The sequence below is a fragment of the Collinsella sp. OM04-5 genome (assembly GCF_003439125.1).
Lineage (GTDB): Bacteria > Actinomycetota > Coriobacteriia > Coriobacteriales > Coriobacteriaceae > Collinsella.
The window spans coordinates 1-57,671 of record NZ_QSUU01000009.1 but is presented as its reverse complement, the minus strand read 5'-3'; the positions used below and the strand labels follow the sequence as shown (position 1 = coordinate 57,671).

The window sequence follows — 57,671 nt, the reverse complement described above, 5'->3', positions numbered from 1 at the left end:
TCCAGCAGCTCGAAGGTGTTCAAGAGCGCCAACGAGAAGATCCAGGGCATTGGCGATACTCATATTTCCCAGGTGACCGAGCTGGTCGATAAGGCCAAGGACGGCTTTGCCACCCTCAACGGCGCGGTTGACGCGGCGGAGAAGGTCGCCCCCGTCCTTCCGCAGATGCTCGGCGCCAACGGCCAGACGCGCAACTACCTTGTGTACGCCATGAACAACGTCGAGATTCGTGCCTGCGGCGGCTTTGGCGGTTCGCAGGGCCTGATTTCGGTCACCGACGGCCAGATGTCGATTGGCGAGTTTGTTCCCCGCATTGGACTCAGCGAGGATGAGGCAGTCGAGAGCGTCGACGAAGAGGATGAGGCGCTGTTCGGCAACCACAGTAACCTGTACAACTCGGGCAATACCTATTCGCCTGATTGGCCCCGCAACTCGCAGCGTGTTGCCGCACTGTGGAAGTCCCAGTATGGGCAGGACGTTGATGGCGTCGTCGGCATCGATCCGGTGTTCTTGCAGTACCTGCTGGGCCTTGTCGGTAATGTCTCGCTGCCCGATGGTACGGTCGTCGACGGTACCAACGCGGCGAAGGTTCTCATGCACGATGTGTATTGGAACTATCCGGTCGAGGAATCGGACGGCATCTTTGCATCTGTTGCCAGCGCCGCTTTCGACAAGATCCTTGGCGGTATCGGCGATGTCGATGTTACGAAGCTTGTCAGCGCCGTTGAGCGCGGTGCCGAAGAGGGTCGCCTGATCGCGTGGATGAAAAACGATGACGAGCAGAACGCTATCAAGGAGATGAACATCGACGCCTCGCTGCCCGATCCGGATGACCCGAGTGAAGATCCCGTTGCTGGTGTCTACTTTAACAACCTGAGCTTCTCCAAGCTCGACTGGTACCTGAACGCCGATACGCAGATTGGCCAGGGCGTCAAGAACGGTGACGGCACGTGCTCATATCGCATCACCGTTACCCTGACGAACATCATGACGCAGGAGGAGGCGGGCAAGCTGCCCGACTACGTCGCGGCGAGCGCGCTCGATGCAGCGCGCGACGACGAGCGCCTGAATGTCTCGTTGTTTGCACCGACGGGCGGCAACATCAGTGACCTTACGGTTGAGGGGACCCAGTTTGGGCTAGGTCCCGCAACTTGGCATGGAATTCCCTTCTATTCGGGAACCGTTGACCTGCATGCGGGCGAGACGACAATGATCACGTATACGCTGACCACGTCGGCTGAGGCGGGGGACAAGCCGCTTGCGCTGCGTCAGACTCCTACGTGCCAGGCGGCTCGCGACAGCGCTTCGGCATAGGGTTTTTCTGGTAGCCCAGATAATCGAGTACCATTTTGGGGCGGACAGGCAATCTGTTCGCCCCTGTTTTGTAAGGAGAGCGCATGAAGTACTTTGGCACCGATGGCTTTCGCGGCGAGGCCAACGTTGGGCTGACGGTAGAGCACGCTTATAAGATCGGCCGCTTTGTGGGCTGGTATTACGGCGCCAACCGCGGGGCCAAGGCGCGCGTGATCGTGGGCAAGGACACGCGTCGCTCGAGCTATATGTTCGAGGCGGCGCTGGTGAGTGGCCTAGTCGCGAGCGGTGCGGACGCCTACATGCTGCACGTGATCCCCACGCCGGGCGTGGCGCATCAGACCGTGGAGGGCTGCTTCGATTGCGGCATCATGATCAGTGCGAGCCACAACCCGTTTTGCGATAACGGCATTAAGCTCGTCAACAGCGACGGCTTTAAGATGGACGAGGACGTACTGGAGCTCATCGAGGATTACATCGATGGCAAGAGCGAGGTGCCGCTGGCCACGGGCAACCACATCGGCGCCACGGTGGACTACATGCAGGGCCGCAACCGCTACATTGCCTCGCTCATCGCCAGCGCGAACTTTTCGCTGCAGGGCGTCAAGATCGGCATCGACTGCGCCAACGGCTCGGCGTCCTCGGTGGCCAAGCCGGTGTTCGACGCGCTGGGCGCCGACGTGCGCGTGATCAATGCCGCGCCTGATGGTTTTAACATCAACGTCGACTGCGGCTCCACGCATATGGAGCGTCTGCAGCGCCACGTGGTGGAGCAGGGCTTGGACGTGGGCTTTGCCTATGACGGCGATGCCGACCGCTGCCTGGCCGTGGACGAGCGCGGCCGCGTGGTCGATGGCGACCAGATCCTGTACGTGTGCGGCGTGTACCTGAACAAGCACGGTCGCCTTTCGGGCGGTACCGTGGTTCCGACGATTGCCAGCAACTTTGGCCTGATCAAGTCGTTGGAGCTTGCCGGCCTAAGTGCCGTGACCAGCGGTGTGGGCGACCGCCACGTGTATGCCAAGATGCGCGAGGGCGGTTACAGCCTGGGCGGCGAGCAGACGGGCCATACGATCTTTGGCGATATCGAGCGCACGGGCGACGGCATTATGACCTCGCTGCGCGTGATGGAAGTGATCCGCGCCGAGCGCGAGACGCTCTCGCAGCTCACGGCTCCGTGCAAGCTGCTACCGCAGGCGCAGGTGGCCGTGCGCGTGGCGGACAAGGACGCCGCGCTCGAGAACATGGGCGTGCAGAACGCCATCGCCGAGGCCGAGGCTGCGCTGGCAGGCGAGGGCCGCGTGCTCGTACGCAAGAGCGGAACCGAGTCGGTTATCCGCGTGCTGGCCGAGGCGCCCGACCAAGCATCCGCCGATGCCGCCATGAAGCGCATCGCCAACGCACTCGAGGCTCTGTAGTTACGCGGTTTTACCAAACCGCGTAACTGCTCGACGCTGCAAACGCCCCTAAGCGGCAATCTGACGTTCAATTTCAAGGGCGCGACCAGAAGGTCAGCGCCCTTTCATTTCACGTCACCTTGCTCGCTTAGGGTCGTTTTCGCTGACGTTGCCAAGACATTGGCGTCAACATAGTTGGCGTTGGCGATGGCGTGCTGGTCAATCCTTACAGCTCGTACAGTGTGGTGAACTTGTCCTGCAGGTAGCTGCAGTAGTAGCGGGCGTCAAAGGCCATGCCGCAGGCGCCCTTGATGAGTTCCGGCGCGTCTTTGGCGCGGCCCCACTGCCAAATGTGCTCGCCCAGCCAGGCGCGGACGGGCGCCAGATCGCCGCTCGCGCAGGCACCGGTAAGGTCGACGCCGTCGCGGCACATGGCCGGCACAAACATGGCATCGTAGGCGCTACCCAGCGCATACGTGGGGAAGTAGCCAAACGAACCGCCGCTCCAATGCGTATCCTGCAGGCAGCCGTGCGTGTCGTCGGGAACGGGAATGCCCAGGTACTCGTCCATAAAGCGGTTCCAAAGCGCGGGGATGTCCTTGGCCGCAGCCTCGCCGGCAAACAGCATACGCTCAATCTGGTAGCGCACCATAATATGCAGCGGATAGGTGAGCTCGTCGGCCTCGGTGCGGATCAACGACGGCTGCGCGATGTTCACGGCGCGGTAGAGCGTGTCTTCGTCGACGTCGCCGTAGACCTCGGGCGCGTGACGACGCAGCACCTCGAGCAGCGGGCCCATAAAGGCGCGGCTGCGACCCACGGTGTTCTCGAAAAAGCGGCTCTGGCTCTCGTGGATGCCCATGGAGGTGCCGCCCTCCAGGCAGGTGCGCGCGTAGGCGGGATTGACGCCCAGCTCGTACATGGTGTGCCCCGCCTCGTGGATGATGCTGTAGACGTTGGAGATGCAGTCGTCCTCGTAGATGTGCGTCGCGATGCGCGCATCACCCACGGCAAAGCCCTCGCTAAACGGATGCTCGGTAAAGGCAAGCGTGGTGTCGTCCAGGTCCAGGCCGACAAGCTTCATAAGGTCGAAGCTCATGGCGCGCTGGGCAGCCTCGGGCACGTGGGCGTGCAAAAAGTCGGCAGCCGGCTGCTGGCCGCGCTCGCCGATGGCGTGCACGAGCGGCACGACCGTGGCCTTGACCTCGTCGCAAAACGCGTCGAAGCTCTTGGCGGAAAGGCCGCGCTCGTACTGGTCGAGCCAAACGTCGTATGGATCGCGCTTGGGGTCCATGAGCTCGGCCTGATGCTTAAGTTGGGCGACGATTCTATCCACATAGGTCTCAAAGCTCGCCCAGTCGTTGGCTGCCTTGGCCTTGCGCCACACGGCGTCCGCCTCGCAGGTGAGCCTGGTCCAGGCCTCGGCTTCTTCGGTGGGGATGGCACTGGCCTCACGTTGATCGCGGCCGAGCACACGGATCTCGTCGAGCAGCTGAGGGTCGTCGATTTTGCCGCCGGCGACGGTCTCGCGCGCTAACGAGCGTACGAGCTCAACGGACTTCTCGCTGGTCAGCAGCTTGTGATGCTCGCCGGCAAGCGTGCCCATGGCGTCGGCACGCGCTGCTGCGCCGTTGGCGGGGGCAATGGTCGCGCCGTCAAACTCGGCAATCTTGAGCAGGTACTCACGAGTCCACAGCTTGCCTTCGAGCTTGCGGAATTTTTTGACGGCCTTATCGACCTTCATGCCTTTGGATGTCTTGCCCGCTGCAGGCTCGGCCTTCTTATCGAGTTTCTTTCCCATACCATATCCTTGATCTCGTGAGCCGAGCGCTTCGGGTGGGCGCGCGGCCAGTTTGCACAGCTACCTGCCTTGTACCCAGTGCGAACAAAACGGAACGCGGCGATGCACACGCAGAATGTGTTATCCTATAGCCCAATGCGTTGACGGAGAGGGTTTTGCCCGCCGCGTCGCCGGCAAGAGAGGGAAGGTCATGGGCTGCGAGCCTTCCTGCGGTGACAAGGGCCAAGCGTTCACTCCCGAGCAGCGACCTCAACGGGCACGCGGCCAGCGGCGGCGAAGCCCCAGTAGGGAAGCCGTGAGCCTCGCGACAAGGGGCACAGAGTGGGCGCGGCGGGCCAGACATCCGCCGGGTCAAACAAGGTGGTACCGCGGAATTCAACCGTCCTTGGGCAATGCACATGCCCGAGGGCGGTTTTTTTGTTACCGAACCGGGCCGCACATCCGCAGCTCCGGGTGGCTCCAGCCGCCGCGGCAAGTGGATGCGCGAGAGACGAAAGGGAAGACATGAGTCTGATTGATGATCTGGTCAAACTCGAGGAAGAGGCCAAGGAGCTCGTCGCAGGCGCCGATGACGCCGCCAAGCTCGAGGCTGCGCGTGTTGAGCTGCTCGGTCGCAAGGGTCGTATCACCGGCTTGATGCGCATGATGGGCAAGCTCGCCCCCGAGGATCGTCCCGTGATGGGCAAGCGCGCCAACGAGATGCGCCAGCTGATCGAGGGCATGCTCGACGAGCGAAACACCGAGATGAAGGCCGCCGCCCTCAAGCGCGCACTCGAGCACGACGCCGTCGACATCACGCTGCCGGGCATCCGTCCGCAGATCGGCCACCAGCACCTGATCAAGCAAATCATCGAGGAGGCCGAGGACATCTTCTGCGGCATCGGCTACACCGTCGAGTCCGGCCCCATGGTCGACACCTCTTACTACAACTTCACCGCGCTCAACGCTCCCATGGATCACCCGAGCCGCTCGGCCCGCGATACCTTCTACGTGGTCGACAACAACCCCGGCAGCGTCGCGCACCCCGAGGCTCACGCCCACGGCGAGTCCGACGTGCTGCTGCGCACCCAGACTTCGGGCGTGCAGATCCACACTATGGAGTCGCAGAAGCCGCCCATCTACATGATCTGCCCGGGCACCGTCTACCGTCCCGACACGGCCGATGCCTGCCACCTGCCGCAGTTCAACCAGATCGAGGGCCTGGTCGTCGACGAGGGCATCACCTTTGGCGACCTGAAGGGCACGCTCGACTACTTTGTTAAGTGCATGTTTGGCGAGGATCGCAAGACGCGTTACCGCCCGCACTTCTTCCCCTTCACCGAGCCCAGCTGCGAGGTGGACGTGAGCTGCCACGTGTGCGGCGGCAAGGGCTGCAACTTCTGCAAGCACAGCGGCTGGATCGAGATCTTGGGCTGCGGCATGGTCGACCCCAACGTCCTGATCAACTGCGGCATCGATCCCGAGAAGTACACCGGCTTCGCCTTTGGCATTGGCGCCGAGCGCGTCGCGGCCCTGCGCTACGACCTGCCGGACCTCAGAACGCTCATGACGGGCGATATGCGCTTCCTGAACCAATTTTAGGCTTGCCCAGGCACCCCATCTTGGCGTTCAAACCGTCGCTCGCGTACCTTTAGTACGCGTCGCTCCTCTTTCACGCCAACCTGGGGCACCTGGACAACCCTAAGGCGAACGTCTTCATTTGATATTTCCTCCCTATGCGGAGATTAAGAACTAGGAGAGCTACATGCGCGTTTCTTACGACTGGCTCAAGACCATGATCGATATTCCGGAGGATCCCAAGACCCTTTCGGACGAATATATCCGTACCGGCACCGAGGTCGAGGCGATCGACACCGTGGGCGAGTCCTTCGACCACGTGGTGACCGCCAAGGTGCTCACCAAGACCCCGCACCCCGATAGCGACCACATGTATGTGTGCTCGGTCGATGTGGGCGACAAGAACCTCGATGCCGACGGCAATCCCGCTCCGCTGCAGATCGTCTGCGGCGCGCAGAACTTCGAGGCCGGCGACCACATCGTCACGGCCATGATCGGCGCTGTCCTGCCCGGCGACGTCAAGATCAAGAAGAGCAAGCTTCGCGGCGTCGTGTCCATGGGCATGAACTGCTCTGCGCGCGAGCTCGGCCTGGGTGGCGACCACTCCGGCATCATGATTCTGCCCGAGGACACGCCCTGCGGTATGCCGTTTGCCGAGTACGTGGGCTCGAGTGATACTGTGCTCGACTGCGAGATCACGCCCAACCGTCCCGATTGCCTGTCCATGATCGGCATGGCCCGCGAGACCGGTGCCATTTTCGACCGCGATTTCCACGTGGAGCTGCCCGCCATCAAGGCGGAGACTGGCCGCGCGACCGACGACGAGCTTTCCGTCGAGATTGCCGACGAGGGCCTGTGCGACCGCTATGTCGCCCGCATCGTGCGCAACGTGAAGGTCGGCCCGTCGCCCGACTGGATGGTCAAGCGCCTTAACGCCCTGGGCGTGCGTCCGCACAACAACATCGTCGACATCACCAACTACGTGATGATGCTCACCGGTCAGCCGCTGCACGCCTTTGACCTGGACACCTTTGCCGAGCGCGATGGCCACCGTCGCGTGGTGGTTCGCGCCGCCCAGCAGGATGAGAAATTCACGACGCTCGATGGCGAAGAGCGCGTGCTCGACGCCGGCATGGGCCTTATCACCGACGGCGAGCGCCCCGTGGCGTTGGCCGGCGTTATGGGCGGCATGGATTCCGAGATCGAGGACGACACCGTCGACGTGATGGTCGAGAGCGCTTGCTTCAACGCCGGTCGCACCTCGCACACCAGCCGCGATCTGTCGCTGATCTCCGACGCCTCCATTCGCTTTGAGCGCCAGGTTGACGAGACTGGCTGCGTGGATGTCGCCAACGTTACCTGCGCGCTCATCGAGGAGATCGCCGGCGGCGAGGTTGCTCCCGGCTATGTCGATGTTTTCCCCGCGCCCAAGACCATCGACAGCATCAAGCTGCGCCTGGCCCGCGTGCATGCCATCTGCGGTGCCGACATCGAGCCCGATTTTATCGAGCGTTCGCTTACCCGTCTGGGCTGCACCGTCGAGCGCGACGGCGAGGACTTTATGGTTACCCCGCCGAGCTTCCGTCCCGACCTGCCGCGCGAGATTGACCTGATCGAGGAGGTCCTGCGCCTATGGGGCATGGGCCGTGTGACGGCGACCATCCCGGCTGCCAAGAACCACATCGGCGGCCTGACTCGCGAGCAGAAGCTCACCCGCAAGGTCGGCGAGATCCTGCGCGCCTGCGGCCTCAACGAGACCACGACCTTTGGCTTTGCCGCCCCGGGCGACCTGGAGAAGATCGGCATGCCCACCGAGGGTCGCGGCTGCCCCGTGGTGCTCATGAACCCGCTGGTGGCCGAGCAGACCGAGATGCGTCGTTCGCTGCTGCCGGGCCTGCTGCAGTCCGTGGCCTACAACGAGGCGCACGGTACGCCCAACGTGCACCTGTACGAGGTCGGCAGCCTGTTCCACGGTCGCGAGAACGCCAGCCTGCCCAAGGAGACCAAGTCCGTCGCGGGTGTGCTCTCGGGCCAGTGGAGCGAGCAGTCTTGGAACATGAAGTACCGTAAACTGCGTTTCTTCTTTGGCAAGGGTATCGTCGAGGAGCTGCTCGCCCAGCTGCGCATCGAGAAGGTTCGCTTCCGTCCCGTCGAGGGCGAGGGCTATGCCTTTTTGCAGCCGGGTCGTGCGGCCGAGGTTCTGTCCGGCGGCACCGTGCTGGGTTGGGTCGGCGAGATCCACCCCGAGGCGCGCGAGGCCTGCGGCATCGACGAGGTTGTCGTTGCCTTTGAGCTTGACCTGGACAAGCTGATCAAGGGCGCCCGCAACCAGGAGAACTACCGCGAGTTCTCGCAGTACCCGGCCGTTGAGCACGACCTTGCCATTGTGGTCGACAATGCCGTGACCTGCGAGGATCTTGAGCGCCGTATTACCAGCGCCGGCGGCAAGCTGCTCGAGGGCGTGCGCCTGTTCGATGTCTACCGCGATCCGGTTCGTATCGGCAAGGGCAAGAAGTCCATGGCCTTTGCGCTCACGTATCGCTCGGACGACCACACGCTTACTGGCGAAGAGGTCGAGAAGGCGCACCAGAAGATCGTCACCAAGGTGTGCAAGGGCGTAAACGGCGAAGTCCGCTCGTAATCTTTGCTGTTCGGAACCCGCCCCCTGCGGGGTTTTCACGGCAACGTCCTCGCCACTTCGCGGCTGCGGGATGTTGCCTTAGAAAACCCCTCTCGGGGGCGGGTTCCTGCGTTAACCTTGTTGCGAGCGGATCGCACCTTCTTCCGGGTGACCGGAAAGTTGGGAGTGCATGGGCCCTTTATTGGGCGGTGCGTGGACCTGGGCTAATAACGCACGTATTGCAAGGGCGTGCTGCGTTGTGGGCGGTGCGCCTTTTTGTTAGTATGCAGAGTCGGTGTTACGGATTGTTGGAAACGTAACACACAACGTTCTGATTGAGAGGGCTCATGCATATTCCCGATAATTATCTGTCCCCGCAGACCGATGCCGTTATGGCGGTGGCGATGGTGCCCGTATGGGTTCACTGCATCAAAAAGGTGCGCGCCACGCTCGATCGCGAGCATATGGCGTTCCTGGGCATCTGCGCCGCATTCTCCTTCTTGCTCATGATGTTCAACGTTCCGCTGCCCGGCGGTACCACTGGTCACGCCGTCGGCGGCGCACTCATCGCGCTGCTGCTGGGCCCCGAGGCCGCGGCTATCGCTGTCTCGGTCGCTCTGGCGCTGCAGGCGCTGCTGTTTGGCGACGGCGGCGTTCTGTCGTTTGGCGCCAACTGCTTTAACATGGCCTTTGTGCTGCCGTTTGTCGCTGCTATCGTGTTCCGTGCGCTCAACAGCCGTCTGCACGACAAGAGCTGGGGCACCTCGGTTTCTGCCATCGTGAGCGGTTGGGTCGGCCTGTGCCTGGCGGCCCTGTGCGCGGCAATCGAGTTTGGTATTCAGCCGATGCTCTTCACCAACGCTTCGGGCGCCCCTCTGTACTGCCCCTTCCCGCTGTCCGTGGCTATTCCGGCCATGTTGATCCCGCATATGCTGGTTGCCGGCGTGATCGAGGGCGTGGCGACGGCCGCCATCTACGGCTTCATTAAGAAGACGGCGCCGAGCATTATCGTCGGGCCCGAGGCCGTCGATGGCCAGCTTGCTGCCGAGGGCGCTGTTGCCAAGAAGACCTCGCTGGTCCCCACGCTCATCCTGGTTGCCGTGCTCGTCGTGGCCACGCCGCTGGGCCTGCTGGCCACGGGTGACGCCTGGGGTGAGTGGGACGCCGAGGGCGCCGCGACCGCCGTTCAGGAGGCTGGCGACGACGGCCTGCAGGCTTCGGTCGGTCTCGATACCCCGACCTTTGCCGACGCCCTGCCCACGGGTGATTACCTGCAGGCCTATTCCGAGGAGCAGGGCCTTGGCTTTGCCGGCCAGGCTGCCATGTATATCCTTTCCGGCGTGATTGGCGTGGCGGTGCTCACCATCGCATTCCGTCTGGTCTCGCTTACGGTCAAGGAAAGCGGTGCTCATGGCAATAGCCGAGCTGCCTAGCTGGCTTGCGACCGAGGAGCGTTACGAGCCCACGGGGGCTCGGCATCGCGGGATGCAAAAGAACGTCCTGCACCTGACGAGCCTGCTTGAGCGGGTTCGCCTGGGTGGAGGTGCGCACGAGGGCGGGTCGATGGTCGACCGCGCCCTTTCTTGCGTTTCGGCTCCGGTGCGCCTGGTGGGGATGTTCGTCTGCGTCCTGTGCGTGTGTCTGACGCAGAGCCCGCTGTACCTCATGTTGATGGCGGCTATCGCGCTGGCGCTCGTTGCCGTGCGCCCCGTACGCGGGCTGCGTGCGACCTTTGTACCGGCGCTCGGCGCCACGGGGCTTGCGGTGGTTCTGGCACTGCCTGCCCTGCTGCTGGGCGCGTCTGCCACGGGCGCCATGCTCAAGATCGCGCTCAAGACCTTCATTAATGTGTCGCTGGTGCTGGGCGTTTCATGGACGCTTACTTGGAGCCGCATGTCTGCGGCGCTCAAAATGCTGCACCTGCCCGACGAGGTCATCTTTACTTTCGATATGGCGCTCAAGCATATCGAGGTGCTGGGACGCACGGCGCACGATCTGTGCGAATCGGTCATGCTGCGCAGCGTGGGTCGTGCGCCTACGGGTTTTTCGCGCACCGACTCGCTGGCGGGTATCATGGGCATGACGTTTATCAAGGCGATGGAATGCAGCCGCGCGATGGACGAGGCCATGCTTTGCCGCGGCTTTGCCGGCGTGTATCCGGCGCCTGCACGCGCCGGGTTTGACTGGCGCGATGCCGTTTACGCGGCCGTTGTGGCGTTGCTCGTCGTGTTGTGCGCGGTGTTGTAGCGCGGACGGTCGAACTGTCGATGTGAGTAGGGAAGGGCGGCGTTTTGGCAAACGATACGAATAACGCGATGGGTGCGAGCGGTGCTGCCGGCGCCGAGGTCACGCCGCTCATCGAGTTTCGCGACGTGGTGTTTTCCTATGCGGGTCATACGGTGGTCGACGGCGTTTCATTGCGGGTGAACCGTGGGGAGCTCGTTGCTCTGCTTGGTCCCAACGGCTGCGGCAAGACGACGATTATGCGCCTTATTAACGGCCTTGAACTCGCGGACGCAGGGGCATACCTGTTTGACGGGCACGTGATCGATGCGGCGTTTCTAAAGGATTCCGCGGCCGCTCATCGTTTTCATCAGCGCGTGGGCTTTGTGTTCCAGAATGCCGATGCGCAGCTCTTTTGCGCCACAGTCGGCGAGGAGGTCGCGTTTGGTCCCGCGCAGATGGGACTGCCGGCAGACGAGCTCGAGCGCCGCGTGCGCGATGCCATGGGGCTGTTCCAGGTTGCCGATCTTGCCGACGCCTCGCCTTATCAGCTCTCGGGCGGGCAAAAGAAGCGTGTGGCGCTGGCGGCCGTCGTGTCGATGAACCCGGATATCTTGGTCCTCGACGAGCCTACCAATGGGCTCGACGAGGACTCATGCGACATCGTGGTCAACTTTCTACTGGCCTATGTTGCTGCCGGCAAGACGGTCTTGATGAGCACGCATCATCAAGATTTGGTGCGGCGCCTGGGTGCCCGCGCCATCTATATCGATCGATATCACCATGTGGTCGAGGCGCCCGTGCCGTCGTATGGAACCGAAAGCGGTGCTGCGGAATAGTTGCTGCGTAGGGTATGTATGGCCGCCTGTGCGACTCTGCCGTGATGGTATAGTTAACCAGGTTTTATGGGGGTGGCTATGCCAAGTTGGAACATTCATATCGCTCAAACGGAGCGCTTGCTGGCGCGTGCTGGCGTGCTTGCCGATAGCGTTCGTGACCGCAATGCCTTCTTGTTTGGCTGCGTGGTTCCGGATATCTTCGTGGGCTATATGGTCCCTGGTATCGCTGATCCCATTCCGTATCGCATTACGCACTTTGCAAACCCCGAGCCTATCCCTAAGCCGCGCGAGCACGAGTTCTGGGATACCTATGTGGCGCCGCTGCTCAAAGGGGCGTCTGTTGGTACGCCGGCTGCCGCGACCTCGATCGCCGAGGAGCGCGAGCGACTCAATCGGGTGCATTATCCCCAACGCTACAAGGACGCCGAGCCGGTTGCCGGTCCCGGTGCTAGCGAGCTTTCGCTCGCGCCCGGTGACGTGGCGCAGTCGCTGCTCGATTTGACGCTGGGCGTCTGGTCGCATCTGGTGGCGGATACCGTATGGAATACGCGCGTGAATCAGTACCTGGAGGCGCACGGCGGCAAGCCGTGCGAGGAATTCCGCATTAAAAAGCAAGGCGACTTTGACTGGTTTGGCAAGACGCTCGGCATCGTTTCGATTCCGCGCGCGACCAATCGCCTGTATACTGCGGCGACGCGTTTTGGGCAGTATCCCATCCATAAGGAGTATGTGCTCAAGACCATCGGCGTTATGCACGAGATTGTGCGCGAAAACCCCGGTGAGCCCGATCATCCGCCATACCGCTTGCTAACTGAGGAGTTTTTCGATGCAACGTTTACCGAGGTCATCGAGCTGACCGAGGTGGGCTTTGCGACTCGCGTTGCCGCTTCTGACGTCCCCGCAGTCCCTCTGATCACTAGCTGCTAGCTGGCCGGCTTGACGGCGAACAGCTCATCCCAATCGACCAATAGCTCCCGCCGTAGGGCATCTTCGGTGGTGCGTTCCTGATCGGTCTTTGGGATGTAGGGGAGCCCTGCCTTTTTATGGATGAGTTCGGCGATGTTGTTAAAGCTCTTCGTGTCTTTGATTTGCTCATAGGTTATCTGGATAACGTCATAGCCCATGCTTGTGAGGGCGGTGGTGCGCTCGGCATCGGAGAGACTTGCGGCTTCGCCATCGTGGGCGGAGCGGCCTTGGCATTCCAAGATGACGCCCATGCTGTCGGTGTTGCTCTCGATGAGGATATCGGCGTAGCAGCAGGTTTTGTCATACAGTGAACGCGCGGCGTCGCTGAGTGGGATGCGCACGTTGTTTGCGATGTTGATGCCCATGCCGCCCTCGTTGCGGGGGAGCGAGACAAGCATAGAGGTCTGTACTTCGAAGGGCGAGGCGGTCTGCCCCGTCATGTGCTCGGCCGCCCAGCGCAGTTGTTTAACGCCGCGCAGGCCTGCAGCCTGCTTGGCGAACGCGGCGATATCCGCCGCGCTGAGGAGCGGCGGGCGCTTCCACAAATTGGTGTCATTGCCCTTGGTGTCGACAACTCGCTCCCAACCGCAGTTGGGTGGAATGAGCTTAAGCGAAATGGCTTCATCGAGTTGTTGTTGCGTTCGCTCGCAGGGCGTAAACACTGCAAAGGAGCCGCACATCTCGTAGCAAGCCATGAGTAACTGGTTGCGTGAGACCTGCGTAGCAAGGCTGAGCAGCGTAAACTCGGGCGACGTGACATCAAATCCATGTTCAGTTTGCCTAAACGACCCGGGAGGCGGCTCTTGGGTCAGGAGGTGCGATTTAAACAGGCTTCGCGACCCGGATTGTGCTCGAGTGAATACAAGCCTGTGAAGCGGTGCATGAAGCAGGTCTTTTACAACTGCATGACTTCCGAGGCCGCAACATCTGCGATCCATATTGCCAAGGCTAATGGCGGGGTAAAGCCCTAATACCTGCGGCGGGATACGGTGATAGTAAAAAGCGGATTGACCGCATAGCGTCAGGTCCATGATATCCTCCTGGTCGAAATGTGCTTTTGGACCGTGCGATGCCAGCGTCAATTCGGAAGTATGCGGCAAAATCTGAACCCTGTGAGCAGACCTGGCTTTTGAGGCCAGTTTATCAGGCATTTTGTTGCGAAAAAACGGGGTGTGCTCGGAGGTCTCAGAATTTGCCGCATACTTCCGAAAACGCGGTCGATCTGGCTCTTGCTAAAACGATTTAGCAGCGTCGGGTAAGGTGTGGTTTCGCCATCGGGCGAACACTTTTAGCGCTTGGGACTTTATTTTTGGGCCTCGAAAGGTGGATTTCGCGCTTTTGGTAAAGAAATGGGTGCGTGTTTTGCCGTGTGCCGGCATTGACACAGAAAAAGGGCCCGGAAGGCGAAGCCTTCCGGGCCCTTTGCAATGCAAATGTGCTTGCAAGTGCGTTTTAGCGCACCTGGGCGACGTAAGCGACGTTGGTCGAGGAGACCTTGTCCTCGAGCTGGACGCTCATGCGGGGATCGCCGGCGGTGGCGACGGTCAGGTCGCCGGCCTCGACGTAGCCGAGCTCCTTAGCGGTCTCGATCGCCTTGACGATCGTGCCGTTGACGGTGCCCTGGGTAATCTCGGCCTGGTGCGGGATAACGCCCCAGTACATGATCATCTGCTGGACGGCCCACTCGTGGCGGGAGAACGCGCAGATCGGCATATTGGGACGGAAGTGCGAGATCAGGCGAGCGGTACGACCGGTGGTCGTCGGCACGGTGATGCACTTGGCGCCAACGGTGGTAGCCATGTTCACAGCGGACATACCCACAACGTTGTTGACGACGCGGGTGCCGTGAGCATCGGCCGGAACCTCGAGCGGAGCGTGAGCCGGGAGGTACTTCTCGGTCTCGAGAGCAATGCTGGCCTGCATCTTGACGGCCTCAACCGGGTACTTACCGGCAGCGGACTCGCCGGAAAGCATAACGGCGTCGGTGCCGTCGTAGATGGCGTTAGCAACGTCGGCAACCTCGGCGCGCGTCGGGCGCGGGTTCTGCTGCATGGAGTCGAGCATCTGCGTAGCGGTGATAACGGGCTTGTAGGCCGCGTTGCACTTGGCGATGATCTCCTTCTGGATGTGGGGAACGAGCTCGGGCTTGATCTCGATGCCCAGGTCGCCACGGGCGACCATGATGCCGTCGGAAGCCTCGAGGATCTCGTCGAAGTTCTCGACGCCCAGGGCGCACTCGATCTTCGGGAAAATCGTCACGTGCTCGCCGCCGTTCTCGCGGCAAAGCTCGCGGATGCCGCGGACGGACTCGCCGTCACGGATGAAGGAAGCGGCGATGTAGTCGATGTTCTCGGTCAGGCCAAAGAGAATGTCCTGACGATCGCGCTCGGTGATGGCGGGCAGCGAGATGTTGACGTTGGGCATGTTGACGCCCTTGCGCTCGCCGATCAGGCCGTCGTTCTTGACGACGCAGGTCATGTCCTGACCGTCGACGGACTCGACCTCAAGGGCAACCAGGCCGTCGTCGATCAGGATGAGGGAGCCCTTCTCGACCTCGGAGGGCAGAGCCAGGTAGTCGAGGGAGATGTGCTCAGCGGTGCCGTGGAAATCCTCGGACGTGGGCTGAGCGGTGACGACGATCTTGTCGCCGGTCTTGACGGCAACCTTCTTGCCGTCGACCAGAAGGCCGGTGCGGACCTCGGGGCCCTTGGTGTCGAGCAGGATGCCGACGGGCATACCGAGCTCCTTGGAAATACGACGGACGCGCTCGATGCGACCGTGGTGCTCGTCGTAAGAGCCGTGCGAGAAGTTAAAACGGGCGACGTTCATGCCCGCCTTGATCATCTCGCGGATGGTCTCGTCGCTATCGCAGGCGGGACCCATGGTGCATACAATCTTAGTGCGCTTGTACATTCAGACCTCCATCTGACATCGTCTTGCGCTGATAGATAAACCATAAGAAATAAAACCGTGTTGATTATAACGAAATGCCGACCGAATACCCCATAAAATCGACCGTATGCCGAATTAGAAGTTCATTTTTTGCGGAATAAACGGTATATGAAAAAACTTTACCAACCGCTCCAACCGCTGCTATCTGGGCGATATTTCAGTTTGACGATGTGCCGAAGAAAAAACGTTTTATCAATGTTGAGCATCACACGGTCTGCACCGTTGCGTGCGGACCATATTTCCAAACCGATTGTTTTGGCTAGACGCGTCGCTTTGGGGTACCATAGCTCCACTATCAACTGCCGCTCAGCACGGCAGCCTTGATGAGCCCTTGCCCTTCTCCTGGGAATTATGATCGGGCATCAATCTGCTGAGTGGCCCGAATCCCAGGAGGGGACTCTATATGCAAAAGGAATACCTGTCCGCCGCGGCGGAGGTGCTCAGCGACCAAGGTGTCGATGAGAACCTCGGCCTGAGCAACGACGAGGCGTCTTCGCGCCTCGCCAAGACAGGCCCTAACAAGCTCGAGGAAGCTGAGAAGACGCCGCTGTGGAAGCGTTTCTTTGAACAGATGGCTGACCCTATGGTCATCATGCTGATCGTTGCCGCCGTCATCAGTGCGCTCACGGGCATGGTCAAGGGCGAGCCCGACTTTGCCGATGTTGCCATCATCATGTTCGTCGTTATCGTCAACTCGGTGCTGGGCGTGGTCCAGGAAGCCAAGAGCGAGGAGGCCCTCGAGGCCCTGCAGGAGATGAGTGCGGCGCAGTCCAAGGTGCTGCGCGACGGCAAGCTCGTGCACCTGCCGAGCGCCGAGCTCGTGCCTGGCGATGTGATCATGCTCGAGGCGGGCGACTCCGTCCCGGCCGACTGCCGCGTGCTCGAGAGCGCTACGATGAAGATCGAAGAGGCCGCGCTCACCGGCGAGTCCGTGCCCGTAGAGAAGCACGCCAACGTGATCGAGCTCGCTGCGGGCACCGATGACGTGCCGCTCGGCGACCGTAAGAACATGTGCTATATGGGCTCCACCGTCGTGTACGGCCGCGGTCGCGCCGTCGTGGTCGGCACCGGCATGAACACCGAGATGGGCAAGATCGCCGGCGCCCTGGCCGAGGCCAAGGAAGAGCTCACGCCGCTGCAGGTGAAGCTCGCCGAGCTCAGCCGCATCCTCACCATCATGGTTATCGTCATCTGCGTCGTCATCTTTGGCGTTGATATCATCCGCCACGGCGTGGGCAACGTTCTTACCGACCCGACTGCCCTGCTCGACACCTTTATGGTTGCCGTCTCGCTCGCCGTCGCCGCCATCCCCGAGGGCCTGGTTGCCGTCGTGACCATCGTCCTTTCGCTTGGCGTGACCAAGATGGCCAAGCGCCAGGCGATTATCCGCAAGCTCTCTGCTGTCGAGACCCTTGGCTGCACACAGACCATCTGCTCCGACAAGACCGGTACCCTTACCCAGAATAAGATGACCGTCGTCAAGCACGAGCTCGCTGCGCCCAAGGAGAAGTTCCTGGCCGGCATGGCGCTGTGCTCCGATGCTCAGTGGGACGAGGAGCTGGGCGAGGCCGTGGGTGAGCCGACTGAGTGTGCGCTCGTCAACGATGCCGGCAAGGCTGGCCTCACCGGCCTGACTGCCGAGCATCCGCGCGTGGGCGAGGCCCCGTTTGACTCGGGCCGCAAGATGATGTCCGTGGTCGTCGAGACCTTGGATGGCGAGTACGAGCAGTACACCAAGGGCGCGCCCGACGTGGTGATCGGCCTGTGCACCCATATCTACGAGGGCGATAAGGTCGTCCCCCTGACCGAGGAGCGTCGCGCCGAGCTCGTGGCCGCCAACAAGGCCATGGCCGACGAGGCCCTGCGCGTGCTGGCGCTGGCAAGCCACACCTACACCGAGGTCCCGGCCGACTGCAGCCCCGCCGCGCTCGAGCATGACCTGGTCTTCTGCGGCCTGTCCGGCATGATTGACCCGGTCCGTCCCGAGGTGGCCGACGCCATCCGCGAGGCGCACGACGCCGGCATCCGCACCGTCATGATCACGGGCGACCACATCGACACCGCCGTGGCCATCGCCAAGCAGCTGGGTATCGTCGCCGATCGCAGCCAGGCCATCACGGGCGCCGACCTCGACCGCATGAGCGACGAGGAACTCGACGCGCACATCGAGGACTACGGCGTGTACGCCCGCGTCCAGCCCGAGCACAAGACCCGCATCGTCGAGGCTTGGAAGTCGCGCGACCAGATCGTGGCCATGACGGGCGACGGCGTCAACGACGCTCCGTCCATCAAGCGCGCCGACATCGGCGTGGGCATGGGCATCACCGGTACCGATGTCACCAAGAACGTCGCCGACATGGTGCTCGCCGACGACAACTTTGCCACCATCATCGGTGCCTGCGAAGAGGGCCGTCGCATCTACGACAACATTCGCAAGGTCATCCAGTTCCTGCTTTCGGCCAACCTTGCCGAGGTCTTCTCGGTGTTTATCGCCACGCTCATCGGCTTTACCATCTTCCAGCCGGTGCAGCTGCTGTGGGTGAACCTGGTTACCGACTGCTTCCCTGCGCTCGCGCTGGGCATGGAGGACGCCGAGGGCGACATCATGAAGCGCAAGCCGCGCAACGCCAAGGATGGTGTCTTTGCCGGACATATGGGTCTGGACTGCGTGGTCCAGGGCCTAATCATCACCGTGCTGGTGCTGGCGAGCTTCTTTGTGGGCGTGTACTTTGACATGGGCTACATCCACATCGCCGATATGATCGCCGGCAATGCCGACGAGGAAGGCGTGATGATGGCGTTCATCACGCTCAACATGGTCGAGATTTTCCACTGCTTCAATATGCGCAGCCGTCGTGCGTCGCTGTTCACCATGAAGAAGCAGAACAAGTGGCTGTGGGCTTCCGCCGCTCTGGCACTGGTGCTGACGGTGATCGTGACCGTGCAGCCGACGCTTGCCGAGATGTTCTTTGGCCCTGTGACGCTTGAGCTCAAGGGCGTTCTTGCCGCGCTGGGCCTGGCCTTCCTGATCATCCCGTTGATGGAGATCTACAAGGCGATCATGCGCGCGGTGGAGAAAGAGTAACGTACCTGTCCGGGCCCGCCCGCCTGCGGGGTTTCTTCTTCGCTGGTCCTCGCGCTTCGCGCTGCGGGATCACTCAGAAGAAACCCCTCCCGGCGGGCGGGCCTTCGGATAACCTCTCGGGACCGTAAGCTGAGGGAAAGTGTGTGAGTCGGTCGAGCATTTGCTCGACCGACTCTTTTTTGTGGGAAAATACCTGCTCAGTTGTGATTTATGGTGCTGGGAGGCGCTTGTGGGCAAGGCTAAGGCTAAAGCGAAGAAAAAGACGACGGGGGCGCGGGCTAAGCGCGATCGTCGTCGGAAGCTTGCGACCGAGGCTCCCGCATCTGCTGAGGAGCTGCTGGCAAGCGTGCCGGGACTCGACGCGCTGCAGGACGTTCCGGCGTTTGATGACCTGCCAGTCGATGAAGCCCAGCAGACTGCCTTTGATGATTTCTGCGCACATGCCGAGGAGCCCGAGCAGATGCAGCTTGGCGCCGTGGTGCGCTTGGATCGCGGGTTTCCGCTGGTGGCTACTGCCGACGACACCTTTCGTGCCGAGCATGCCGTGGGGTTTGCCAAGTCGCGCGGCGAGGACGAGGTCCTGCTGCCCGCCGTGGGCGACCGCGTGGCGGTGCGCCGCGCTCCCGGGCACGATATGGGCGTGATTGAGTGCGTGCTGCCGCGCCATACGAGCTTTGAACGTTGGCGCGGCCGTGCCCGCGGAGAGCGCCAGGTGCTCTGCTCCAACGTGGATAGCGTGCTAATCGTGCAGGCGCTCGGTGCTGGCGAGGTGCTGCTCGACCGCGTGGCGCGCTCGCTAGTGTTGGCGCTCGACTGCGATGCCGAGCCGGTGGTGGTGCTCACCAAAGCTGACCGCTGCGATGCCGAGGAGCTCGAGCGCGATCTGGACCGCGTGCGCCGCCTGGTGGGTCCGGACGTGCGCGTAATCGTGACGTCCTCTGCCGAGGGCCGCGGCCTGGACGAGGTCCGTTCCTGCGTGCCTGCTGGGAGCTGCGCCATGATTCTGGGCGAGTCGGGTGCCGGCAAGTCGACGCTGCTCAATGCACTGCTGGGCCACGATACGTTGGCGACCGGCGGTGTGCGCGAACGCGACGACCAAGGCCGTCACACTACCGTTGCGCGCGTGATGGTGGCGCTGCCGGGCGACGCCGGCGTGATCGCCGATGCCCCGGGCCTGCGCAGCCTGCCGCTCGTGGGGCATGAGCGGGGTCTGGCGCGTGCCTTCCCCGAGATCGTCGAGGCGTCGCGTGCGTGCCGGTTTGGCGATTGCACGCACACTCACGAGCCGGGTTGCGCCGTTCGCGAGGCCGAAGATGCTGGACAGATCGACAGTCTGCGTTTGGAGACGTTCCAAAATCTAGCGTCATCCATGCGCGTGAGTGCCCAAATGCTCGACCCCGATGTCCATCTGTAATTGATTTTTCCTATGACAGCCGTCTTCCAACTGTTCGGGAGGCGGCTTTTTTTCTGCCAAAGCGCCTCGAAATATGCGTTTTGCCGACGTTCTGACCAAAACCTTGCCACGAGCTTGACGGGCTGGTCAGCTTTTGGTCAGCAATTGGTTTGACACGTAAAACCAAGATTGCGATTGCGCCGCTTTGCGCTCTGGTCGCCCAGACAATGGTGGTACGGGCATTTGCCCGGCACTGCCATGAGAGGAGCGGCCGTGAACAAGAGCAAGCGCATCGCCATCAGTCTGGTCGCGGGCGTGCTCGCTGCTCTGCTATGCATGGTTTACGGCTCGTCGATCCGCTCGCAAGCTGAACGGGTCCAGGCTGAGACCTTGGCCAAGTACGGTGGCGATCGCGTCGAGGTATGCGTCGCGGCGCGCGATATCGATGTGGGCGAGACCCTCGATGAGACCAATGTCATAACCCAGGAATGGCTGGCGAGTCTGCTGCCGCGTGATGCGGCGACCGAGCTGCGTCAGGTGCGCGGCGACGTGACGACCTCGCGCATTCCCAAAAACGCCGTGATTTGCAATGTCTACACCAAGGCCGAGAGCCACAAGCTCGAGGTGCCTAAGGGCAAGGTTGCCGTTTCGGTGGCGGTCGATGCCGAGCACTCAGTCGGCGGCGCCACGGGCGTGGGCAGCTATGTGGACGTGTACGTGCAAAAAGATGGCGTGACCGATCGTTTGTGCGGCGCGTACGTGATCGATACCAGCGAAGATGCCGGCACCACACGTGAGGGCAAGATCGAATGGGTGACGCTGGCGGCTGACCCCGAAGACGTCAAGGAACTGCTGGGCGCCTCGGGCAAGGGAACGGTCAGCTTGACGATTCCCGCCACGGCGCGCGGCAAAAAGAGCGGAGGCGACGAGTGATGAAGGCGATCTGGCTTGCGTGCTGCGCGTGCGGCGATTACGGGCTGTTGCAGCGGGAAGTCGAGGGCCGTGATGCGGGTGCACAGGTGCTTCGCGTGGGTGACCTGGACGGGCTGGTTTCCATGGCGCGGGCGTTTCCGTCGCGCCGCGGGGCTGCCATCATCGCGGCGTCTCTGTTTGATACCGAAGATGTGCGCAAGACTGTTGCGCGCCTGACGGCCGAAGGTCGCGTGAGTCGCGTGGTCGTGTTGATAGAAGCGCTCGATCCGTCGGATATCGAGGGGCTGTTTCGCGCGGGGGCGACCGAGGTCATCGCTGCGCACAGTATATGCGGCAACGGGCGCGCGGGCGAGGGAGCGGTTGATTCCGATCGGCGCATGACGATTGAGCCCGATGCTTTTGTTGATAGGGAACCCGGGGCGCCTCGCGCTACAAGAGGCCCGCGTGTTGATGATTATGGAAAAGCGGAAGCCGAGCATGGTCGGCGCCCCCGGAACCCCCTTGTATACGATGACGCTGGAGGGCCGGCGCAGCATGCTGGCGACTCCCCGGCTGTAGATATGGGATACGTGCACGGCGTGAATCTGGCGGATGAACTCGACGAAGTTGAGGGCTTTGCCGGGTGTGGCGAGTTGTCGCTGATGCAGCATGAGCAGATTGCGCAGAACGAGCCTGCCTCGCAGACCGAACAGGCTGCCATGCCGGCTTGGACGCAGCGTGTGGTTGCGGCGGGGGAGACGGGGACGCTGTCACCGACGCCCGCCCCGCCGCCTCCGATGCCGCCGGCAGACGCTGCCGCTTCGCCGCATCGAGCTTCGGTCATCTGCGCCATTTCGGGTTCGGGCGGTTGCGGCAAGTCGACGATCGTTGCCACCATGGCACACACATCGTCGCTGTTGGGCTTGCGTGCCGCCGTGCTCGACCTGGACCTGATGTTTGGAAACCTTTACGACTTGTTAGGCGTCGATGCCCCGCGCGATATGGCGACACTTATCGAGCCGTCGGCGGCGGGCGCGCTCACCGAGCCGGATATCGTAGCCACATCGATGCGCGTGGCGCCGGGCGTTACGCTTTGGGGTCCCGTTGCGGCTCCCGAGCAAGCCGAGCTCATGGCACGTCCGGTGGAGCTACTGCTTGATGTTCTGCGTCGCGAATCCGACGTGGTCTTTATCGATACCTCGGTCTTTTGGGGCGACGCCGTGGCGGCTGCGGTGGCAGCGAGCGACCGTTGCCTGGTCGTTGGCGATGCGGCGGTGTCGTCCGCGACATCGGCGTCGCGCGTCATTGAACTGGCAAGTCGAGTAGGTGTGCCGCGCACGCGCATGAGCGCCGTGTTCAACCGGTTCGGTGCGCGCGGGGCAGACGAGGACGTCGCCATGCGCTTTGAGATTGCCTGTGCGTTGAGCTCCAAGATTCGTATCGCCGATGGCGGGCAGGATCTCGCCGCGCTCATGGCGTTTGGGCGCGCTGACGAGGCAGTGGGGCAGACCAGCGTTTTTGCGACCAGCGTGCGCGAGGCCACGCGCGAGATGCTCGTGGAACTGGGGTGCGCCGTCGGCCCTTGGAGCGATATGGTCGCCGACCGTGCAACGCGTACCGAACGCCCGCGTATCCGCCTTCCCTGGTTGCGCGAGGGTGATCAGCGATGAGCCTGCAAACGAGGATTAAGGCTGCCGGCGCTGCAGCGGCGGCAGCGCCTGTAGATGCGGGGCGTCGCCGCGCGGTGAAACGACGCACCAAGCGCGCCGTGATGGACCGCATGGGTTACGACGAAGTGGCGCGTATCAGCGCCTATATCGACCCGGCACTTGCCCGCTCGGAATTGCGTCCTGCGGTGGAGGCGGCGCTCAATGTTGAGGAGCCGACCGATCTCGCGACGCCCGAGCGCGAAACCATCATCGACGAGATTTTGGATGACGTGGTGGGCTTGGGGCCGTTGCAGCCGCTCATCGAGGACGACACCGTTACCGAGATCATGATCAACGGCTGCCGCTCGGCTTTCTTTGAACGCGGCGGCGTCTTGTACCCCATCGAGCATGCGTTTGAGGATGATGAACAGATCCGTGTGCTTATCGACCGCATCATCTCGCCACTTGGCCGCCGTATCGACGAGCGCAGCCCCATCGTCAACGCCCGCCTCAAAACGGGTTATCGCGTCAACGCGGTGATTCCGCCTGTGGCGATTGACGGACCGATTCTCACCATCCGAAAGTTCTCGGACCGTATCTGCTCGCTGGACGAGCTTGTGGGGCTGGGGTCGCTGCCGCTTTGGTATGCGCAGCTGCTGTCGTGCGCGGTGTCGCTGCGACAGGACCTGGCGGTTGCGGGAGGCACGGGATCTGGTAAGACCACCCTGCTCAACGCGTTGTCATGTGAGATTTCCACCGGCGAGCGCATCGTGACGATCGAGGACTCTGCCGAGCTCAAGTTTGCGCATCATCCGCACGTGGTGCGCCTAGAGGCGCGCGAGGCTTCAATTGAGGGTGAAGGCGCGGTGACGATCCGCGACCTGGTAACTAATGCCCTGCGCATGCGCCCCGACCGCATCGTGGTGGGCGAGGTGCGCGGTGCCGAGTGCTGCGACATGTTGCAGGCCATGAACACGGGCCACGACGGGTCGCTCACCACACTTCATGCGGGTTCAGAACAGGAGACCGTGGTGCGTCTGACGTTGCTTGCACGTTATGGCATCGATCTGCCGAGCGAGCTCATCGAGGAGCAGATTGCCATGGCGCTCGACGGCATCGTGATGTCCGAGCGCCACGCCGATGGCAGGCGTTTCGTCTCCTCGTATTCGGGGGTGCGACGCGCCGCATCGGGTGGCGTAGAGCTCGAGCGCTATGTGACGTTCGATGCCGCCGAGCGCACCTGGACGCTTGACCGCGAGCCGCCGTTTATCGCAGAAGGCCTGCGGTCGGGGACGCTCACACAAGAGGAGGTGGACGAATGGAGATCACTGTGCCCCTCGTCGTAGGGGGCTTGGCAGGGCTTTCTGTCGCGACGGCGTGCGGGGCGGAACCTCGTGTGCCGCAGGTACCGCTGGCGGAGCTGGCACGTCAGGCGCTCGAGATGGTGGCAGAGAAGCTGCCGCGTGAGCTGGTGGAAAACGATCTGCTGAAAAAGATCGCCCGTTCGTGGCCATCGCTGGCTCCGGCGCATCGCCTTGGCCTCGTGATCGAAGATGCTTCGGGACGTTTGGCGTTTCTGCTGCTATCGAGCGGTGTCTGCTGCGTTTTACTAACGATGGTGTCGTTATCGCCCCTCGGATTTGCCTTGGGACTTGTTGCTCCGTTTGCCGTTGGTGCCGCTCGGGATGGCTTTGAGAGCCGGCGCGAGCAACACGATGCAGAAGAGGCAATGCCCGAGGCGTTTACCGCACTTTCCATGTCGCTTGCCTCGGGACATTCGCTGGCCCAGGGCATGCGCTTTGTGGGCGCTCATGCGCAAGAGCCAGTGCATACCGAGTTTTTGCGGGTGGCGGCGGCGATCGATTGCGGCATCTCGGCGACCGACGCGCTCGATGACTTGCTCGTGCGTATCGACGCCCCCGGTCTTTCGCTTGTGACCTTGGCGCTTAAGGTGTCTCAGCGCACCGGCGCTCCGCTTGCCGACTTACTGTCCGAGGCGTCGAGCATGGTGGGGGAGCGCATTGAGCTCAAGCGCCGCCTGGATGTTAAGACGTCGCAGGCTCGCATGTCTGCGCATATGGTCGCGGCGATGCCGGCGGGCATGTGCGCGGTGTTGGCGCTGCTTTCGGCAGATTTTCGTCGCGGTCTTGCGACGCCTGCCGGCGCGGGCGCTGTGGTGCTGGGTCTTGCCCTCAACGCCGTTGCCCTGGTGGTTATCCGGCGCATTATGCGGGTGGAGCTATGAGCGCCCCGGTTGCAGTTGCGGCTTGCCTGTGCGCCCTGAGTGTATTTGTCGCGACGGGTTTGGATCGGGCGGATGCACGCAAGATCGCAGGGGCCTGCATGCGCGAGGCGGTGCTGGTCGCTGCCGCGGGTCGCTCGGTGGTCGATGCTCTGACCGCGCGAGTGAAGGGCGCGGTTGGAGCGGGCGGCCCGGCGCGAGTGTCGCTCGGCGAAGTGTCCGAGATGATCGATGTTGTGCGCTTGGGTCTTTCGGCCGGTCTTTCGTTTGATGCGGCGCTTGAGATTTTCTGCGCCAACCGCCGGTCAGTGCTGGCTCTTCGCCTTGAGCGCGCCTGCATGGCGTGGCAGGTGGGCGTGGGCACGCGTGAGGACGAGTTGTTGGCCGCCGCGCGCGACCTGGACGTGCGAGCGCTCGAGACCTTTGCCATCACGGTGGGGCAGGCGCTCGCCCTGGGTGCCCCACTTGCCGAGACGCTGGCCGCTCAAAGTCGCGAGATCCGTGCGGCTCATCGCGCCGCGGTCGAGCGCGAGATCGAGCGTGCGCCCGTCAAGCTGTTGATTCCCACCGGCACGCTCATCTTGCCGGCGTTGCTTCTGTCCATATTGGGCCCGCTGCTGGGAGCAGGCGGGATGATGTAGGGAGGAATACATGAACACGATGGTCGAAGTTGCTGACAAGGCTTGGAGCTGGGCTTTTTGCCGGGCGATTCACACTCGCCAGCATGCCAAGGAGCTGTTGCAGGAGGAGAGCGCGCAGGGTACCACCGAGTACGCCATTTTAGTGGGCGTACTTGTGGTGATCGCGATTATTGCCATCGTTGCATTTAAAGGCAAGGTTAAAGAGCTATGGGATGCGATCAGCGAGGGCATCAACAGCCTGTAGAGGGCGAGCGCCCCATCGGGGTGCTGCTGGTGTTTGCTTGCCTGACCGTGGCGATAGCGGTGGTGCTTTGGGGGCTTAACGCCGCGCGGCAGCAGCGTCCTGGGACCGCCTCCGATTTGGGCTCAGATTCGGCGGTGGCGTCTCAAAAAGATGAGATGCGAGATGCGGACGATTCGGATGTCGCTGTCACGGCGCAAACCTTTCTGCGGACGCTCGACAAGCGGTCTGACACTGTGACGGATTCGCCTGAGGGCAACGCGATTGCGGTCCGGCTTGCATGGTCCGAGGACCGACCGATGACCGAAGCGGCGGCGGATATGCTGCGTGCCTATCGCGAGGTACCCACGGCACAACTTGCTCTGAGCGGCTATCTCGACATCAAGGGCAACGTGTGGGGCGCTATCGTGCGTGACGGACGCGGCTGGGTCGATATGGTGACGGTTGCTGCGGATACTGGCGATGCTTCGTGTCGTCTGCGCGCCGTGCGCCTGGTCCCGCAAACAATAAGCTCAAAGGAGGGGTCGTGAAATGCATGGCGTTCTGCGTGAGGAGGTTGCCCAAGCGACTGTGGAATACGCCATCGTCACGGTGGCGCTGTTATCGATCGTGCTGGCGATTGCGGGACTTTGGCGTGCTGGCACCGATGGGCGCTTGGCGGCGCTGGTTGAGCGGGCGGCATCCCATGGCGTTGCCTCGATGTCGGTTATCGACGCCGCTGCGGGCGCTAAGGACATCGCGTTGTATTGATATCGCGTGCGAGGACCGGGCGCAGTCTACGGTCGAGGCCGCTTTTTTGCTGCCGACGTTTCTGACGCTCATCCTTCTCGCACTGCAACCGGTGTGCCTGCTCTATACGCGCGCGGTCATGGAGTCTGCCGCCGCCGAGACCGCGCGGCTCATGACCACGACGACGGCGGAGGACGACGATCTTAAGGAGTTCACCCGCCGCCGGCTTGCCGCAGTGCCCAACGTTTCGATTTTTCATGTCGGCGGGCCGCTGTCGTGGGATATCGAGCTTGGCCGGGCCGGTGCGGGTGGCGTCTCGTCCGTGTCCGTTTCCGGCGAGGTCAAGCCGTTGCCCGTGATCGGTGCGTTTGCGCAGGCTATGGGTGGTACCGCCGAGGGCGGCTACGTTGAGCTCAAGGTCGATGTCTCGTATCAATCGCGTCCCGAATGGCTGGAGGGAGATTATGATTCGTGGATTGCTACATGGGATTAAGCGTTTCTGGTCTAGACGCGTTTTGACGCGCCGTCCGAGTTGCCATTGCAAGCGAGGTGGCTTTATGGGTCGAGCCGGTGTCGATCTGTTTATCGAAGACGGTGCCTATACCACGCTTTCTTCTGCCGCGGTCATCCTAGTGGTGCTCACATTGTTGTTTTCGTCGACCGCGGCGATATGGAGCATGTCGCGTGCCGGGGACACCCAGGTGGCGGCTGATAGCGGCGCGCTGGCGGGTGCCAACGTGGTGTCGTCCTATCACACGGCTGCCACGGTGGTTGATGCGAGTATCTTGAGTCTGGGGCTGGCGGGGTTTGCCACGATCGGGACGGGCCTGGTCGCCATCCTCATCCCGGGTGCCGAGCCGGTTGCCGGCAATATGGTCGACACCGGGATCGAGATCATTAAAACGCGCAACAAGTTTGCCAAAAGCGCATCGGAAGGCTTACAGAAAATCGAGACGGCTCTGCCGTATCTGATCGCCGCGCGTGCCACGCAGGCGGTGTCGGCGCAGGATACCGATAGTGTGACCTATACCGGTACGGCGCTTGCCGTGCCCAGGACATCCGAGTCGGACTTCGCTGCGCTCAAAGGGTCAGAGATCTCGACCGATACCATTAAAGACACATCAGATGATTTAGAGCGTGCGGCCGAGGAGCTGCGGAAGGCTTCTGAGGACACGGCGAAGGCTAAAGAGCGTGCTTGGCTGGCGGATTGTGGTGGGTCTGACAAGGGCTCGGTCGGCAGCTGTTCTTGCATGTGGGAGCGCGCGAAAAGCCTAACGGATCTCTCCGGTGTTCAAAATCCGCATTACTCATCGAGCGTTACGTGGGAGCCCCAAGTTGCCCTTGATCGCGCGAAGGACTACTACCATTGGCGTCTGACAAATGAGAAGCCCCACGGCTCGAGTGTCGAGATGAAGGCAGAGTCTGCGGCGCGTAAGGCGTTTTATACCTATGCGAGCGCGGAGGTCGATCGGGCACATATAACCGAGAACGGAGACAGGGTTTCCTCTTATATTCCGCTGCTGCCGCGCAACTCTGATGAGGTTCGGGCGACGGAACTCTATACCGATGCGGTGTGGCCGACGAGCGTGAACGATGACAAGGCGTATCTGCATTACGGGACGACCTGCCCTAACTATAAGAAAGGGACGCCGAGCGGATTTGCTTCGGTTGCCGATTACGATGGACAGGATAAATGCAGCAAATGCCATTTTGGCGTTTTGTCGCTTGGTGCTGTTGCGGCGCCTTCAACCTCTATCGAAAACGGCTTTGAGTATCACTTTGACAAGTTTAAAGACGCCCTGGAGGACTACGTCGACTGTCGCAACAAGGAGCTCGAGATCGAGCGTCAGACCGAGGACGAAGCCGACCGTGCGGGCAATGCGTTCGATACCGCCATCAAAGAACTTTCCGGTGAGCGTTCGCGTATCGCCCCACCTGGCCGCAACGGCGTAGTCGCCTTTGCAGTTTCGGGTGATATTACCAGCCCCGATCAACTTAACTCTTCGTTTAACACGGCGGTTGAGCTTGGCAGTCGCGGTGCCATCTCTGCCGCGGTGCTGGCGCCCGATGAGGCGACGGCGCAAAACAACGTGCTTTCGCGATTTTTCTCGACATTGAAGGAACGCTCGGGTGGCGTTGCCGGCGTACTCGACGGCGTCATGGATGTCTGGGGGCGGCTGCTTGTGGGATACGGAGACATCCAAGGTTCGGCCGACGAACTTATGGACGAGATGATTAAAGGCCTAGGAGGGGGCAGCGGCGCGTTGGGCTCCATTGCATCGTGGCTCGGCGATACCGTTTCGGCGTCCGTGGCGGCGCTGGGTTTGGAACCGTGCGACTTGCGCCTGCGAAAGCCGGTGCTGACTGATTCCGCCAACGTCATTAAGAGCCCGGGGTCTGACATTGCTGGTCTCTCTCAAGCGCAAGACAAACTGCGAAGTATTCCGTTGGGCGTGACCGATCCCAAGGCGCTTTGCGAGGCGTTGGAATATCAAGTCGAACGCACCATCAGCGGTACGGTGTTCACGCTTGCGGAGATTCCTCTGCCCGGCGGCGGCTCCATCCCGCTCACCGTCGATGTCGCCACGCTGGTTGGCGCTCTGGGCGGTGGGTCGTAATGAGTATCCGCATGCGTCTGCGCGAGGAGCGCGCCCAAGCGACGGTGGAGATAGCAGTGGTTACGCCCGTTTTGCTGGTGCTGGCACTCATCGTATACAACGTCATGATCTTTGCCAGCGCTGTCGCGCGCTTCGACCGCGTGGTGCCCGACATCGTGTTGGCGCACGCCGTGGCGCCGAGCGGGGAGGGCGACGAAAGCTCTGTCGATGCCTCGGCGACGGTCCGGACTCAAATTCTGAATGCCATGGAAGGCTATGACTTGCAGATCGAAGTGTCGAGCGAGCAAGGCGCGGAGGCATCGGATGGTGGCCTGCTCTCCCTATCCGGTACGTTTAGGACCTACACCTGCACCATGCACTATGAGCCGTGGCCGACTTCTCTCAGCATCGCTGGCGTTCCGCTGGGGGCGCCGACAACGTTGTCGCACGAGCGCGCGGTGACGGTCGATCCATGGCGTCCGGGGGTGGTCATGTGACCGCGGTCTCGTCCTACATCGCCTACGCGCGGGCACTCAATAGGCTGGGCTGGACGCCGGCCGAGTTTGCGGTGGCGGAGTCGTTTGCCGTGCGCCTGCGCGGCATGCTGGGACGGTGTCCGGTTGCCGCCAACGGTCTGCCGCTCGTCATGGCATTTCCACGCTGCTCTTCGGTCCATACGTGTTTTATGGCCTATCCCATCGATATCGCCTTTATCGATGCACGTGGCTATGTCCTCGTATGCTACGAAAACGTACGTCCCTGGCGTATGTGCTCCTGCCCCGGCGCCTGGGCCGTACTAGAGCGTCCTTCAATCATTGTTTCGACCCCTGCTCTCCAACGCGTGCCGGCTTAAGAATTGGCGACAGCGGACTTTCGTCATACGAAATTGGGTAAGATGGAGGAGAAGATGCATGGATGTTGAGATCCATCCCAACGCTAAAAAGCACCTGACGGAAAAGCAGGTGCTTAGCGCTTGGCTTGCGGTTACTGAGTGCATTCGTCGCGAGCCGAAGGACGAGCCGCCGAGATGGCTTGCGATTGGATGGCTCCCAGACGGACGAAGCGTGGAGCTTGTCGCGGTCGAGCTTGTCCGTGGGGGCTTATCATTCATGCCTTGTCTCCAGTCCAGAAGAAATTTTGGCAGGAGATTGAACGGGCTCGGCAAAGGGGTCGATGATGGGCAAGACGTATACGGCCGCTAATGGTCAGGTTGTAACGGATGAAATGATTGACGCGTGGTGCGAGTCGTACGAGCGCGGAGAGTTTCCGGATGGCGAACACACCGTTGGTGGGATCGTGCATGGACGGCCCCCACTCTCAGGTGAGGGGACGGCAACGCTGTCGGTCAAGATTCCTCTGGGAATGAAGGAGGCCATTCGTCGACGGGCGGCTGCCGAGGGGATGACGCCAAGTGAGTTTGCCCGTGCGGCTCTGAGCGAAAAACTTCTTGCTGCCGGCTGATGCCTCTGACGTGCCGATTTAAAGAACCGAGGCTGTGCTCAAAAACTTTTTTGAAATTCTCGGTTGACCGGAACGCGTCCTTGGTTATACTAATCAAGCCTTGAAACAAGGCACACCTCAAATGGCTGGGTAGCTCAGTTGGTAGAGCAGAGGACTGAAAATCCTCGTGTCAGGGGTTCGATTCCCTTCCCCGCCACCTTGAATTGACTAGGACCTCTGCAAAGGGGTCCTTTTCTTTTATGTAGCCCTCGCACGGAATCGAACCCCGTGAGGGCGCGGAGCTGAGTAAACGCGTAAGCGTTTGCCAGCGCAGCTCGCAAGGCGCGTAAGCGCCGCAGCGGTCCGTCCGCGCAGCGCGCGGACGCGATTCCCTTCCCCGCCACCTTGAATTGACTAGGACCTCTGCAAAGGGGTCCTTTTCTTTTATGTAGGGTTCTGCGGAAACTGCGTCCCAGAATAAGGGCTCAGAACGGGACACACTTTCCGGTGCCTGCCTCCGGCGCGCGTACACACCTCGTCGCACCATTCCGAGTCCGTCTGCTCCCAGACATTCCTCCCACTTTCGCGTCACTTTGCAGACCGTTCGGTCGCCTGTCCGCACACGCGGGTATACTCAAAACGATACTTATCCTACGCAATACGATGCGGGTTCGACCTGCATGATCCGAAGGGGGCAGTGATGGAGAGGATACTCGGCGTTAATCTCTCTGGCTGGTTTATTCCCGAGCCTTGGGTGACCCCGTCGCTGTACGCGGCGACCGGTGCATCCAACGCGGCTGAGCTACAGGAGGCCATGGGTACCGCCGCCTATAACGAGCGCATGCGCCGCCATTACGAGACGTTTGTGAGCGAGGACGATTTTCGCCGCATGGCGCAGATCGGTCTCAATGCCGTGCGTCTGCCGGTGCCCTGGTATGCCTTTGGCTCACAGGAGTCCGATGCCTCCTACATATCGGTTGTCGATTACATCGACCGCGCAATTGAGTGGGCTGCCAAGTACGACATCCGCGTGCTGCTCGATCTGGCAACCGTGCCCGGTGGCCAGGGCGATTCCAACGATTCGCCCACCACGCCGGAGGCTGTTGCCGAGTGGCATTCGTCCACCAACGGCCGTCATGTCGCACTCGACGTGCTCGAGCGCTTGGCCGATCGCTATGGCGAGGCCGAGAGCCTGCTGGGCATTGAGCTGCTGGACACGCCGCAGATGAGCGTTCGCAAGAGCCTCTTCACCATGACGGATGGCATTCCTGCTCACTACCTGCGCAATTTCTATCGCGATGCCTACGAGCTCGTCCGTTCGTATATGCCCGAGGATAAGATCGTCGTCTTCTCGTCGTCGGGGCATCCCAGCGAGTGGAAGCATTTTATGCGCGGCGCCAAGTACAAGAACGTCTACATGGACCTTCACCTGTACCATTACCGCGACGAGTATGCGCTCGACATCACGAGCCCTCGCGGGCTGACGACGGCGATTTCGCGTAACAAGCGCGAGCTTAAAGAAGCGATTTCGACTGGGTTCCCCGTGCTGGTGGGCGAATGGTCGGGCGCGGCGATCTTTGCCAACTCGTCGGTTACGCCCGAGGGCCGCAATGCCTACGAGCGCGTGTTTATCGCCAACCAGCTGGCTTCGTTTGCGCCGGCTGCCGGTTGGTTCTTCCAAACGTGGAAGACCGAGAAGCGCATTGCAGCATGGGACGCCCGCGCGGCGCTCGGTACGCTCGAGCGCGGCATGATTGAATAGGTTGATATGACGCAAAACAGCGCCCATACGGGCAAACTCTATGTGGTCGGCACGCCCATCGGCAACCTGGGCGACCTGTCCCCGCGCGTTGGTGAGGCCTTTGCCGCTGCTGATGCCATCTGCTGCGAAGACACGCGTGTGACGTCAAAGCTACTGATGCACCTGGGCATTTCCAAGCCGCTTGTCCGTTGCGACGAGAATGTGATCGCCAGCCGCGCCGCCGGCCTGGTCGACCGTCTGCTGGCGGGGGAGACCCTCGCTTTTGCCTCGGACGCCGGCATGCCGAGCGTGTCCGATCCCGGCCAGGCGCTGGTCGAGGCGGCGCGTGAGGCCGATGTGCCCGTCGAAGTTATTCCCGGGCCCTCTGCTTGCGTCACGGCGCTTGTTTCGTCCGGCATTCCCTGCGAGCATTTTTTCTTCGAGGGCTTTTTGGGCCGAAAGCACGGCGACCGTGTGCGCCGTTTGCAGCGCCTTGCCGTGGTGCCCGGCGCACTCATCTTCTACGAGTCTCCACATCGCATCGTGGCGACGCTCGAGGCCGTGGCGGAGGTCTTTCCCCAGCGTGAGGTTGCCGTCTGCCGCGAACTCACCAAGCTGCACGAGGAGGTCTTGCGCGGGCCCGCTGACCAGCTTGCCGAGGAGCTGCGTGCTCGCGGCGAGGTAAAGGGCGAGATTGCGCTGGTCATCGCGCCACCGAGCGAGGATGAGGAGGCCGGTATCGTGCCGGTCGGCGCCACGGCAGCGGATCCCGACGAGGCCCTGCGCGAGGATATCCGCGCCGCGCTCGAGGAGGGGGAGCCCGCGTCTGCGGTGGCCAAGCGCCTGTCTCAGAAGTATTCGCGCCGCAAGCGCGATGTCTATGCCATGGTGCTCGATATGCAATAGATGGAGGATATCCAGCCCTTGCGCTAGAATCATCCTCTGTATGCAACGTTTTTCTGGAGGACAAACCCCATGGATCAAAGCAAGCCTTCGTTCTTTATCACGACGCCCATCTACTACGTCAACGCCGATCCGCACCTGGGCACGGCTTATTCCACCATCATCGCCGACGTTCAGGCTCGCTATCGCCGTTCCGCCGGCTATAACGTCAAGTTCCTGACCGGCATGGACGAGCACGGCGAGAAGGTCGCCGAGGCCGCAGCCAAGCATGGCATGACGCCGCAGGAGTGGACCGATAGCCAGGCCCCGCACTTCAAGGAGCTTTGGAGCAAGCTCGAGATTTCCAACGACGACTTCATCCGCACCACCGAGCCGCGCCAGCATCATGCCGTGCAGTACCTGTGGGAGCGCATGAAGGAGTCCGGTTACCTGTATAAGGGCAGCTACGACGGTTGGTATTGCGTGCCTGACGAGACCTACTTCACTGATACGCAGGTCCAGAAGGGCGACGAGGAGTACGGCAGCGTCGGCCAGCATCTATGCCCCGACTGCCACCGTCCGCTTGAGCGCGTCCAGGAGGAGTCCTACTTCTTTAAGCTTTCCGCCTTCCAGGACAAGCTTCTCAAGCTCTATGACGAGCACCCCGACTTTGTCGAGCCTGCGTTCCGCATGAACGAGGTTCGCAGCTTTGTCGAGGGCGGCCTCAACGACCTTTCCGTGAGTCGCACGAGCTTTGACTGGGGCATCCAGGTTCCGTTTGACGAGGGCCATGTGACCTATGTATGGTTTGACGCGCTGCTCAACTATATGACGGCCGTCGGCTACGGTGTCGACACCGACGAGGCGCGTGCCGAGCTGGCCTATCGCTGGCCCGCGCAGTTCCACATCGTGGGTAAGGACATCATCCGCTTCCACTGCGTCATTTGGCCCGCCATGCTCATGGCCATCGGCGAGGCCCTGCCCGAGCACGTCTTTGCCCACGGCTTCCTGACCGTGCGCAATGCCGAGACCGGCAAGGCCGAGAAGATGTCCAAGAGCCGCGGTAACGCCATCGCTCCGCAGGACGTTATCGACATGCTGGGCGTCGAGGGCTATCGCTACTACTTTATGACCGACGTCGTTCCCGGTACCGACGGCGCTATCAGCTTCGATCGCATGGAGCAGGTCTACAACGCCGACCTGGCCAACAGCTGGGGCAACCTTATCTCGCGTTCGCTCAACATGAGCGGCAAGTACTTTGACGGTTGCGCGCCCGCCAAGCCCGCATCGTTCGATGCGTTCGACAACCCGCTGGCAAAGATCGCCGATGGCCTGGTCGACCGCTACATGGCCAAGATGGACGTGCTCGATTACGGCGGAGCCAAGGACGAGGTTATGGAGCTCATCCACGCCGCCAACCACTACATCGAGGACTCCGAGCCTTGGGCGCTTGCCAAGGATGAGGCTAAGGCTGACGAGCTGGCATTTGTGATCTACAACCTGCTCGAGGCCATCCGCATTGCCGCTCACCTGCTGATGCCGCTCATGCCTCAGACCTCTGCCGAAGCCCTGCGCCGCCTGTCCTGCGAGGACGAGGCCGCGAGCGACGACCTCAAGGGCATTTGCGCTTGGGGCCTGCTTGCCGGTGGTCAGCCCGTCGAGAAGGGTGAGCCGCTGTTCCCGCGTCTGGGCTAAGACGCCGCGCGCCATATCGGCAATTTGCTGTTTAGATGTAAGGGCATGGCCGCAACGGTCCATGCCCTTTTGTTTCAAGACGCCGCCATCATGCTAAGGAGGCAACTATGACAACTTCGCCTTTGGCAAACCCCACGGCAACAAGGGAGCTGCTGGAGGAGTTTGGCCTTGCGACCAAGCATCGCCTGGGCCAGAACTTCCTGATCGACAACCATGTAATTGAGCGCATTTGCGAGCTTTCCGAGCTCACGGGCGATGAGCGCGTGCTCGAGGTTGGCCCGGGCGTTGGTACGCTCACGCTCGCGCTGCTGCAGGAGGCGGCGTGCGTCACGTCGATCGAGGCCGATCCCGAACTCGAACCGGTGCTCGATGCCCATGCCGCCGACTATGCCAACTTCCGCTTTATCATGGGCGACGCGCTCAAGGTGACGACGGGGCAGATTGAGCAGGCTGCAGGCGGTGAGCCGACGGTATTTGTCGCGAACCTGCCCTATAACGTGGCGGCGACGATCATCCTGCAGTTCTTCCAGACGATGCCCGCGCTCAAGCGTGCCGTGGTCATGGTTCAAAAGGAGGTTGCCGATCGCATTGCCGCGGTGCCGGGTAACAAGACCTATGGCGGCTACACGGCAAAGCTCGGCCTGTATGCGCAGGTTACGGGTCGCTTTGAGGTGCCGCCACGTTGCTTTATGCCGGCACCGCACGTGGACTCGGCCGTCGTGCGTATCGACCGTGTTGACGGCGTGGCGCCCGAAGGACTCGATCGCGAGTTTGTGGCCCGCGTGATTGATGCTGCATTTGCTCAGCGCCGCAAGACCATCCGCAATTCCATGAGCGCCAACGGCTTTGCCAAGGACGTGCTCGACGCCGCCTTTGAGGCTTGCGGTATCGCACCCACCACGCGCGCAGAAACGCTTGATGTTGCCGACTTTATCCGCCTGGCTCAGGAGCTCATCCATGATGCCTAATGCCGAACGCGTGACGTTTACCAAGAAAAAGAAGACGGTTGCTTGTCCCGTGCCCTTGGCACCGCTTGCTGACACGCATGCGCATCTGCTTTCGTTTTGGGGGAAAGAAGTGCCCGAGACGCTCGTGCGCGCCAAAGCCGCGGGCGTCGACCTGTTGGTGACGATGCTCGACCCCATCGCCGACAAGCGCAGCGTGACGGACTATAGCGACTGGCTCGTGCGCGAAATTCTGCCGATGCGGGATATTCCGCAGATCAAGTATCTCGCTGGCGTTCACCCCTATGGCGCGCCGGATTATACCGATGACATTCACGCGCAGGTTGTTGCTGCGCTCGATGACCCTTTGTGCGCCGGTATCGGCGAGATCGGTCTGGACTACCACACGGATTACGACGACGACATCGCGCCGGCGCCCCACAGTGTGCAGATTGATTGCATGGCGCGTCAGCTCGAAGTTGCCGTGCGCCGCAATGTGCCGGTGGAGCTGCACCTGCGGCACGAGGACTCGGATGGGGAGCGCACCTCGCATATGGATGCGTACAACGTGCTGCGCGAGGTGGGTGTGCCTCAGGCCGGTTGCGTGCTGCACTGCTTTGGCGAGGACCGCGCCACGATGGAGCGCTTTGTGGAGCTGGGCTGCTATATCGCCTATGGTGGTGCGGCCACCTTTAAGCGCAACGATGACGTGCGCGAGGCATTTGCGGCGACCCCGCTCGACCGCATTTTGTTCGAGACGGATTGCCCGTATATGGCGCCGGAGCCCATTCGCGGTCTTGAATGCGAGCCAGCAATGATCTCCATTACGGCAAACGCGCTGGTTAACGACCGTGTCGATCGCACTGGTGAGGACGCCGAAACAATCGCGCATGCCGCTTGGGAAAATGCCTGCAAACTTTTTCAAAAATAGTTCTTGCGTTCGCGGTGGCGCTCCGTTATTCTAATTCCTGCACGCGGGCGTGGCGGAATTGGCAGACGCGTACGGTTCAGGTCCGTATGGGGGCAACCCCATGAAGGTTCAAGTCCTTTCGCCCGCACCATTGATTGAAAGAGCTCCCAGCAATGGGGGCTTTTTTGTTATGTGCCCATCGCAGGGACTTGAACCTGTGAAGGAGCGAGCGTCAAGAAAACGCGGAGCGTTTTTAGCGAGCTGGCGAGTCCGCCGGCAGGCGGGCGAAGCCGGTGCGGATCCGCGAAGCGGATACGCGGACGTCCTTTCGCCCGCACCATTGATTGAAAGAGCTCCCAGCAATGGGAGCTTTTTTGTTATGCACGATCTCCTTGGACGGGTATCCTAGTACCAACGTGTGCCTATCAGAGGAGAGACCATGCTATTTTCCGGTATCATCGCCGCCCTTACCAGCCTTTTGATTCCCATCATCATCCTGTTGTTGCTGCTCCCCAACGCCTGCTACGTCGTTGAGCAGCAGCACGCTGTGATCATCGAGCGCTTGGGTAAGTTCAATCGTATCGTCAACGCGGGCTTCCACGTGAAGGTGCCCGTGATTGACCGCAAGGCCGCCACGGTGAGTCTGCGCACCATGAAAAATGGTTTTGGCATCGACGTTAAGACCCAGGACAACGTGACCATTGGCCTTGAGGTCTCCGCTCAGTACCACGTGAGCTATGACATGGGCGCCGGCCCGGCAGATTCGGGCATCTACAAGAGCTACTATATGCTGCAGGAGCCCGTCGACCAGATGCGCGACTTCATCACCGACGCCCTGCGCTCCTCCATCCCCGTCTACACACTCGATGAGGTCTTTGCCAAGAAGGATGACATCGCCAAGGATGTCAACGCTACCGTTTCCGAGCAGATGGCCGCCTACGGCTTCACCCTCGTGTCGACGCTCATCACCAAAATCGCACTGCCGACCGAGGTTGAGAACTCCATGAACGACATCAACGCTGCCCAGCGCAAGCGCGCTGCCGCGCAGGAGCTCGCCGAGGCCGACCGCATCAAGCGCGTCACCGAGGCGACCGCCGAGGCCGAGGCTATGGAAAAGGCGGGCGAGGGCATCGCCAACCAGCGCAAGGCCATCGCGCTGGGTATCAAAGATTCGCTCGAGATCATCCAGGAGACGGGTGTCGGCAATGACGAGGCCAACCAACTGTTCATGTTTACGCAGTGGTCCGAGATGATGACGGAGTTCGCTCGCACGGGTAAAACCTCGACGGTCGTGCTGCCGAGCGACTTTTCGCAGTCGGCTTCGATGTTCGAGCAGATGCTGGCCGCCGGCAAAGTTCAAAACGATTCGAAGGAGTAGACGCGCGTGAAATACACCGTCGTTTGCGTCGGTAAGCTCAAGGAGCGCTTTTGGAAGGACGCGTGCGCTGAGTACACCAAGCGCCTAGGTGCCTATGCCAAGGTGGATATCCGCGAGGTGCCCGATATCGACCCGGCTAAGGCGGGCGGCGTGGATGCCGCGCGCGACAAGGAGGGGGCGGCGATTCTTGCCGCCTTGCCATCTCGAGCGCATGTGATCCTGCTGGCTATCGAGGGCAAGGAGCGCTCGAGCGAGGAGTTTTCGGCGAGGCTCGACGATCTTATGCTGCGAGGCAGCAGCGACATTGCCTTTGTAATCGGCGGTTCGGACGGCGTGAGCGATGACGTGCGCGCACGAGCCGACGAGATGCTCAGCTTTGGACGCATTACCTTGCCGCATAACCTGGCGCGTGTGGTGCTGCTGGAGCAGATTTACCGTGCCTGCAAGATCAGTCGTGGCGAGCCGTATCACAAATAGGTCGGCAATACGAAACAATGGCGTGGGACAATACCTTTCGTTTTGAGGAATGTGTCTGAAAGGACTATGCGATATGAAGATTGGATTTGTCGGTTTTGGCAATATGGCGAGCGCTATGGCCGATGGCTGGATCGCTGCCGGTGTAGCTGCGAGCGACATGTGCGCCTGCGCGGGTCGCTACGACGCACTGGTTGAGCGCTGTGAGGCGCGCGGGATGGCCGCTTGCCACGATGCCGCCGAGGTTGTCGCCGCATCCGATATCGTGGTCGCTGCGGTCAAGCCGTACATGATCGAGAAGGTATTCGCCCCGCTCAAGGATGCTCTTGCCAAAAAGGTCGTTCTGTCGGTTGCCTGGACCTGGGACAGTGCCAAGTGGGAGCAGGTCCTGCCGGACGTCGCGCATATCTCGACGGTGCCCAACACGCCGGTTTCAGTGGGTGAGGGCGTCATCGCCTGCGAGAAGGCTTCGACGCTCAATGACGAGCGGCGCGCTGTGGTGCTCGATCTACTTGGCAAGCTTGGCACGGTGGTTGAGCTCGACACGAGCCTGCTGTTCGTGGGCGGCACGGTGGGTGGTTGCGCTCCGGCATTTGTCGCTATGGCAATCGAGGCCCTGGGCGATGCGGCGGTCAAGCACGGTATCCCGCGTGCGGATGCTTATCGCATTGTGAGCCAGATGGTGCTGGGTACGGCAAAGCTGCAGCTTGCAACTGGCCAGCATCCTGCGGCGATGAAGGATGCCGTATGCTCGCCCGGTGGTGCCACCATCAAGGGCGTCGTTGCGCTCGAGGACGCCGGCATGCGCAGCGCCCTGGTCAAGGCAATCGACGCAACCCTCCAGTAAAACCGACCAAAAAAGGGACAGTTTATTTTGGCAGGTTTTTCCTGCGGTTTTGTCCTTTTAGCGAAAAGCGCCCCGCAACTGGCTCAATTCCAGTTGCGGGGCGCTTGCGTTCGCCCGGATAAAACCGACCAAAATAAACCTGTCCCTTTTTGGCGGGTTAGTCCCAGAAGCTGTCTTCTTCGTCCTCGGATTTGGGGCCGCGGTCGACATACATCTTATGGGTGCGCTTCTCCATTACAAAGGCAAGAATCGCAAACAGCAGGATGCCGCCGGCGAAAAGGATGGCAAAACCGGTGCGGGTGCCAAACAAAAAGGAAAAAACTGCGTCCATTGGGTGCCTTCTTGCGTAGTTGAGTTGGGTCGTAAACGTTCATAAGTATATACTTGCCCATACATGTACAAGGTTGCAACCTAAATGGAATGTATATCGCCGGAGGATCTAATGCTTGATATCAAGTTTGTTCGCGAGAACCCTGATGCCATCGATGTCGCCATGGCTAACCGCCAGACGTCTTGGGATCGCGAGAAGTTCTTTGAGCTCGACGACGAGCGTCGTGCCGTCATCACCGAGGTTGAGGAACTTCAAGCCACGCGCAATGCCGAGTCCAAGAAGATCGGCGCCCTGATGAAGGAGGGCAAGAAGGACGAGGCCGAGGCCGCCAAGGAGGCCGTGCGCGCCGTCAACGAGAAGATTGACGGTCTGGCCGAGCGCCGCACCGCCCTCGAGCAGGAGCAGTACGACTTCATGGCTCACCTGCCCAACATTCCTTGCGAGGCCACGCCGTACGGCAAGGACGAGGACGAGAACATCGAGCGCCGTCGTTGGGGCACCCCGCGCGAGTTCGACTTCGACTTTAAGCCGCACTGGGATCTGGGCACCGACCTCGACATCCTTGACTTCGAGCGCGGCAACAAGCTCTCCGGCAGCCGCTTCACCGTTCTCGGTGGCGCCGGCGCCCGTCTTGAGCGCGCCCTCATCAACTTCTTCCTCGATACGCACACCAGCCGTGGTTTTAAGGAGTGGTGGCCGCCCATCGTCGTCAAGCGTCAGACCATGTTCGGCACGGGCCAGCTGCCCAAGTTCGAGGACGACGCCTATCACGTCTCGGGCGACAACTTCCTGATCCCCACCGCCGAGGTCGTGCTCACCAACCTGCACGCCGGTGAGGTCCTCGACGCCGATACCCTGCCGCGCCGCTACACCGCCTTCACCCCCTGCTTCCGCGAGGAGGCCGGCTCCGCTGGTCGCGATACCCGCGGCATCATTCGCCAGCACGAGTTCGACAAGGTCGAGATGGTCAAGTTTGCCAAGCCGGAGGAGTCCGACAAGGAGCTCGAGAGCATGACCGCCGAGGCCGAGTTCCTGCTGCAGCAGCTGGGTCTTCCGTATCGCGTGATTAGCCTGTGCACCGGCGACCTGGGCTTCTCTGCCCGTCAGACCTACGACGTCGAGGTCTGGCTGCCGAGCTACAACGCCTACAAGGAGATCAGCTCCTGCTCCAACTGCGGTGACTTCCAGGCCCGTCGCGCCAACATCAAGTATCGCGACCCCGAGAACTTCAAGGGTTCGCGCTATCTGCACACCCTCAACGGTTCCGGTCTGCCGGCTGGCCGTACCATGGCAGCCATTCTGGAGAACTACCAGAACGCTGACGGCACCATCACGATCCCCGAGGTTCTGCGTCCCTACATGGGCGGCCTCGAGAAGATCGAGCCGGTCGCGTAGATTGGCTGCATAAGCGATTTGCTAGGGCACTCCTTTTTGGGGTGCCCTTTTTGTGTGCGGCCATACCATGCTGTGCGGACAGCTCAATAGAAAACACACGAACAACTGTTCTGTATACAGCCATCTACCTGCTATGCTTTTGCTAAATAAGAGCGAGAGAAAGGGGACGCGATGGAGCTGTTTGATGATCGGGTGGTTTTGTTTGAGAGCGACGAGGGCGGGGAGTACCTGCTTGTGACGTGTGAGCCGTCTGGCATGGGTGGCCTGGTGGTTCGACAGACGAGCGAGGGTCCGTTGACCCAATGGTGCTACGAGGAGTCGCCGCATGTGGTTGAGACGTTTGTGGCGCACGAGGGGCTTGTGGCCCTGGAGCATTTCTATGGGGTCCGGACATCTAACCAGGTTGCTCGCATGTTGAGTATCTCGTTTGCCGATTATGATTGTGCCCAGCGGGTGAGATCGCTCCTCAGGGAACTTGATGCTAAGTTTGACGTGATCGAAAAGCCAATCGATCGTACGGGGAACGACGGTATATGCGGAGCAGCATGACAAAACTGCGTTCCAAAAAAAGTTTGAGATTGTGCTTGACTCCAATAAGCTAAAGTGGTTTTATATGTTTTGCGCTGCGGCGTTACCTCAGCTGGATAGAGGGTCTGACTACGAATCAGAACGTCATAGGTTCGAATCCTATACGCCGCACCAATTGAAATTGAAAGCCTCCGGCAACGGGGGCTTTTCTTTTATGCCGCCACCGCATGGATTCGAACCTCGGTCGAGGCGCGAGCGTGAAGCGGACGCGGAGCGTCCGTAGCGAGCGGGCGAGCACGCCGGCAGGCGGGCGAAGCCGGCGCGGATCCGCGGAGCGGATGCGCGGAATCCTATACGCCGCACCAACTGAACTTTAAAGCCTCCGGCAACGGGGGCTTTTCTTTTATGGCAACACCGCATGGATTCGAACCTCGGTCGAGGCACGAACAACTTAATTATCACTCCGTAAAATTTTTTCTAATTGTCGCTTGACCCATCGGGGGCTCGCGTGCATAATAATCCGTGCGTTGCGGCGTTACCTCAGCTGGATAGAGGGTCTGACTACGAATCAGAACGTCATAGGTTCGAATCCTATACGCCGCACCAATTGACTTTAAAGCTCCCGGCGACGGGGGCTTTTCTTATATCGCGATGCGTCGAAGATCGCGCCAAGCCCTCCAAATGATTAAAAATCAAATTCGATAACTTTTTTTGAAAAAATGCTTGACCATTATTCAGTCCCTGTGCATAATAATCAACAAGTTGCGGCGTTACCTCAGCTGGATAGAGGGTCTGACTACGAATCAGAACGTCATAGGTTCGAATCCTATACGCCGCACCATTTGAGATTAAAGCTCCCGGCAACGGGGGCTTTTCTTTTACGTAAACACCGCATTGATTCGAACCTCGGTCGAGGCGCGGGCGTAAAGAAAACGCGGAGCGTTTTTAGCCCGCGGGCGAGCACGCCGGCAGGCGGGCGAAGCCGGTGCGGATCCGCGCAGCGGATGCGCGGAATCCTATACGCCGCACCATTTGAGATTAAAGCTCCCGGCAACGGGGGCTTTTCTTTTACGCCAGCTTGAGTGCTTTCGTCCAAAGGGACGATTTCCTGTCGACTCGTGTAAGATTCCGAGTAGATGTCGCGACTTATTCGCGACCGCTCCTTCTCAAGCGACCGATCAGGGTGATATTTCGTGGCAGAGCGTCCGACATACAAGCTCAGGTTTCTCGATCCCAAGAAGCGCTTTCCGGCGATGTCCGAGCAGCCTGCGGGACGCTCATATGGCGTGGTCTGGAAACTCTTTGGCGAGGATCAGCATGAATCTTGTTATGTCGTCGAATTCGTTGGCAAAAGCCATGTGTCGCTTTTGGGCTACGTAAGCGTTTCGGGTGAGGTGTACAAGGTGGACCGCCCCGTTAGCGAGGCTCCGCTGCCCAACGATCCCGACATGGAACTGGTCCTTGACGAGTCGGACTCCGGTATTGGTGAGATTATGGTGAGGGGAGCAAACGGCACGATGCGCGCGTGCGCGCGAACCGTCGGCTCTCCCGAAGGCCCCATGCGCGAACAGTCCGATCACGAGACATGGAATTCGACCCGCTCCCTTCCTTACGGTGAGTTCATGGCATCGATGTTCCTGCGCTACGTGATATTCGCTGACTCCGAAAATACCATTGCGAGCACGGCGGACGCCGACGGACTCGACGAGGGTATGCAAAACGTTGTCGACAAGATCAAGCTCGTAAAGTTGCCCGAGCCGGTCGAGGTGTTTTTGGGCTTTAACACGGCACCGCTCCCTGACGCTATCGAGACGCTGCTCTACCGCGTTGACCATGCCGAGAATCCGAGCGGTATCGAGCGCTATGCCGCCGCCCTTATGAGTGAAATTGACTTGCCCCGCTTGCGCACCATCGCCGCTAAGTCCGAGATGAGCCTGGCTCGCATCGATCGCTCAAAGCTTTTCTATCTCAATTTTGATCGCAGCCTGCTGGACCAGGACGAGATTGACATGCTGCTTGCCATCGAGTGCCGTCTTAACCGTCTCTCCGGCATCCTTGAGCACATCGGGGCCGGATTGGTCCCTGCGGCATCCTCGCCGAGCCTTGAGGGCTGCGCGCTCTTTGATGCGTGGCATATCGCCAAGACGACCAACGATGTTCCCCGACTGCTCGATACGGCCTCGAGCGATAACCCGTGGGGCAAACCGGGTACGGTGGCTTGCCAGCCGGGCGGTGAGTGGGATGTGCGTACCCGCTTCGCGCGTATTGTCGAGGCACTTAACGTGGTCACGCGGCTCGACTATACCTATCGGGCAAACGTTGCCGAGGGGATCATGCTCGTTCGGTTTGGGCAGTCTGTCGTTGATGCCATGCCGCAACGTGAATACGACGCTCAAGATGACGCCTGGCGCGAGTTGGACGAGGACGCGCGTGCGATCTGGGCCGCGGAGCACGATGCGCGCGTGGCACTCACGCTTGCAGCAGCGTGTTTTGCCGCGGGCACCTGCATCACGCGCTGCTATGTGCAGATTGCTGCTCCCGGCAGTGAGCAGGGCGAGCGCGTTGTCGCAACGTATTTCTTTGGGCGCGCGGCCTATCTGGCCGATTGCGTGCCTGTCGTCAAGGATCTTGAGAGCATGGACATGGACGATATGCCGTGCAAGCGTGTACTTGAGGCGTATGAGTCAACCGCTCCGGAGACGATTGAGCCTGCGGAGGTTCATGCTCGTCCGCGTGATGACCATCGCACGCTGCCGCCGGCGCTGCGCGATCTGCTGCTTGCCGATACGGCTGACGAGTTGGAGGTCATGGAAGAGGACGACGACCCATACGTGGCCCGTGTTGTTGAATTGCGCGAGCAGGCAAAAGTCGACCGTACAGGTGCTTTTGAAGGCTTTTCCCGTCTTGTCGAGGAGTTGGAGGCTAAGTGCGCCGTCGCCGAGCTTTTGGCGACAGGTCCGGTTCAAACGCAGTTTTGCGATAACCAGCTGGTGCGCATGGTGCTACCGGTGTTGGAAGAAGACCGCTCTGTGCGAATCCTTCGTGCGCCCGATGCGCTGTACTTTGCCCAGCACGAGATCTGCAGTTTTTACGCCGAGCAAGAGGACTTTGAACAAGCACTGCCCGAGGTGCGCCATCTTTACGATCTGGCGCGCTCGTCCATGCAGTCGCACTTTGCGCTCATCAACGTGCTCGCGCGTCTGGAGCGCTTTGACGAGATTATCGAGGTGGCGCGCCACGGCCTACGTATTGCCAGCGATCGTTCTGCAATCGGCTACCTGTTCTATCGCTTGGCGTTTGCCTATTGGAATTGCGATCAGCTCGACCTGGCGCTGGCTTGTTACCGTCTGGTGCCGCGCGGCGAGGAGTCGGGCAGCAGCGCGCTGGAAGAAATGCAGGGCCTTATGAACGAGATGGGTGTCAGCGAGCCTCCGACGTTCGAGGAAGCGGTCGAGACCATCCGCAGGGCTGGACTCGAATTGCCGCCCGTGCCCGCGGTGGCCAACCAGCTTGCGGATGCCGCCGTGCAGCTGGTCGATAACGGCTTCTTTTTCCTGGCGCGCGGTTGCATCTTCCAAATGTGGCGTACCATGGGCAACGACGAGCTCGGCTCCCTCAACCGCTCGCTGGGGTAGGGGCGAAAACTGCAAGGAGGAAAGGCCGCCGGGCAATTAGAAAATTCCCTCTTGCCCAACTTCGACTGTTTGGTTACTATAGAACGGCTGTTACGGAGAGCTGACCGAGAGGCCGAAGGTGCTCGCCTGCTAAGCGAGTATGCCCCAAAAGGGCATCTGGGGTTCGAATCCCCAGCTCTCCGCCAGTATGACTTGAAAGAAGGGTCCCATTTGGGGCCCTTTTTTGTGCGGAGAAAGGAGGCTGGGGATTCGAACCCTCAAAAAAAGAGGCATCCTTTCGGACGCCTCCTTTCAGTGGACTTATTATTCTTGCGCCCTACACCTCGGGCGCCTTGGCGACGGTCTCGCTTTCTGCCGTGAGTGGGCGGTTGTCGATGCGACGGCCCAAGCGATCGAGCTTCACGAGTAGCCATTCAATGGGATTCGGCCCTGCGCCTTCCTCGTCGGCAACTAGGTCCATGACGGCGATCTTGGTGCCGTCCTGCTTGAGCGTGACGCTGCCCACCTTGTCGCCCACATGCACCGTGCCCGAAAGATCGTCGTAGCTAACCTTTTCGGTCACCTCGCCGGCAAGGGAAAACACGGTCGCTTGCGCCGTAGGATCGGCGAGTGTGGCGTCGATCGTCTTATCCGTCCAGTCGGTTTGGCCAATGCGCGCCATAAGCGGGTTGCCGTTGGCGGTCTTTTCCTGTGTGTTGGCGATTGCGACCGTCACCTTGTGACCGTAGTACCAATTGGCAAGGGTTGCGGTATCGGTAAAGCGCTGGTCGGTGGTGGTGGAGTTCAAAACGACGGTGTAGATCTCGTCGCCGTCGCGGTTGTAGGCGCTCGTAAAGCAATAGCCCGCGTCGTCGGTGGTGCCGGTCTTGCCACCGATGTTGCCATCTTGGCCCAGCAAATAGTTATGCGTGTCCATGGAATGCGAATGGTCGGTGCCGTCGGCGCCCGTGACCTCGATCCAGGAATCCTCGCTCGCTACGACCTCGCGGATCGTGTCGTTTTTCATGGCCTCCTGCATCATCAGCGCTACGTCGTGTGCGGTTGAGTGCATATCGCCAGCCCACTCATCAAAGTCCAGACCATGCGGGTTTTCAAAAAGCGTACCGGTGCAGCCGAGCTTCTTAGCGCGCTCGTTCATGGCCTTCACAAAGGTTGCCTCGGCGTCTTTGGTCTTAGGGTCGATCTTCTTGCCCACATATTCGGCGAGCACGATGGCGGCGTCGTTGCCCGAGGGAATCATCAGGCCGCGCAGTGCCTGCTCCACGGTAAGCTCGTCACCTTCGAGCAAGCCGGCGGTCGAATTACCCACGGTGGCTGCGGCGTTGCTCACCGTGACCTTCTCGTCCATCTTGCAATTCTCGACGGTTAGGATTGCGGTCATGACCTTGGTGATCGAGGCGATTTTGACCTGCTCATCGGCGCCGCGCCCGTAGTAGACGGTGCCGTCTTTGCCCATGACGAGCGCATTGGTCGCATCGATATCGGGCAGATTATCGGCCGTGATGCCGCGCGCATCGGCGGTTTTGCCGCAGACATTGTCGGTCGTGAGCACTTGGGCGCCGGCGACGGTGGGCACGCCAGCGGCAAGGGCGATAGCGCAGACAAAGCCGGCGGCAAGCTGGGCTGAGCGCTTTGCAAAAGAGGTGAGGGACTTCACAGATTTCGCTTTCGACGGGATGGTCTCTTCTGGAACTAGAGTATATCGTTTGCCGGTGTCGGCAATCATCGCGTGCGTGCGTGGCCCACATCCGCGCCCGAACGGGCACAAGGGTGCTTAAGGCCGACTTAATCACCCACGCTTGTTGTGTGTGGCATGCGCCCCCTCGGGCATAATGGAGCGCGAGAGGAGCACGCATGAACGAGCACATTTTGGTAGTTGATGACGAGAAGGCCATCGCCGACCTAGTTGGCATCTACCTTACAAAAGAAGGCTTTGACGTACAGGTCGCCTATAGCGGGGCCGATGCTGCCAAGGCAATCTTGGAGCAAGAGTTCGATCTGGCGCTGCTGGATGTCATGCTGCCCGATATCGATGGCTTTGAGCTGTTGCGTACGATCCGTTCCAGCCATACCTATCCCGTGATCATGCTGACGGCGCGCGATGCCCAGCAAGACAAGATCGAGGGCCTTTCGCTTGGCGCAGACGATTATGTGGTCAAGCCGTTCCGTCCGCTGGAGCTCATTGCACGCGTTCATGCTCAGCTTCGTCGTTATACCAGCTACGGCAGCCGCGCACAGGCGGCCGAGTCGCCGATCATCCAGCTCGACGGCCTCGAGATCAACCGCGACGCCCGCTCTGTGACGGTGGACGGTGCGCCGGTGCGCCTTACGCCCATCGAGTATTCCATCTTGCTGTATCTGGTCGAGCATCGTGGTAGCGTGGTGCCCGTGGAGGACCTGTTCCGCGCGGTGTGGAACGAGGACTTTATGCCCGGCTCCAACAATACGGTTATGGTGCACATTCGCCATCTGCGCGAAAAGATCGGCGACGATGCCCAGAAGCCGCGCTTTATCAAAAACGTCTGGGGCGTCGGCTACATAATCGAATAACGCCTTTGATGGTGGGGGAGTAGATATGACAAAAGACGATAGGCGGGCATTCGAGGTACCCGATCGACTCTTTGAATACGTAAGGGCGGTCGTTGACAACCGTGCGTTAGCGACGGTGCTGCTCTTTTTGCTGAGTCTGCTGCTCATCGGCATTGACAATATCGTTGGCATCCTGGCAGTTCTACTCATTGGCTTTTTGCTGATTGATCGATTCGAAATCGTTCGCCGCTGTGTGGTGATCGGCGGCGCCGCGTGGACAATTACGTTGGCGATCGGGTCCATGGCGCTTGGCGGTATTGGCGAGCCCGTATTCTTTGACGCCGGCTTTGTGTTCAACATGCTTGGATTTGTGCTGGCGCTTGCCGTGTGCGTCCTGTTCTTCTGCGGACGCGCCCTGTACTACCAGGGTTACGAGCAGGGCGAGCTGCACGCCGACCGCGTGATTGCCGCCCGCATTCAGGACCGTCTGATCGATAACCCCGACACATGGGACAACATTGACGGCGACTTCCTCGAGGTCGAGGGCGCGCTCAACCGGGCGCGCGATTGCGAGCGTAGGGTTCAACAAGCCCTGCGTGACGAATCCCACCGCAAAGATGACCTGGTGACGTACCTGGCGCACGACCTGCGCACGCCGCTCGCCAGCGTGGTGGGCTACCTTTCGCTCTTGCAGGAGGCCCCCGATTTGCCGCTTGAGCAGCGCACGCGTTTTACGGGCGTGGCGCTCGACAAGGCGCACCGGCTCGATGCGCTCATCGAAGAGTTCTTCGATATCACGCGCTTTGACTTCCACGATATCGTGCTCACGCGCGGCTATGTTGATCTGGGGTTGCTGCTGGCTCAGGTGGCTGACGAGTTCTATCCCATCCTCAACGAGCAGCATAAGGAAGCCCAAGTTGATATTCGCGAGGACCTGACGGTGCTCGTGGATGGCGACAAGATGGCCCGCGTGTTCAACAACATCATGAAAAACGCCGTCGCCTATAGCTATGAGGGTTCGACTATCACGATTGAGGCCAGGCGCCAAGACGATGGCGGCGTGCGCGTGCGCTTTATCAATCAGGGCGATCCTATCCCTGCGGCTAAGCTCAAGGTGATCTTTGAGAAGTTCTATCGCCTGGATGCGGCGCGTGCGACCAATCGCGGTGGTGCCGGTTTGGGCCTTGCTATTGCCAAGGAGATCATCGCGGCACACGGCGGTACCGTTGCATGTGAATCGACGCCCGAACACACGATATTCACCATCGGGCTGCCCGCCGCATAGCTAGCGTGCCCTTACAAACACTTGACAATGTGCTCACGTGCGTATGAGCCGCGATTCCTACTATCGATACTGCTGAATTGATATCGATATGGAGGTGTGCGGTATGAAGGCTGCTGCGGCTGTGGAGCCCACGGAGCTTGAAGAACTCATGGAAGCGCAGGCCGAGGCCGCGCATGAGCGCGAGGTTGGGGATGCGACTCGCCCCACGGCAGAGGATCTTGCCGCCTCGCCGACGCGCATCGATGTCGAGGGCCTCGACCTGTTCTATGGCGACCACCATGCGCTCAAGGACGTGAATATCAAGATCCGCGACAAGCAGATCACCTCGTTCATCGGGCCTTCGGGCTGCGGAAAGTCCACGTTGCTGCGCTGCTTTAACCGCATGAACGACGGCATCAAGGATTGCCGCATCGAGGGCAAGATCGCGCTCGATGGTCAAGATATCCTGGGCGATTACGACATCTGCCGTTTGCGCCAGCGCGTGGGCATGGTGTTCCAGCGCCCCAACCCGTTTCCCATGAGCATCTACGACAACGTCGCCTACGGTCCGCGCGGTATGGGTGTGCGCGACCGCGTCATGCTCGATGAGCTGGTCGAGGACTCCCTTCGTCGCGCTGCGCTATGGGATGAGGTCAAGGACAAGCTCATGGAGTCGGGCCTGGGTCTTTCGGGTGGACAGCAGCAGCGCCTGTGCATCGCCCGCGCACTTGCCGTGCAGCCCGACATTCTGCTGATGGACGAGCCGACCTCGGCACTCGACCCTGTGTCGACGTTGGTGGTGGAGCAGCTGGCCTGCGAGCTCAAGGAGACCTGCACGCTGGTGGTCGTGACGCACAACATGCAGCAGGCCGCGCGTATTTCCGATTCGGTTGCGTTCTTTTTGCTGGGTGAGCTGGTGGAGCACGCGCCCACCGCGCAACTCTTCAAGAATCCGTCCGATCCGCGCACCGCGGATTATTTGACGGGGCGTTTTGGCTGACGCTGTCTTTTGCAGGTGCCTTTAGGGTTAAGATGCGGTCATATCGGCCGCAAAGGGGTTCAACATGATCTATTACGTCGAGGACGATGACAACATCAGGGATTTGACAGTCTACGCGCTGCGCAAGCAGGGAATCGAGGCCGAGGGCTTTTCGTGCGATGGCGAGTTTAAAGCTGCCGTGGCGCGACGGGTGCCCGATGCTGTGCTGCTCGATATCATGCTGCCCGACACCGATGGCTTGGCGATTATGCGTCGCCTGCGTGCCGATCGCCTGACGGCGACGGTGCCCATCATGATGCTTACCGCCAAGGACACCGAACTCGACAAGGTGATGGCGCTCGATGGCGGTGCCGACGATTACCTGACTAAGCCGTTTTCGCTCATGGAGCTTGCGAGCCGTTGCCGCGCACTGCTGCGTCGCGGCGGCATGGTCAAGCAGGCGAGCGATGTGCTCAGCGTGGGCGATATCGTACTTTCGCCCAGCCACCGCGAAGTGACTGTTGCCGGTGAACCGCTCAAGCTCACGCTGCGCGAATTCGACCTGCTCGAGTACCTCATGCGCAAACCTGGCGTGGTCTTTACCCGCGAGTCGCTGCTGCAGAGCGTATGGGGCTGGGACTTCGACGGCGGTTCGCGCACCGTCGACGTACATGTGCAGACGCTCCGCCAAAAGCTCGGCGAGCATGCGAGCGCCATAGAGACCGTGCGCGGCGTGGGCTATCGTCTGGCCGAGCCTTCGGCCGGTGATGGTGCCGAAGGTGACGACACCGCGTCCACTGCATCGGAGGAGTAACCCGTGGTCTTCGCCCCCCAGGGAAAACAAACGTTGTCGCACCGCGTTTTTGTGACGATCTTTGTTTGCGCCATGGCGGTTATCGTGGCGTTTACGGTGCTGGGTGCGTTCTTTGTGCAAAACACCTTGGCGGATGCCACGAGTGCCAATCTGGCGCAGGAAACCGAGCTCATTGCTGCCGCCCTCGACGAGCAGCAGGAGCCCATCCCGTTCTTGCGTAGCCTCGATCGCGAGGACTTACGCATCACGCTGATTAACAAGGATGGATCGGTTGCCTACGACAACGAGGCGTCGCCTTCCGCACTGCCCAACCATGGTGATCGCCCCGAGGTCATCGAGGCCTTTGAGAGTGGTTTGGGTTCCGCGGAGCGCGCAAGCTCTACGCTCGACGAGATTATGCTGTATCGCGCCGTCACCCTTGATAACGGCCAGGTCGTTCGCTTGGCGCAGGCCCAGCCTGGCGTTGCGGCGATTTTGCTGTCGATGCTGGCGCCGATGCTGCTTATCGCAGCAGCGGGTGCAGTACTCTCGTTTTTTATGGCGCGCCGTGAGTCCCGTGCCATCATCGCGCCGTTACAAGAGGTGGATTTGGATCACCCACGCCGTAGCTATGAGCACGCCTATGCCGAGATGGTTCCCATGCTTGAGCGCATCGAGTCGCAGCGCCAGGAACTCAAGCGCCAAATGGCGGTGCTAGCGGACAACGACCGTATGCGCCGCGAGTTCACGGCGAATATCACCCATGAGCTCAAGACGCCGCTTACGGCGATTTCGGGCTATGCCGAGCTCATCGCAAATGGCATGGTCGAGGGCGAGGACGACCTGCGCAACTTTGGCGGTCGCATCTATCGTGAGGCGGGCCGCTTGGCAGCGCTTGTCAACGACATCCTTACGCTGTCTAACTTGGACGAGGCCGAACGTGCGACTGAAGGCGAGACAGTGCCCATTGGTTCCACGGAGCCTATTGAGCTCTCGCGTGCGATCTACGCGGTTGAGCAGCGTCTTGAACAGGTCGCCCGTCAAGCGAATGTGACGATAAGTCATGAGACCAAGCCTGTGGTCATCGAAGGCGTGTCGCGCTTGATCGACGAGCTCATCTATAATCTGGCAAGCAACGCCATCCGCTACAATCGACCCGGCGGTACGGTTACGTTGCAGTGCGGCACCAACGACGAAGACCATCCGTTCCTCGCTGTCGCCGACACGGGAATCGGTATCGCGCCTGAAGAACAGGGCAAGGTATTTGAGCGGTTCTATCGCGTGGACAAGAGTAGGTCCAAGGCACGCGGCGGAACCGGCCTGGGGCTTGCCATTGTCAAGCATGCGGCCCTGTATCATCACGCCACGCTCGATCTGTCGAGTGAGTTGGGCGTGGGAACCACCATTACGGTGACGTTTCCCATACAGCAGGACGAGCCATTCGCATAGCGATACAACATAGATATTGATGTAGACGCCGCATTTGACTTTCGGGTGCGGCGTTGTTGCGCAATTTTACGATTGCTTCCGACATTTTTACAGGAGAGCCTGTTTCTTATGTATAGAGTTTGGTCTCGGTAAAAAGATGCGATAACATACGGACAGTTTTGTCAATCCGAACTGGGGAAATGAAAGGCAAGCTGCATGACCCTTCTCGAACTGTTCCAGCTGCTGAAGAAGCACCTCAAGCTGGTCATCACCCTTCCGGTGGTCTGCGCGATCGCCATGGGCATCGTGTCCTTCGTTGCGATGGACAACACCTATACCGCGACGACGAGCATGTACATTCTCGCCAAGACCGACGATAGCGGTCAGATGAGCTACAACGATCTCTCGGCGAGCCAGATGCTTTCCAACGATATCGCCACGCTGCTGGATAGCGATAGCGTTAAGAGCGGCGCCGCCAAAGAACTGGGCCTTACCGATCTGGATGACTACAAGGTGTCTGTTTCCTCCGAGACCACCACGCGTGTCATTACGCTTTCGGTTACCGGCACCGATGCCAAGGAGACGGCTGAGGTCGCAAAGGCCATTGCCAGCTCGGTGAGTACGGTCGCTCAGAACGTCGGCGCTGCCCAGAGCATCAACGTTATCGACGAGGCTAAGACCCCCGAAGCCCCCAGCGGCCCCAAGCGCACGCTGTATATTGCCGTCGCGTTCCTCGCCGGTATCTTTATCGCAGTTGCCTATGTCGTTTTGGCAGACATGCTCAATACCCGCATCCGCGGTGCCGAAGAGGCAGAAGAGCTCCTGGGTATTCCCGTTGTTGGCCGAATTCCGGCTATGAAAGGTGGTAAATAGGCATGGCTAAGGCAAAGAACACCGATAAGCTCGTTGTGCAGAATGCCGCCAAGACCCTTCTGGCCAACATCCGCTTTGCGAGCGTGGATGACCCCATTCGCACCATCACCGTTACCTCCTCGATTCCCAACGAGGGCAAGTCTACGGTTTCCATTAACCTTGCTCAGGCAATCGCCACGAGCGGCAAGAGTGTCCTGCTGGTCGAGGCTGATATGCGTCGCAGGTCCCTTGCCGATATGCTCGGCGTCCGCTCCCGCGGCGGACTCTATGCAGTCCTGTCCGAGCAGGTTTCTATCGACCAGGCGATTGTCGAGACGGGTCAGAAGAACTTCTACTTCCTCGATGCCGAGCCGCACATTCCCAATCCTGCCGACATCATCGTCTCCCATCGCTTTGCCAAGCTGGTAAAGGCACTGTCCGCCAAGTTCCAGTACGTCATCTTCGATGCTCCCCCGGTCGGCACCTTCATCGATGCTGCCGAGATTGCCAGCCTGACCGACGGCGCGCTGTTCGTGGTGCGCGAGAACTTTACCAAGCGCGAAGAGGCGCTCAACGCCATCGGTCAGCTTAAGAAGTCCGAGAAGGTCAAGCTCATCGGTACCGTCATGAATTACTGTGAGACCGAGACCAGCGAGTACTACTATTCTTACTACACCAAGGACGGTAAGAAGGTTAAGAAGGGCTCCGACAATCAGGGGACTTCCAAAAAGGGCATCTTCACCAACCGAGCAAACGTTTAGTTGATTAAGGCTGACCTATGCGTGACATTCATTGCCATATCTTGCCGGGTGTAGACGACGGCGCCGCCGATCTCGATGAGAGCTTGGCGATGCTCGAGGCTGCCAAGCGGGCCGGTGTAACCAGAATCGTTTGCACTCCTCACTGCCGTGATCCCTATTTTGATTACGACAAGATGTGGGATGCCTTTGAGCTGCTGCGTGATAACGCTGACGGTTTTCCGCTCCAGATGGGCTTCGAGGTCAACCATCGAAAGCTCGTTGAGCTTGGTATCGATGCCGCGGAGCACCTGCATTTCGATGGGACCAACGAGTTTCTGCTCGAGCTTTCGACGCATGCCGATGCGTATGCGTTTAGAGAGTACGAGAACACGATTTACGATTTGCAGTGCCGTGGCTACCAGGTGATCATCGCTCATCCTGAGCGCTATCGTGCGGTTCAAAAGGATGTAAGCGTGGCGGAGCGCCTGGTCGATATGGGCTGCAAGCTGCAAGCTTCGGCGGACTTTATTGCCGGCGGTCGCTTTGGTCGCGAGAAAAAGCCGGCACAGCGCCTGTTCGATCAGAACCTGTACAGCTTCATCGCGAGCGATGCCCATAACGTGGGTCATTACGATTGCCTGGCGAAGGCTCGCGCGAAGTTTAGCGTGCGCGGAGCTCATTTTCGCTAAAATCTGTCCCTAACGTTCGCATTGAATGAAAGGGCAGCATGGATATCCAACTTAAGACGGGATGCTTTGATGACGCGGCGTTGGTGCGCCGCGTCGTTTTTATGGACGAGCAGGGCTACGAGAATGAGTTCGACGCTATCGACGAGGATCCGAACTGCATTCATGTGACGCTCTATGTAGACGGCGAGCTTGCCGGTTGCTCGCGCGTGTTTCCCGAAGAGCTTGAGCGCGCGGCTGACGCAGGGGCTCCGGTGTCGCCGGCGTGCGACTTGGACGAAGGCGTCGCGGCGGGGGAGACCTACATTATGGGGCGCGTGGCTGTGCTGCCGAGCATGCGCCGTCGCGGTCTGGCGAGCAAGATTGTCGAGGCCAGTGATACGTGCGCGCGTGATGCCGGCGCCAAGCTCATTAAGCTGCATGCGCAGGAATACGTGCTGCCGCTCTATGCCAAGGCGGGCTACACGCAGATTGCCCCGGTGGACTACGAAGACGAGGGCCAGCCCCATGCTTGGATGGCCAAGCGCGTAGATGGCAGATAGGGACGTTCCTTTCCTGCCGGCAGTCGGGGACACTCCTTGGCAATTGGCGTATCAGAGCGTTTGGACATACAGTTTTTCGATTCCGTATGTATATATGCGCGCTAATGGGTTATAAAATCTAAGTCTGGACATAGCAGGTCTGCGATGCGGCTCGGGCAACCGGGCCGTTTTTGCGGACGGGGGTAGCGCGAAAGGACTGCACATGCGTCAATTTAAGACCGAGAGCAAAAAACTGCTCGACCTCATGATCAACTCCATCTACACCAATAAGGAAATCTTCCTGCGCGAGCTTATCTCTAATGCGAGTGACGCCGTCGACAAGCTCAACTTTAAGAGCCTGCAGGACCCGAGTGTCAAGCTCGACCAGGGCGACCTGGCTATTCGCGTCTCTTTTGATAAAGACGCCCGCACCATTACCATCTCGGATAACGGCATTGGCATGACCGCCGAGGAGCTCGAGCGCAATCTGGGCACCATCGCCCATTCCGGCTCCGAGGAGTTTAAGACCGAGAACGCCGAGCAACAGGGCTCCGATGTCGACATCATCGGCCAGTTTGGCGTGGGCTTCTACTCCGCCTTTATGGTCGCCAGCCACGTGAAGGTCGTCAGCCGCGCTTATGGCGAGGACACCGCCCACGTTTGGGAGTCCGACGGTCTTGAGGGCTACACCATCGAGGATGGCGAGCGTGCTGAGCACGGTACCGATGTCATCCTGACGCTGCGCGAGAACGAGAAGCTCGACGCCGACGGCGAGGCCGAGACCTACGATCGCTTCCTGACCGAGTGGGGCCTCAAGAGCCTGATTCAGCAGTACAGCAACTATGTGCGCTACCCGATTCAGATGATGGTGAGCAAGAGCCGCCAGAAACCCAAGCCCGAGGACGCCGGCGACGACTACAAGCCCGAGTACGAGGACTATCAGGAGCTCGAGACCATCAACTCCATGACGCCGATTTGGAAAAAGCGCAGCTCCGACGTTGAGCAGAAGGATTACAACGAGTTCTACAAGTCCACGTTCCACGACTTTGACGATCCCGCGCGCACTATCAGCTTCCATGCCGAGGGTACGCTTGAGTACGATGCGCTGCTGTTTGTGCCGGGCCGCGCCCCGTTCGATCTGTACAGCAAGGACTACGAGAAGGGCCTGGCGCTCTACAGCTCCAACGTGCTGATTATGGAGAAGTGCGACGACCTGCTGCCCGACTACTACAACTTTGTCCGCGGCGTCGTGGATTCTGCCGACGTGTCGCTCAACATCTCGCGTGAGACGCTGCAGCAGAACCGTCAGCTCAAGGCCATCGCCAAGCGCGTGGAGAAGAAGATTACCGCCGATCTTGAGGATATGCGCGACAACGACCGCGAGGCCTACGAGAAGTTCTTTGAGAACTTTGGCCGCGGTCTTAAGTACGGCATCTACTCGAGCTATGGCATGAAGGCCGATGAGCTCGCCGACCTGCTACTGTTCTGGTCTGCCAAGGAGCAGAAGATGATTACCCTGGCCGAGTATGCCAAGGGCATGCCCGGGGATCAGAAGGCCATCTACTACGCCGCCGGCGACTCGCGTGAGCGCTTGGCCAAGATGCCCGTGGTAAAGGGTGTGCTCGACCGCGGCTATGACGTGCTGTTGCTGACGCAGGATGTGGATGAGTTCACGTTCCAGGCTATGCGTGAGTACGTTGCCGCCGATATGCCTAAGATCTACGAGGACGACGCCGCCCGCGAGGCTGCCGAGAAGGCCGTTGCCGACGGTGCCGAGCCCGAGGTCGAGGATCGTCACCTGGAGCTCAAGAACGTCGCGACTGGCGATCTTGATCTGGCGACCGAGGACGAGAAGAAGGAGGCCGAGGACGCCACCAAGGAAAACGAGGACCTCTTTAGCGCTATGAGGGAGGCGCTCGGTGACAAGGTCGAGAAAGTTGCCGTCTCCGCGCGCCTGACCGATGCCCCCGCTTGCATCACCACCGAGGGTCCGCTTTCGCTCGAGATGGAGAAGGTGCTCCAGAAGGGACCCGAGGGCGCGCCCGACGGCATGCCCAAGAGCCAGCGCGTGCTCGAGCTCAACGCCAAGCACCCGGTCTTTGACAAGCTTGTCGCTGCCCAGAAGGCAGGTGACGCCGACAAGATCAAGCAGTACTCCGGCCTGCTCTACGATCAGGCCCTGCTGGTCGAGGGTATCCTCCCCGAGGACCCCGTTGCCTTCGCGGCGGCTGTCTGCGAGCTGATGTAGTTAAGTAGTTACGCCTTTGGTTCCGCCGTTCTAACGAACGGCAGACCGGTCGACGCTGCAAACGCCCCTAAGCGGCAATCTGACGTTCAATCGTCGGTCGCGTACCGAAGTACGCTTCCCTCCTCTTTCACGTCACCTTGCTCGCTTAGGGGCGTTTTCGCTGACTTATGCTCAACCGGCGACGCTTTCGTGGCCCTAAGTAGTCATCGGGGACGTTCTTGTTTGACTAGTCGTTTAAGAACGTCCATTACAGTCGAAATTGTCAGCCCGGGACCG

The 57,671-nt window shown here is 60.6% G+C and carries 50 protein-coding genes and 6 tRNA genes (1 of these 56 running past the window's edge); 51 read left to right on the top strand and 5 right to left on the bottom strand.

Annotated elements, in window-relative coordinates; translation table 11 throughout:
* Together DXB53_RS06680 and glmM are read left to right on the top strand one after the other, a co-directional pair.
* Window positions 1-1,314 carry the 3' portion of a DUF4012 domain-containing protein gene (locus DXB53_RS06680; protein ID WP_117583831.1) on the top strand. The gene continues 999 nt to the left of window position 1, outside the view, so the window shows 1,314 of its 2,313 coding nt (coding positions 1,000-2,313); its start codon lies off the left edge, out of view; it ends in the stop codon at window positions 1,312-1,314.
* 83 nt (window positions 1,315-1,397) lie between these two features.
* Entirely contained in the window at window positions 1,398-2,729 is a 1,332-nt protein-coding gene (glmM, locus tag DXB53_RS06675) for a phosphoglucosamine mutase (protein WP_117583830.1), read from the top strand.
* Window positions 2,730-2,934: 205 nt separating this feature from the next.
* On the opposite strand, the gene DXB53_RS06670 is transcribed toward glmM, so the two are convergent.
* Entirely contained in the window at window positions 2,935-4,509 is a 1,575-nt protein-coding gene (locus DXB53_RS06670; protein WP_117583829.1) for a carboxypeptidase M32, read from the bottom strand.
* Window positions 4,510-5,013: 504 nt separating this feature from the next.
* Between DXB53_RS06670 and pheS the strand changes: the two genes are divergently transcribed.
* The 6 genes from pheS to DXB53_RS06640 all read left to right on the top strand — a co-directional run bounded on the left by pheS (window position 5,014) and on the right by DXB53_RS06640 (window position 12,675).
* Window positions 5,014-6,090 carry a phenylalanine--tRNA ligase subunit alpha gene (gene pheS / locus DXB53_RS06665; protein ID WP_055250566.1) on the top strand — a complete coding sequence of 359 codons (1,077 nt, stop codon included), beginning with the start codon at window positions 5,014-5,016 and terminating at the stop codon, window positions 6,088-6,090.
* 163 nt (window positions 6,091-6,253) lie between these two features.
* On the top strand, window positions 6,254-8,707 hold the full coding sequence (pheT, locus tag DXB53_RS06660) for a phenylalanine--tRNA ligase subunit beta (protein ID WP_117583828.1): 2,454 nt from the start codon (window positions 6,254-6,256) through the stop codon (window positions 8,705-8,707).
* A gap of 326 nt (window positions 8,708-9,033) precedes the next feature.
* Complete coding sequence (cbiM, locus tag DXB53_RS06655) at window positions 9,034-10,119, top strand: cobalt transporter CbiM (RefSeq protein WP_117583827.1); 1,086 nt, start codon at window positions 9,034-9,036, stop codon at window positions 10,117-10,119.
* Window positions 10,097-10,933 carry an energy-coupling factor transporter transmembrane component T gene (locus DXB53_RS06650; protein ID WP_117583826.1) on the top strand — a complete coding sequence of 279 codons (837 nt, stop codon included), beginning with the start codon at window positions 10,097-10,099 and terminating at the stop codon, window positions 10,931-10,933. Before cbiM ends, DXB53_RS06650 begins: the two co-directional genes overlap by 23 nt.
* Before the next feature lie 44 nt (window positions 10,934-10,977).
* Window positions 10,978-11,748: an energy-coupling factor ABC transporter ATP-binding protein gene (locus DXB53_RS06645; RefSeq protein ID WP_117583825.1), complete on the top strand. Its 771-nt coding sequence runs from the start codon at window positions 10,978-10,980 to the stop codon at window positions 11,746-11,748.
* A 78-nt stretch (window positions 11,749-11,826) separates the two neighbouring features.
* On the top strand, window positions 11,827-12,675 hold the full coding sequence (locus tag DXB53_RS06640; protein ID WP_117583824.1) for a hypothetical protein: 849 nt from the start codon (window positions 11,827-11,829) through the stop codon (window positions 12,673-12,675).
* On the opposite strand, the gene DXB53_RS06635 is transcribed toward DXB53_RS06640, so the two are convergent.
* On the bottom strand, window positions 12,672-13,745 hold the full coding sequence (locus tag DXB53_RS06635; RefSeq protein ID WP_147330903.1) for a hypothetical protein: 1,074 nt from the start codon (window positions 13,743-13,745) through the stop codon (window positions 12,672-12,674). The genes DXB53_RS06640 and DXB53_RS06635 overlap by 4 nt on opposite strands.
* 421 nt (window positions 13,746-14,166) lie before the next feature.
* Window positions 14,167-15,627: a pyruvate kinase gene (gene pyk / locus DXB53_RS06630; protein WP_099432613.1), complete on the bottom strand. Its 1,461-nt coding sequence runs from the start codon at window positions 15,625-15,627 to the stop codon at window positions 14,167-14,169.
* A 442-nt stretch (window positions 15,628-16,069) separates the two neighbouring features.
* Here pyk and DXB53_RS06625 point away from each other — a divergent pair, with 442 nt between their 5' ends.
* The 26 genes from DXB53_RS06625 to proC all read left to right on the top strand — a co-directional run bounded on the left by DXB53_RS06625 (window position 16,070) and on the right by proC (window position 39,466).
* A complete protein-coding gene (locus DXB53_RS06625) occupies window positions 16,070-18,751 on the top strand; it encodes a cation-translocating P-type ATPase (RefSeq protein ID WP_117583822.1) in 2,682 nt (893 codons plus the stop codon).
* 460 nt (window positions 18,752-19,211) lie between these two features.
* Window positions 19,212-20,165, top strand: a complete 954-nt coding sequence (gene rsgA, locus DXB53_RS06620; RefSeq protein ID WP_199409696.1) for a ribosome small subunit-dependent GTPase A — start codon at window positions 19,212-19,214, stop codon at window positions 20,163-20,165.
* Window positions 20,166-20,417: 252 nt separating this feature from the next.
* Entirely contained in the window at window positions 20,418-21,077 is a 660-nt protein-coding gene (gene cpaB / locus DXB53_RS06615) for a Flp pilus assembly protein CpaB (protein WP_233503830.1), read from the top strand.
* Window positions 21,077-22,726 (top strand): P-loop NTPase, encoded by a 1,650-nt coding sequence (locus DXB53_RS06610; protein ID WP_117583821.1) that lies wholly within the window; start codon window positions 21,077-21,079, stop codon window positions 22,724-22,726. The genes cpaB and DXB53_RS06610 overlap by 1 nt, the downstream gene beginning before the upstream one ends.
* Entirely contained in the window at window positions 22,723-24,051 is a 1,329-nt protein-coding gene (locus tag DXB53_RS06605) for a CpaF family protein (RefSeq protein WP_006235095.1), read from the top strand. The genes DXB53_RS06610 and DXB53_RS06605 overlap by 4 nt, the downstream gene beginning before the upstream one ends.
* Window positions 24,024-24,950, top strand: a complete 927-nt coding sequence (locus tag DXB53_RS06600; RefSeq protein WP_117583820.1) for a type II secretion system F family protein — start codon at window positions 24,024-24,026, stop codon at window positions 24,948-24,950. Before DXB53_RS06605 ends, DXB53_RS06600 begins: the two co-directional genes overlap by 28 nt.
* A complete protein-coding gene (locus tag DXB53_RS06595; protein ID WP_117583819.1) occupies window positions 24,947-25,588 on the top strand; it encodes a type II secretion system F family protein in 642 nt (213 codons plus the stop codon). The genes DXB53_RS06600 and DXB53_RS06595 overlap by 4 nt, the downstream gene beginning before the upstream one ends.
* Before the next feature lie 10 nt (window positions 25,589-25,598).
* Complete coding sequence (locus DXB53_RS06590; protein ID WP_117583818.1) at window positions 25,599-25,832, top strand: hypothetical protein; 234 nt, start codon at window positions 25,599-25,601, stop codon at window positions 25,830-25,832.
* Complete coding sequence (locus DXB53_RS06585; protein WP_117583817.1) at window positions 25,796-26,359, top strand: hypothetical protein; 564 nt, start codon at window positions 25,796-25,798, stop codon at window positions 26,357-26,359. Before DXB53_RS06590 ends, DXB53_RS06585 begins: the two co-directional genes overlap by 37 nt.
* 1 nt (window position 26,360) lies before the next feature.
* Window positions 26,361-26,579: a hypothetical protein gene (locus tag DXB53_RS06580; RefSeq protein WP_006235089.1), complete on the top strand. Its 219-nt coding sequence runs from the start codon at window positions 26,361-26,363 to the stop codon at window positions 26,577-26,579.
* A complete protein-coding gene (locus DXB53_RS06575) occupies window positions 26,515-27,051 on the top strand; it encodes a TadE/TadG family type IV pilus assembly protein (RefSeq protein WP_117583816.1) in 537 nt (178 codons plus the stop codon). Before DXB53_RS06580 ends, DXB53_RS06575 begins: the two co-directional genes overlap by 65 nt.
* 64 nt (window positions 27,052-27,115) lie before the next feature.
* Complete coding sequence (locus DXB53_RS06570) at window positions 27,116-29,176, top strand: hypothetical protein (RefSeq protein ID WP_117583815.1); 2,061 nt, start codon at window positions 27,116-27,118, stop codon at window positions 29,174-29,176.
* On the top strand, window positions 29,176-29,652 hold the full coding sequence (locus tag DXB53_RS06565) for a hypothetical protein (RefSeq protein WP_117583814.1): 477 nt from the start codon (window positions 29,176-29,178) through the stop codon (window positions 29,650-29,652). Before DXB53_RS06570 ends, DXB53_RS06565 begins: the two co-directional genes overlap by 1 nt.
* Complete coding sequence (locus tag DXB53_RS06560) at window positions 29,649-30,008, top strand: DUF192 domain-containing protein (protein WP_226790440.1); 360 nt, start codon at window positions 29,649-29,651, stop codon at window positions 30,006-30,008. Before DXB53_RS06565 ends, DXB53_RS06560 begins: the two co-directional genes overlap by 4 nt.
* A 58-nt stretch (window positions 30,009-30,066) precedes the next feature.
* Window positions 30,067-30,357, top strand: a complete 291-nt coding sequence (locus DXB53_RS06555) for a hypothetical protein (RefSeq protein ID WP_117583813.1) — start codon at window positions 30,067-30,069, stop codon at window positions 30,355-30,357.
* Complete coding sequence (locus tag DXB53_RS06550; RefSeq protein ID WP_035137167.1) at window positions 30,332-30,616, top strand: ribbon-helix-helix domain-containing protein; 285 nt, start codon at window positions 30,332-30,334, stop codon at window positions 30,614-30,616. Before DXB53_RS06555 ends, DXB53_RS06550 begins: the two co-directional genes overlap by 26 nt.
* 123 nt (window positions 30,617-30,739) lie before the next feature.
* Window positions 30,740-30,812, top strand: a tRNA-Phe gene (locus tag DXB53_RS06545).
* 483 nt (window positions 30,813-31,295) lie between these two features.
* A complete protein-coding gene (locus tag DXB53_RS06540; RefSeq protein WP_055309641.1) occupies window positions 31,296-32,357 on the top strand; it encodes a glycoside hydrolase family 5 protein in 1,062 nt (353 codons plus the stop codon).
* Between the two features lie 6 nt (window positions 32,358-32,363).
* Window positions 32,364-33,242, top strand: coding sequence for a 16S rRNA (cytidine(1402)-2'-O)-methyltransferase (rsmI, locus tag DXB53_RS06535; protein ID WP_117583812.1), 879 nt, complete (start codon window positions 32,364-32,366; stop codon window positions 33,240-33,242).
* A gap of 69 nt (window positions 33,243-33,311) precedes the next feature.
* Window positions 33,312-34,913: a methionine--tRNA ligase gene (gene metG / locus DXB53_RS06530; protein ID WP_117583811.1), complete on the top strand. Its 1,602-nt coding sequence runs from the start codon at window positions 33,312-33,314 to the stop codon at window positions 34,911-34,913.
* 107 nt (window positions 34,914-35,020) lie between these two features.
* The gene (gene rsmA / locus DXB53_RS06525) at window positions 35,021-35,881 is read left to right on the top strand and encodes a 16S rRNA (adenine(1518)-N(6)/adenine(1519)-N(6))-dimethyltransferase RsmA (RefSeq protein WP_117583810.1); all 861 of its coding nucleotides are present in this window, start codon (window positions 35,021-35,023) and stop codon (window positions 35,879-35,881) included.
* Window positions 35,871-36,788 (top strand): TatD family hydrolase, encoded by a 918-nt coding sequence (locus tag DXB53_RS06520; RefSeq protein WP_117583809.1) that lies wholly within the window; start codon window positions 35,871-35,873, stop codon window positions 36,786-36,788. Before rsmA ends, DXB53_RS06520 begins: the two co-directional genes overlap by 11 nt.
* Before the next feature lie 43 nt (window positions 36,789-36,831).
* A tRNA-Leu gene (locus DXB53_RS06515) sits at window positions 36,832-36,918 on the top strand.
* A 288-nt stretch (window positions 36,919-37,206) separates the two neighbouring features.
* Window positions 37,207-38,145, top strand: a complete 939-nt coding sequence (locus tag DXB53_RS06510) for an SPFH domain-containing protein (protein WP_055250521.1) — start codon at window positions 37,207-37,209, stop codon at window positions 38,143-38,145.
* A gap of 6 nt (window positions 38,146-38,151) precedes the next feature.
* Entirely contained in the window at window positions 38,152-38,622 is a 471-nt protein-coding gene (gene rlmH, locus DXB53_RS06505; protein WP_117583808.1) for a 23S rRNA (pseudouridine(1915)-N(3))-methyltransferase RlmH, read from the top strand.
* Window positions 38,623-38,695: 73 nt separating this feature from the next.
* Entirely contained in the window at window positions 38,696-39,466 is a 771-nt protein-coding gene (gene proC, locus DXB53_RS06500) for a pyrroline-5-carboxylate reductase (RefSeq protein WP_117583807.1), read from the top strand.
* Window positions 39,467-39,623: 157 nt separating this feature from the next.
* Here proC and DXB53_RS10045 read toward each other — a convergent pair whose 3' ends face one another.
* The gene (locus DXB53_RS10045) at window positions 39,624-39,797 is read right to left on the bottom strand and encodes a DUF6724 family protein (RefSeq protein WP_006235069.1); all 174 of its coding nucleotides are present in this window, start codon (window positions 39,795-39,797) and stop codon (window positions 39,624-39,626) included.
* Between the two features lie 111 nt (window positions 39,798-39,908).
* Between DXB53_RS10045 and serS the strand changes: the two genes are divergently transcribed.
* From serS to DXB53_RS06465, 7 genes are all read left to right on the top strand, one after another.
* Window positions 39,909-41,192 carry a serine--tRNA ligase gene (gene serS / locus DXB53_RS06495; protein WP_117563693.1) on the top strand — a complete coding sequence of 428 codons (1,284 nt, stop codon included), beginning with the start codon at window positions 39,909-39,911 and terminating at the stop codon, window positions 41,190-41,192.
* A gap of 171 nt (window positions 41,193-41,363) precedes the next feature.
* Complete coding sequence (locus DXB53_RS06490; RefSeq protein WP_117583806.1) at window positions 41,364-41,741, top strand: hypothetical protein; 378 nt, start codon at window positions 41,364-41,366, stop codon at window positions 41,739-41,741.
* Between the two features lie 76 nt (window positions 41,742-41,817).
* Window positions 41,818-41,894: transfer RNA gene (locus DXB53_RS06485), tRNA-Arg, on the top strand.
* Window positions 41,895-42,249: 355 nt separating this feature from the next.
* Window positions 42,250-42,326, top strand: a tRNA-Arg gene (locus DXB53_RS06480).
* A gap of 158 nt (window positions 42,327-42,484) precedes the next feature.
* Window positions 42,485-42,561, top strand: a tRNA-Arg gene (locus DXB53_RS06475).
* A 352-nt stretch (window positions 42,562-42,913) separates the two neighbouring features.
* Window positions 42,914-45,355, top strand: coding sequence for a lipopolysaccharide assembly protein LapB (locus DXB53_RS06470; protein ID WP_117583805.1), 2,442 nt, complete (start codon window positions 42,914-42,916; stop codon window positions 45,353-45,355).
* 94 nt (window positions 45,356-45,449) lie between these two features.
* Window positions 45,450-45,540: transfer RNA gene (locus tag DXB53_RS06465), tRNA-Ser, on the top strand.
* A 131-nt stretch (window positions 45,541-45,671) separates the two neighbouring features.
* Here the strand turns inward: DXB53_RS06465 and DXB53_RS06460 are convergent.
* The gene (locus DXB53_RS06460; RefSeq protein WP_158549379.1) at window positions 45,672-47,012 is read right to left on the bottom strand and encodes a D-alanyl-D-alanine carboxypeptidase family protein; all 1,341 of its coding nucleotides are present in this window, start codon (window positions 47,010-47,012) and stop codon (window positions 45,672-45,674) included.
* Window positions 47,013-47,209: 197 nt separating this feature from the next.
* Here DXB53_RS06460 and DXB53_RS06455 point away from each other — a divergent pair, with 197 nt between their 5' ends.
* The 10 genes from DXB53_RS06455 to htpG all read left to right on the top strand — a co-directional run bounded on the left by DXB53_RS06455 (window position 47,210) and on the right by htpG (window position 57,395).
* The gene (locus tag DXB53_RS06455; protein ID WP_117583803.1) at window positions 47,210-47,905 is read left to right on the top strand and encodes a response regulator transcription factor; all 696 of its coding nucleotides are present in this window, start codon (window positions 47,210-47,212) and stop codon (window positions 47,903-47,905) included.
* A 25-nt stretch (window positions 47,906-47,930) separates the two neighbouring features.
* On the top strand, window positions 47,931-49,169 hold the full coding sequence (locus DXB53_RS06450) for a sensor histidine kinase KdpD (protein ID WP_117583802.1): 1,239 nt from the start codon (window positions 47,931-47,933) through the stop codon (window positions 49,167-49,169).
* 103 nt (window positions 49,170-49,272) lie between these two features.
* Window positions 49,273-50,148, top strand: a complete 876-nt coding sequence (gene pstB, locus DXB53_RS06445; protein ID WP_199407866.1) for a phosphate ABC transporter ATP-binding protein PstB — start codon at window positions 49,273-49,275, stop codon at window positions 50,146-50,148.
* A gap of 64 nt (window positions 50,149-50,212) precedes the next feature.
* Complete coding sequence (locus DXB53_RS06440) at window positions 50,213-50,941, top strand: response regulator transcription factor (protein WP_055250507.1); 729 nt, start codon at window positions 50,213-50,215, stop codon at window positions 50,939-50,941.
* A 33-nt stretch (window positions 50,942-50,974) separates the two neighbouring features.
* Complete coding sequence (locus tag DXB53_RS06435) at window positions 50,975-52,369, top strand: cell wall metabolism sensor histidine kinase WalK (RefSeq protein WP_233502291.1); 1,395 nt, start codon at window positions 50,975-50,977, stop codon at window positions 52,367-52,369.
* 195 nt (window positions 52,370-52,564) lie between these two features.
* Complete coding sequence (locus tag DXB53_RS06430; RefSeq protein WP_055250503.1) at window positions 52,565-53,221, top strand: YveK family protein; 657 nt, start codon at window positions 52,565-52,567, stop codon at window positions 53,219-53,221.
* 2 nt (window positions 53,222-53,223) lie between these two features.
* Window positions 53,224-53,961, top strand: coding sequence for a CpsD/CapB family tyrosine-protein kinase (locus DXB53_RS06425; RefSeq protein ID WP_117583801.1), 738 nt, complete (start codon window positions 53,224-53,226; stop codon window positions 53,959-53,961).
* A 17-nt stretch (window positions 53,962-53,978) separates the two neighbouring features.
* The gene (locus tag DXB53_RS06420) at window positions 53,979-54,629 is read left to right on the top strand and encodes a tyrosine-protein phosphatase (protein WP_022094060.1); all 651 of its coding nucleotides are present in this window, start codon (window positions 53,979-53,981) and stop codon (window positions 54,627-54,629) included.
* A 38-nt stretch (window positions 54,630-54,667) separates the two neighbouring features.
* Window positions 54,668-55,168 (top strand): GNAT family N-acetyltransferase, encoded by a 501-nt coding sequence (locus DXB53_RS06415; protein WP_117563685.1) that lies wholly within the window; start codon window positions 54,668-54,670, stop codon window positions 55,166-55,168.
* 202 nt (window positions 55,169-55,370) lie between these two features.
* Window positions 55,371-57,395 carry a molecular chaperone HtpG gene (gene htpG / locus DXB53_RS06410; RefSeq protein ID WP_117583800.1) on the top strand — a complete coding sequence of 675 codons (2,025 nt, stop codon included), beginning with the start codon at window positions 55,371-55,373 and terminating at the stop codon, window positions 57,393-57,395.
* The last annotated feature ends 276 nt before the right edge of the window (window positions 57,396-57,671 follow it).

Excerpts from the sequence above, each read along its gene's own strand:
- glmM (WP_117583830.1), top strand. The coding sequence starts at position 1,398 with ATGAAGTACTTTGGCACCGATGGCTTTCGCGGCGAGGCCAACGTTGGG.
- DXB53_RS06670 (WP_117583829.1), bottom strand. The coding sequence starts at position 4,509 with ATGGGAAAGAAACTCGATAAGAAGGCCGAGCCTGCAGCGGGCAAGACA.
- pheS (WP_055250566.1), top strand. The coding sequence starts at position 5,014 with ATGAGTCTGATTGATGATCTGGTCAAACTCGAGGAAGAGGCCAAGGAG.
- pheT (WP_117583828.1), top strand. The coding sequence starts at position 6,254 with ATGCGCGTTTCTTACGACTGGCTCAAGACCATGATCGATATTCCGGAG.
- cbiM (WP_117583827.1), top strand. The coding sequence starts at position 9,034 with ATGCATATTCCCGATAATTATCTGTCCCCGCAGACCGATGCCGTTATG.
- DXB53_RS06650 (WP_117583826.1), top strand. The coding sequence starts at position 10,097 with ATGGCAATAGCCGAGCTGCCTAGCTGGCTTGCGACCGAGGAGCGTTAC.
- DXB53_RS06640 (WP_117583824.1), top strand. The coding sequence starts at position 11,827 with ATGCCAAGTTGGAACATTCATATCGCTCAAACGGAGCGCTTGCTGGCG.
- DXB53_RS06635 (WP_147330903.1), bottom strand. The coding sequence starts at position 13,745 with ATGGACCTGACGCTATGCGGTCAATCCGCTTTTTACTATCACCGTATC.
- pyk (WP_099432613.1), bottom strand. The coding sequence starts at position 15,627 with ATGTACAAGCGCACTAAGATTGTATGCACCATGGGTCCCGCCTGCGAT.
- DXB53_RS06625 (WP_117583822.1), top strand. The coding sequence starts at position 16,070 with ATGCAAAAGGAATACCTGTCCGCCGCGGCGGAGGTGCTCAGCGACCAA.
- rsgA (WP_199409696.1), top strand. The coding sequence starts at position 19,212 with ATGCAGCTTGGCGCCGTGGTGCGCTTGGATCGCGGGTTTCCGCTGGTG.
- DXB53_RS06610 (WP_117583821.1), top strand. The coding sequence starts at position 21,077 with ATGAAGGCGATCTGGCTTGCGTGCTGCGCGTGCGGCGATTACGGGCTG.
- DXB53_RS06605 (WP_006235095.1), top strand. The coding sequence starts at position 22,723 with ATGAGCCTGCAAACGAGGATTAAGGCTGCCGGCGCTGCAGCGGCGGCA.
- DXB53_RS06600 (WP_117583820.1), top strand. The coding sequence starts at position 24,024 with ATGGAGATCACTGTGCCCCTCGTCGTAGGGGGCTTGGCAGGGCTTTCT.
- DXB53_RS06595 (WP_117583819.1), top strand. The coding sequence starts at position 24,947 with ATGAGCGCCCCGGTTGCAGTTGCGGCTTGCCTGTGCGCCCTGAGTGTA.
- DXB53_RS06590 (WP_117583818.1), top strand. The coding sequence starts at position 25,599 with ATGAACACGATGGTCGAAGTTGCTGACAAGGCTTGGAGCTGGGCTTTT.
- DXB53_RS06585 (WP_117583817.1), top strand. The coding sequence starts at position 25,796 with ATGGGATGCGATCAGCGAGGGCATCAACAGCCTGTAGAGGGCGAGCGC.
- DXB53_RS06580 (WP_006235089.1), top strand. The coding sequence starts at position 26,361 with ATGCATGGCGTTCTGCGTGAGGAGGTTGCCCAAGCGACTGTGGAATAC.
- DXB53_RS06575 (WP_117583816.1), top strand. The coding sequence starts at position 26,515 with ATGGCGTTGCCTCGATGTCGGTTATCGACGCCGCTGCGGGCGCTAAGG.
- DXB53_RS06570 (WP_117583815.1), top strand. The coding sequence starts at position 27,116 with ATGGGTCGAGCCGGTGTCGATCTGTTTATCGAAGACGGTGCCTATACC.
- DXB53_RS06565 (WP_117583814.1), top strand. The coding sequence starts at position 29,176 with ATGAGTATCCGCATGCGTCTGCGCGAGGAGCGCGCCCAAGCGACGGTG.
- DXB53_RS06555 (WP_117583813.1), top strand. The coding sequence starts at position 30,067 with ATGGATGTTGAGATCCATCCCAACGCTAAAAAGCACCTGACGGAAAAG.
- DXB53_RS06550 (WP_035137167.1), top strand. The coding sequence starts at position 30,332 with ATGGGCAAGACGTATACGGCCGCTAATGGTCAGGTTGTAACGGATGAA.
- DXB53_RS06540 (WP_055309641.1), top strand. The coding sequence starts at position 31,296 with ATGGAGAGGATACTCGGCGTTAATCTCTCTGGCTGGTTTATTCCCGAG.
- rsmI (WP_117583812.1), top strand. The coding sequence starts at position 32,364 with ATGACGCAAAACAGCGCCCATACGGGCAAACTCTATGTGGTCGGCACG.
- metG (WP_117583811.1), top strand. The coding sequence starts at position 33,312 with ATGGATCAAAGCAAGCCTTCGTTCTTTATCACGACGCCCATCTACTAC.
- rsmA (WP_117583810.1), top strand. The coding sequence starts at position 35,021 with ATGACAACTTCGCCTTTGGCAAACCCCACGGCAACAAGGGAGCTGCTG.
- DXB53_RS06520 (WP_117583809.1), top strand. The coding sequence starts at position 35,871 with ATGATGCCTAATGCCGAACGCGTGACGTTTACCAAGAAAAAGAAGACG.
- DXB53_RS06510 (WP_055250521.1), top strand. The coding sequence starts at position 37,207 with ATGCTATTTTCCGGTATCATCGCCGCCCTTACCAGCCTTTTGATTCCC.
- proC (WP_117583807.1), top strand. The coding sequence starts at position 38,696 with ATGAAGATTGGATTTGTCGGTTTTGGCAATATGGCGAGCGCTATGGCC.
- DXB53_RS10045 (WP_006235069.1), bottom strand. The coding sequence starts at position 39,797 with ATGGACGCAGTTTTTTCCTTTTTGTTTGGCACCCGCACCGGTTTTGCC.
- serS (WP_117563693.1), top strand. The coding sequence starts at position 39,909 with ATGCTTGATATCAAGTTTGTTCGCGAGAACCCTGATGCCATCGATGTC.
- DXB53_RS06490 (WP_117583806.1), top strand. The coding sequence starts at position 41,364 with ATGGAGCTGTTTGATGATCGGGTGGTTTTGTTTGAGAGCGACGAGGGC.
- DXB53_RS06455 (WP_117583803.1), top strand. The coding sequence starts at position 47,210 with ATGAACGAGCACATTTTGGTAGTTGATGACGAGAAGGCCATCGCCGAC.
- DXB53_RS06450 (WP_117583802.1), top strand. The coding sequence starts at position 47,931 with ATGACAAAAGACGATAGGCGGGCATTCGAGGTACCCGATCGACTCTTT.
- pstB (WP_199407866.1), top strand. The coding sequence starts at position 49,273 with ATGAAGGCTGCTGCGGCTGTGGAGCCCACGGAGCTTGAAGAACTCATG.
- DXB53_RS06440 (WP_055250507.1), top strand. The coding sequence starts at position 50,213 with ATGATCTATTACGTCGAGGACGATGACAACATCAGGGATTTGACAGTC.
- DXB53_RS06430 (WP_055250503.1), top strand. The coding sequence starts at position 52,565 with ATGACCCTTCTCGAACTGTTCCAGCTGCTGAAGAAGCACCTCAAGCTG.
- DXB53_RS06425 (WP_117583801.1), top strand. The coding sequence starts at position 53,224 with ATGGCTAAGGCAAAGAACACCGATAAGCTCGTTGTGCAGAATGCCGCC.
- DXB53_RS06420 (WP_022094060.1), top strand. The coding sequence starts at position 53,979 with ATGCGTGACATTCATTGCCATATCTTGCCGGGTGTAGACGACGGCGCC.
- DXB53_RS06415 (WP_117563685.1), top strand. The coding sequence starts at position 54,668 with ATGGATATCCAACTTAAGACGGGATGCTTTGATGACGCGGCGTTGGTG.
- htpG (WP_117583800.1), top strand. The coding sequence starts at position 55,371 with ATGCGTCAATTTAAGACCGAGAGCAAAAAACTGCTCGACCTCATGATC.